Source organism: Natronorubrum daqingense (assembly GCF_001971705.1).
In the GTDB taxonomy this organism is placed as follows: domain Archaea; phylum Halobacteriota; class Halobacteria; order Halobacteriales; family Natrialbaceae; genus Natronorubrum; species Natronorubrum daqingense.
Genome location: NZ_CP019327.1, coordinates 3,301,054 through 3,356,730 on the forward strand (window position 1 = coordinate 3,301,054; position 55,677 = coordinate 3,356,730).

Sequence of the window (55,677 nt, forward strand, 5' to 3'; positions counted from 1 at the left end):
GTACACCCGCGAGCACCTCGAGCGTTGGCTTGAGGTATTTTCGGGTTCGGGGTCGAGCGTACTCGGCGAGATAGAGCGCGGTCGCGGTTCCGATCGGGATCGAGATGAACGCCGCGCCGACGGTAACGAGCAACGTGCCGGCGATCAGCGGCAGGATACCGAAGCGCGGATCGTCTGCGTGCGACGGTCGCCAGGCGGTGTCGGTCAGGAACTCGGTGATAGCGACGCGCTGTTCAGGCACGAGTCGGAACTCGGTGACGAGTCCCACGATCCACTCGTGAAAGCGCACGTCGTAGAAGAAATTGAACGTGTTATCGAACAGAACGGCGAAAATCGCCACCGTTGTCAGTACAGTGATGCTCGTACAGCCGAACAGAAGCCGGCGGATCCGACGGTCACGACGCTGGTCGGCGTCGGCCCCGTCGCCGGAGATTCCCGGACCTGGGTCTGTTTCTGTACTCATTCTGTATCAGCGCTTTACTCGTCTTCGTTGTCTTCGTCCTCGTCAACCTCGAACTCGTCCTCACCGGGTTCGCCGCCGAGGTCCTCGAAGTAGCCGACGCCACCCCACCCCAGGGCGTACTGGTTGTCCGCGACGCCCTCCATGATCGAGTCAGTGTGCGTGTGCGGGCTGTAGTCTGTCCGAATGGAACCGACCTCGCCGTTGATGTGCTCGGTGAAGTAATCGAACGTCCCCGAGTCGTCGTCGCGACCCCACAGTTCGATTTCGTCGTCGGGGTAGTCGTCGTCGATGTCGTTCCAGTGTGTGACATCGGAGTCGTACTCCCAGATCGCCATCAGGTCCTCGAGCGAAATTTCCTCGAGCCAGTCGTTTTCCGCGTGTTTGACGACCGAGAGGCCGTCCCAGCCGATCTCGTAGTGGCTGTACTCGACGCCGTTTTCCTCGGCAATCTCCGCCTCTTCGTCGAAGATTTCGCGGCTCGCGCTTTGGACGTCCGAGTCGCCCTCGGCGAACGCCTCGAAGCCCGCACCGGTCCCCTCAGGATCGACGTAGACGGCCGCGCCGGGGTAGTCGTCCTCGAAGGACTCGCCTGCCGCGTCCGTGACCGGAGCGACGGTGTTCGAGCCCGAACAGTCGATCTCGTCGTCGACCGCGTCCGGGTCGGGATCGATTCCAAGGTCGTCGAGCACGTCGTCGAAGTTCGCCACATTTTCCTCGCGAACCTCGTCCGTCGCCGCGTAGTAGCCGGTCTGGCGAGCGAAGTCGTGTTGTCCGTCGAAGTAGTGTTGGACGTACGACGCGAGCGTATCCGGCTTCTCCTCGAGGCTCGCGTGGTTGACGTAGATGAACAGCGGTCGCGTCAGCGGGGAGTAGACCCCGCTCTCGATGTTCTCCTGGGTTGGATGGTAGTACTCACCGTCTTCGTCGCTCTCGACGGCGACCGTCGAGATCGCCGCGTCGGTTTCGGCTTGCCCCTCGAGGAAATCTGTACACCCGGCGAGCGCTGTGACCCCCACAGCGCCGGTGCCAGTCAGGAACTTCCGCCTCGATGCAACCCCCGTTCGACCGGTTTCGGACGTGTTGTCCGTCATCACCTGATCGGTTGGCGAGAGTGTATAAAGAGGATGCTAATATCTATATATCTTCTCACGTGGATACATATACCGATGTGTATCAGACAATAGGTCTCTGTACCAATTACTTCAATTTGGCACGGACGTTCCAGGCACCATTTATGGCCCACAACGCGTCTTGTGACGGCGTTTTGCTGGTTTCACCACGCCCGGATAAAACGGAATTGTGATTCGAAATTGCGGCGGATGCCGCTGTTTTCGTGGCGACAACCCGTTACTCTGGTTTCGAGGATAGGAATATATAGTTCTCTGTACGACTCCTGTTCGGTATGCATATTGAGTGGTATCTGTGTGTCGTATGTCCTCGTGAATAGGGGAATAAGTCGGTATATTGGTGCAATCCGAGAATCTCTATAGATCGGGAGTAATTTATAGTCCTCCCGTAGAACGAACGTCGTATGGAGACGCGTAAGATCCAGGTGACCGGCGGCTCGACGTACACGGTGTCGCTTCCGAAATCGTGGGCGACCGAACACGGAATCTCCAGCGGATCGACCGTCGAACTCTATCCGGAAGACGAGACGTTGCTTGTCACTCCACAGCGAGATGGCAACCATCAGGAAGGAACGCTCGAGATCGGCGCTCTCGAGGACGAACAGCTCGTCAGAGCCGTTTTTACGATGTACGTCAGCGGCTTCGACAGTATCCGCCTCGAGGCGGGTCGGATCACGACCGATCAGCGACGGGCGATTCGTAACGCCGTGCAGGGATTGATCGGTGTCGAAGTCGTCGAGGAGGACACACACTGCGTCGTCGTCCAGGACTTACTCGACTCGTCGGAGCTCTCGATCGTCAACGCCGTCTCCCGAATGCGCCTGATTGCAACCTCGATGCTCGAGGATGCGATCACCGCACTCGTCGAGAACGACGACGACATCGCTCGCGACGTGATCGACCGTGACGACGATGTCGACCGACTCTTCCTCGTCGTCTCGCGAATTTTCCGGGCCACGCTTCGCTCGCCCCGCGCCGCCGAAGGGCTCGGCGTCTCTCGCGAGGAGTGTTTCGACTTCCACTCGAGCGCCCGCCAACTCGAACGCGTCGCCGATCACGCCGTCAAGATCGCTCAACTTGCCCGCCGACTCGAGGCGATTCCAGCGCGCGTCGCCGACGGGTTGTTAGCGCTTCATACGGACACCGAAACGATTCTCGAGCAGTCGATGGACGCCCTCTTCGCCGAGGATGGTGACAAGGCGACTCGACTCGGCAACCGGGTGCTCGAATCCGTCCTCGAGGTCGACGAACATACGCGGGCGATCGACGATCTGCTTCGTGAACTCGACTCGGTAGAGGCACAGTCACTCGGGTTGATCCTCGATTCGCTCTCTCGGAGCGCCGACTACGGTGGAAATATTGCGGAAACGGCGTTGCAGAAGGCTGCTCCTCGGCCTAACTGATGCACCCCGGTTTTTAATCCACGATCCGACTCGAGGCACGCCTCGTAGCGCGTTCCTTTCGCAGTCGTCCCTCTACACGTTGCTAACAGATGCCGTGATCGAGAAATGGGTCCGTCGATAGAGGTCACTATAGCGTAATTTACGTCGACATACATCTATTATAAACATTCAGTTATCGAACGGTAAACACTCGCTTAATGTCCCAAACACAGGACAGTTCAGCGGAGACGAGTACGACGAAACGACGAACGTTCATGGCCGGACTGGGTGCCCTCGCCGGATCGGGAGCGCTGGGTCAGACGACGAGTGCACGTGAGTCAGGGTCGAACGGAACCACCGGTCGAAGGCGAAACGTTATTCTCACGATCCCGGATGGTGGGAGTCGAACGCACGACACCGCAGCGCGGTACTTGCGGGCATACGAGAACGACGCGAGTGCGTTCCCCGCGAATATCGAGGACGTCGAACTCGGAATCGACCGTGCAGAGTACGTCGGGTCGATGTCGACGTACCCCGACGATCCCGAGCAGTTGATCACCGATTCGGGTGCGGCGGCCACCGCGATGGCGACGGGCCAGAAGAGCTACACCGGCGCGATCAGCGTCGATCACGACGGGCGGCCGATCGAAACGATCCTCGAGCGGGCGAGCGACGCCGGCTACGCGACGGGGCTCGTGACGACGACGCAGATGACCCACGCGACGCCTGCCGCGTTCGCAGCCCACGTCGAGGATCGCGGCCAGCAAGCGGATATCGCGTGTCAGTACGTCCGTCAAAGTGACGTCGACGTGTTTATGGGCGGCGACCGGTCGCACTTTCGCGCCGAGGAACGCGACGACGGCGCGGATCTGATCGGCGAAGCACGAGACCGGGGCTATCAGTATCTCGAAACGGCGTCGGATCTCGAGTCGGTCGACGACGGGAAGGTGCTCGGCTTGTTCAGCGAAACAGGACACTTCGAGTACGCTGTCGACAGACAGGCCGACGACGAAAACACGCAACCGGGCCTCCCGACGATGACCGAAGCGGCGATCGACGTCCTCGAGGCCCGATCGGAGCAGGGATTCTTCCTGCTGGTCGAAGGTGGCCGAATCGACCACGCGGGACACGCAAACGACCCCGCGATGCTCCCCGAGCAACTCGAACACGACGAGGCTGTCGAGGTCGCGATGGACTACGCTGGTGACGGATCCGGACAGGGGAACGGTCGAGGCCCGACGGACACGCTCGTCGTCAACGTCGCAGACCACGAGACCGGCGGGCTCGTACTCGGACGAGACTCCTACGACATGAACTGGGAGTACATCGCCGAGCAATCGCTCACGCAGGAACGGCTCGCATCGGAACTCGAGGACGCGAGTTCGCAGTCGGCGCTCGCGTCGACGCTCGAGGATCACACTGGCATCGACGACCTCTCCGAAGACGATCTGGCTGAACTCGAGGCCGATCCGTCTGCGATCGAGGGTCGTGATAGCGTCGTCAACCGCCGTGCCGGCCTGGCGTGGGGATCCGACGCGCACACCGCGACGGACGTTCCGATCTACGCGAAGGGCGACAACGCGGCGTACTTCGGCGGCCACCACGAGAACGACGACCTCTTCGCAGGGCTCGAGGCGGCCCTCGGGCTTCGGTGAGTGGCGAGCGTCGAAAGCGCCGAGCGTCGAAAGCGCCGAGCGTTGATCTGCCATCATCCCTCATCTTTCGTCACCTCCTCAAACGACGAGTGTCTGCACTTTTCGACGGCCTCGAGTCACGCGTCAGGCGGCAGAATACGTGTCGACGTCAGCCCGGACAGCCGATTATCCGTCCTCGCGCACCGTCCCGTCGTCGCCCTCGTGTGACGACAATCACTCGTTCTCGAGGCGAGACTCGAGGTCCTCGAACAGCGCCGTCACTTGGTCCTCAACCGTCTCGCGAATCTCGCGCACCGTCCCGAACTCCTCGCCGTGGGGGTCGTCTAGCGCCCAATCGCGGACCTCGACTGACCGCTCGGCGTCCAGTTCGAGCGTCGAACAGCCCATCGTCGCGACGACATCGCACGCGGCCAACTCCTCGCTTGAAATCGCTCGAGGCATTCTGCCGGACAGATCGACCCCGATCTCGTTCATCGCCTCGACGACGACCGGGTGGACCTCGTTCGCGGGGTGGGTGCCGCCGGTGACGATTTCGACGCGCTCCGCCCAGTCGCGTCGGTCTCGTTCCCGCTCGGCGAACGCGGCGGCCATCTGGCTTCGACCGGCGTTCTGGACGCAGACGAACCCGAGTCGAACGGGTGCGTCGGTGGTCATCGGCGATCACCTCGAGTCGCGTCGAGCGCTTCGAGTAGCCGTTCGGCTCGATCGGTGGCGCGGTAATAGCGCCAGGTCCCCTCCTTGCGTCGCGAGACGAGTCCCGCGTCGGTGAGATCCGACAGCGCGTGACTGACGGCGCTGTCGCCCACGTCGACCAGCGGTGTAATCTCACAGACGCAGAGATCACTCTCGGCGGCCACGAGCAACCGAACGAGTCGGTGTCTGGTCTCGTCGCCGAGCGTCGAGAGCGCGGCGAGGTCGGACGTCGACGCAGTGGGAACGGCGTCGACGAGGGACTCGAGTTCGGCCAACCGGTCGGTGACGTCCGCGTCACAACAATCGTCGAGTTCGTCCTCGAGGAGCCGGCGGAGACGATCGGTCTGTGACATTTGTCATTCAATGAATGAACAACCATTCATATATGTGCTTCGTTGCTCAGAACACACGATTAGCTGATTTCACGAAATCAGCCGGACGACACTATCCCTACCGCTTCTCGAGGGTGGCCCGATCGGACAGCCCGTGCTCGAGTTCCGCGCGCTTTTTCCCGTTGGCACCCCTCAGAACGGGCGTGAGCGAGTTCGCGTTCGAACTCGAGTTGTGCGCCCACCTCGAGACTCGCCGCGAGGGAGTCCTCGCCCGGCAACTCGGCACGAGCGTCGCGAATCCCGGCGGCCGAATCCTCGACGTCGTCTGCGTCGAGCCGGGTCCCGAATTCGAGGATCGAATTGCCCTCTCGAGTGCGACGATTCCGGATGCAGCGATCGAGGCCGACGTCGGGACGGGCCGCGCTCGGTACTGGAAAGACGCCTTCGACTGCCACCCCGAGCGGGCCGAACGCGCCCTCGAGCGGGCGTGCGACGTCGGTTTCTTCGAACGCGAACGCCGAAACGGCCGCGAGTACGTCAGGCAGGTCGCCCGCTATCCCGACTGGTACAACCGTCTCGTCGGCATCGAGAATAAACCGGATCTTGGGCGACCGGGCGACCTCGAGGCCCAGTTGCGAACCGACGTGAGTCTCGCACTGGTCGACGAGATCATCCTCGCGACGGAGAGTTACGTGACGCGCGCCCACCTGAATCGAATTCCAGAGGAGGTCGGCGTCTGGCGGGTCCACCGCGAGGAGTCGGTGCACGCCGACGAGGTGGCCGCTGATGAGACGACCGTCGACGGGTCGACTCTCGAGGTCGAAGTGCTCCGAGAACCCGACCAGCTTCCCGTCTCAGAGCCTGGGATCGAACCGCTCGAGTTCTTTCCCGGTCGCACCGATATCGCCGTCGTCGATCCAGAAGCGAAGGCTCGCCAGCGCCGTCGCGTCGCCGAACGCGCCTATGGCAAGGGCTGGCGAACCTTCGATATTCCCGAGTGCGGGTCCTGCGAGCTGGATGCTGCGGGCGACCTCACGCTGCCTCGATGTGCGTGGAACGGCCGCCTCGTCGATGCGAACACGGAGTGTGGCCCGTCGTGTCCGGGGTACGATCCGGAAACGGACTCGCTTCCGACAGTCGACCTCGAGGCCGAGCGTGATCGTCGAACGCCGTGGGAGGCGAATCCGGACGGCAAACGCCGCCAGCAGTCGGGATTGGACCAATTCGGCTGAGAATGCAGCGGCTGTGGCTCACTCTCAGGTCGGACGAACGCGTGGGGTGAGTGGACTCGTGTAACAGTAGTTGGTAATGCGGTTTCGTTATTCAGTGTGGAGCGTGAAACTCGCGCTCAGTATAGTTGCTGTACTTACTGTTTGTCAGGTAGTCATAGAGGGCTACGAACCGTTCCATGACGCTCTCTCGTATCCCTCAGTGTTAGCTCTTCAGCCATTTGTAAAGTCGTATAATTCCGAACAGACCGAAGATGACCCACATCACCGAAATAAGCACTGCGATTATAACAGCAAAATAAACCCGCCTTTCTGCACCAGACACAGTATTCCAATCAAAAATGCCAAACATATCCCATAAACCAATCCAATTGCTACCGAGAATGATTGCGGTAAAAACAAATACCAGCAATATCCGGTTTCGGATACGTCGTTTAATGTTCTCCGTAAGTGATTCCTCTTCCATTAGCGATACATGACTCATATATTTTAGTTATCTTTGTAGGTTTCGCTCATAGAATACGCTCAGTTCGCACGTGTAGTTACCGATTCACCTGTTTCAGTTTCAGGTGCGAGACTGAATAACGAAATCGCGCTACTATCTACTGGTAACATTGTCGTTCGCGTCAGCCTCGCGGTGCGTCGATTGCCGGCAGCGTGAACGTAAACGTCGAACCATCGCCGGGTTCGGACTCGACCCAGATCCGGCCGCCGTGGCGTTCGACGATGCGTTTACAGAGTGCCAGTCCGATCCCGGTCCCCTCGTATTCGTCGTGACTGTGGAGGCGCTGGAAGACCTCGAAAATCCGTTCTTGGTCGTCGGGGTCGATGCCGATTCCGTCGTCGATCACCGATATTTGCCACTCGGCCCCCGATCGTTCGGCTTCGACGGCGACCGTCGGTTGATCGTCGCCGCTGTACTCGATCGCATTCGACAGCAGGTTCTGAAACAACTGCCGCAACTGGTCGGGATCTCCCTCGACGCGAGGGAGCGAATCGCTCGTGATCGTCGCCTCGTGTTCGTTGATCTTCATCTGCAAGTCGGCGCGAACGTCCTCGAGTACGTCGTTCAGGTCCGTCTCCGTCAACTGTCCTCCTTCGGTGTCGATCCGTGAGTACTCGAGTAATCCGTCGATCATGCCTCGCATTCGGTCTGCGCCGTCGATAGCGAATTCGATGAACTCGTCGACCTCTTCGTCGAGTTCGTTTCCGTATCGCTGCTCGATAAGCTGGAGGTAACTCGAGATCATCCGAAGCGGCTCTTGGAGGTCGTGTGAGGCCGCGTAGGCGAATTGCTCGAGGGACTTGTTCGACTCTTTGAGTTGGGTGATGTAGTGGCGAAGCTCGAGCGACTGTTGTCGTCGCGTGAGTAGGGTATCCAGTCGCCGAAAGAGGACGGGTGGGTCGATCGGTGCGTCGACGATTTCGTTGACGAGCAGCGGTGGCTCGCGCTCTCCCGGGTTCGCCAATGTGAGCTGACGCGAACTGTCTTCCCGGCGAATCACGACCACGGGACAGAACACGGGGTAGTTCTGTTCGACTCGCTCGAGGAGGTCTGAGTGGTGGTCGGGGAACGTGTGATCGTCGACGAGATAGCAATCGGCGTCCGTGACCGATTGGTCGGTGATGACGTCGTAGTGCCCGGAGAGGAGTTCGCGGACTGCAGCGCGGTTTCCGTCCTCACCGACGAGCAACTGAATCGTTTGTTGGCGGTCACTCGAGTTCATACGTGTTGGGCGGCATACTGGGGGAATGTCGGAGTCGATTCATTCGCGTTGGAACTGATCTGGCGATTCGCTGGCTCGTGGTGACCCTTGGAGGATTCCGTAGAGGCCGGTCAGCGGTTCGCCGACGTGGATTCCGTTGGGGGTGATCGAGAACTCGCGCAGACTCTGTTCGAAGCCGCCGGTTCGCTTTTTCAGTACGCCGACGACTTTCTGGAGGCTCCCGTCCATCTCGACGTAACTGAGGAACACGAGGTTGTCTGCGACGTAGCTGATGTTCCCACTCGTCGCCCGGGAAATACCCGTGATTTCGGAAATTTCGTTCGTAATGACGACGGTTACGCCGCGACTTTTGAGATAACGCGTCAGTGCGAGGAGTTTCCGCAAGAGCTCGTTCTTGTCGCCTTGGAGCGTGATGGTGTAGCCGTCGATCCCGTCGATCAGGACGATGTCCGTCTCCTGCTGGCTGACTTGCTGTTTGACTATGTGTGCGAACTCTTCGGCCGAGATGGCGAGTGGCTCGACTTCGGTGACCTCGACCATCCCATCATCTCGAAGCGACGTGACGGGCATATCGATCGATTCCGAGCGGTATTCGTACGTTTGGTGGTTCTCCTCGAAGAGATACACCGCCGATCGGAGGTCGTTCTCGGCTGCCTGACACAGCAACTGCGTTGCCATCGACGTCTTCCCCGTACCGGAGGGCCCGCTGATGAACGTCACGGTTTGCTCGTCGAATCCGCCGCCGATGAGTTCGTCGAGCTCGTCGATGCCAAACCGAAGTTGGTCCGGATCGAAGGGATGATCGTATTGTTCTGGAACCAGCGTCGGGAAGACTTGGATACCCTCGCCTCGAATTTCCATCCCGTGGTCGCCTTCCATCTGGCCGAGTGCCCGGTGTTTCGCGACCTGAATGCGCCGGCCACCGTCCCCTCGAGTAACCCTGACGATCCCGTCACTCAACGAGCGGACCTCTGTATCGTACTCCTGTTTTTGTGACGACGTCGCGGTGGCGATGACGGTGACCTCCCGTTGTTTGAGAAACCGCATGAATGCGAGGATGCGCTTTCGAAACTGGTGGTCGTTCGCCTCGACGTAGCGCAGTTGCGTAATCGGATCGACGACCACTCGATCGGGATCAATTTCTCGGATCGCCTCGTGAATATCTTGGGTGTACCGGTCGCGTTCGATGTCACTCGGATTGACCAGGTCGTACGAGTAGTCCTCGACGAAGAAGTCCGAGTCCGGGCCTAAATCGAGAAACTCAGCGTCGGTGATATCGATACCGAGCGCTTCGCCGTTCGCCAGGATTTCCTCGTGGGACTCCTCACCGTGGATGAACAACACCGTCTCGTCGTTCTCGAGGCCCTTCTCGAGAAAGTGCATACCGAGGAGCGTCTTTCCGGTCCCCGGTTGTCCCTGAATGAGATACAGTCGACCGGTGACGAGCCCGCCGCGGAGTATCGTGTCTAATCCGTCGACTCCGCTGCTTATCGAGGAAACGCGTGCTCCCATGTCCGTCCACACGTAATTGACGGGTATGAATCAACCTATCGCTAGCGAGACTGATAGCTGTCTCGGCGTTCACTGCGACGAGGTTAGTCCGTGTCTATGGGCCGTCGACGGTATCTCGATTAGCTGTCATATTTTTCCCGGTCGATCTGTCTCCGACTGCGATACTCCCGCTGGCGTGAGTCGATACTGCTCGCCGTCGACTGCGAGTGGCGCTTCGAACGCTTCCGCGGCCGGATAGTAGTGTGCTAGGTGTACGAGTCGCGTTCGATCGGCGTTCAATTCGGCTGCCAACTCGAGGGCCCCTTCGCGCGTCATGTGTTTCGTCCCGAACGTTCGCGGGACGCCGTCTTCGTTCTCGTGACGACCGCCGGCGGGGTGGTGCTCACAGAGTGAGGCGGGAACGATCGCGTCGGCGAGCAACAGGTCGGGGTCGGCGAGCACGTCTCGAGAGTCCTGTGGGACGTTGTAGCTCGTATCCCCGGTGAGCGAGAGCTTCGCGCCGGTTTCGGGGTCTTCGATCGCGACGCCATAGCAGACGAGTGGCGGGTGCTCGACCGGGACGAGCGTCACGTCGAACCCACAGAGCCGGACCGTCTCGAGTGGCGTCGTCGGGTGGACGTCGATTCGGTCGAGATAGTGGTAATCCGTCCGGACAGTTTCGGCGACGCTTTCGCCCGTTCGCGGATCGGGTTGGTCCGCGGCGTAGACGTCCAGCGAGTCGACGACGCGGAAGACGTTCCCCAGCCCGTCGAGGTGGTCGAAGTGAACGTGCGTGATGATCGCCGCGTCGGGGAGAGAGACGCCGTCGCGAAGAAACTGGTAGCGAAAGTCGGGGCTGAAGTCGATCAGCAGCGACTCGTCGGTGCGTTCGTTCTCGACGTGTACCGAAAATCGGGTGCGCTCGAGGCCCTCCTCGCGCGCTCGCTCGCAGGTGTCACAGTCACAGCCGACCGTCGGCGTGCCGGTCGTGTCCCCGGTCCCGAGGAGGCTCACGCGCATCGTCACGCCTTCCCTCCGGGGATTTTGGCGTCGGCAGCCGTTCTCTCCGAGTTCGCAGGTGGTCTCGTCCCAGCAGGTTGTCCCTCCCTACACATACGATCGCCCTTCCTCGAACGCCGTCCGGACGAGCGGGTGATCCTCCTGTTCTGCTAGTCGCTGCGCCGGGAGCACGTAGACGCTCGTGACGACGCCGTGTTCGAGACCGACCGTCTCGGCGAGGGCCTCGAGCGCTCGTTCGGTCGCCTCGTCGTGGTCTTCGAGGACGACCAAGGCCTCGAGTTCGGTGTGCACGCCGTGGGTCTCGGGGCCCACCGCGTCTCCGAAGACGATCAGGTCGCGGATCGCGTCGCCGTGTTCCGCCTGTGCGCCGGTGGCGAACGCGTCCGCGGCGGTTCCCTGTGGCGATCCATCGCTCATAAGAGAGTGCTTCGCACCCGTCGCATAAAGGGTATTCCCCACAGCGAGGAGGAGTGTTCAGCTACGGACGTGTTAGAATCGATACGACTCCGAAAGGCCGCCAGGCGGCCGGTTGATCGGTCGGCGGACACGCGCCGCCGATCGGGCTTCGCTGAACGCCGCCCGCTGCGGAGTGACAGCGTTCGATCGCCACCGAGACGGGTCACTCCCGAAGCCCCGGCGGGGAGACGACCTCGAGGTCGTGACGCTCGAGGAACGCCTCGAGAAAGTCGGCACGGTCGCCGACCTCGTGGGGACGGTGGGAGTCGGAGCCGACGGTGACTGCCACGTCGTACTCCTGAAGGATCTCGAGAAACGCCGCGCCCGGGTGGACGACTTCCATCTCGGCGAGCGCGCGTCCGGCGTTGATCTCGGGCACCGTCCGGGAGTCGGCCAGCGCCCGTGCAACCCGATCGTAGTGATCCGTCGTCGCCCGTCCGCGCAGCGGTGGCGTTCGCTCGAGCAGGTCGACGTGGGCCGCGACGTCGAACAGTTCCGATTCGATCAGCGAGACGAGGGCGTCGAAGTAGCCGTCGACGATCGAATTCAGGTGTGCGTCGGATTCGCCCCGAAAGTGAGACGGAACCTGCACGTTCTTGCCGTCGACGGCGTGGACACTGCCGAGGGCGTACTCGAAGTCCGCCGTCTCGAGAAAGTCTCGAATTGCCGCCTCGTCGCGGGGATCGTAATCCATCTCGACGCCGTCGTAGATATCGATCGACGTCCGCTCTCGCTCGCGAAGCGTTTCGATCGCTCGCCGTCGCCGCTCGTAGGTCAGATCGAGGTTGAAGCCGTAGACGCTGCGCTCGGCCGCCGGTCGCGCCCGCTCCGAGACGGTACAGTGGTCCGTGAACCCGATTCCCTCGAGGCCGGCGGACTCGGCGGCCCGAACCATCCGCTCGAGAAACTCCCCGTCGGAATAGTTCGTGTGGGCGTGAAAATCCCTCATGGGTTGACGTCACCGGGAGACAAGTTGGTCGTTTCGCTCGAGGTAGATTCGTGGGACACAGAAAAATCGTGCCCAGGTGATTTGAACGCCGCCTCGCGCGCGCCGAGATCGTCGACACGATCGTAGAAGGTCATTATCTGGGTAATGATTATCGAGATAATGACTTATCCTTCCGCCGGATTCTCGAGTGCGATCTCGTTCTATCGCGGTGCAGGACGAGAATTCCGGCCCTTGAGGTCGTGGTTGGTGACAGTGACTCTGTTGAAATCCTCGATAGACGACAAGAATTGGCTGCTGAATATAGAGGGTGGATTTGTCACCAAACGAGAGCTCGTCGAGTAGCTGACCGGCCTACTGGGTCAGCGTGGCGATCACGATGACGGGTTTAGTCGCTCCACTCCGGCGTTACCTCCATCTGTGGTCCGGGATCTCCCTTCCGTAACACGAGAATTCGATCGATTAACTCTTGCTCGTTATCTTCTTCCTCCTCATCCCACCGGAGATTGTTCAATTGCGTGTAGTAGCGCTTGTCCACGTTGTAATCGTCCTCAATTACCCGCTCAACCTCGAAACCAAACTCACTCGCCTCCGCAGCAATCATCCGAGCTGGATAGACTACCTTCGCGCCACCCTGCCGATGTTTACGGACGTCACCAATAACGATGATAGCTCGCGAATCGGATTTTAACACACGATCCAGTTCCGCGATTACATCGGTCATGAACGACCGAAACAACTCTACCTTGGATGTCTGATTGAGCGAGTCTTGCTCCGCCGACCGATCCTCGTCAAGCCACCACAGCCGAAGCCAATTATTCCATGAATAGTCTAACATATGCATGTACGGCGGTGAGGTCAATACAAAATCAGCTGTATCATCCTCAAATGGCAGCGACGTCGCATCAGCTTGCTCAACTCGGGTGTTTCCGGAAGGGTATTGCGCACCAACGAGTCGATTAAACTTGTCACTGGCCTTCTCATCAACTGACTTATATATCTCTTCAAGACCGTGTTCTTCCTTGTAATCCTTAACATAACTCGCACTCCCAGAGAACGTATCGCGAGTCTGAATTGAAAGAAATAGCTCCGATGGGCCGTGAAGAATGCCACATATCAGCGCTTTCAGAAACCTGCCATCACGACTGCTGTCCTCTTTGAGAACGGCTCGGTATTGCCGCAGTTCTTGAAGTGTGTCGTCGTGAAAAAAGATTGCTGCATCCTCATCGACGGGTGGTAATGTCTTTGGGTTGATATCATCTGCGTCTCGCTTGACCCGTTTCAGTGCCGCATCGAATTCGTCTTCAGTCAAAGGATGCGTCTTTGCCCCAGTGAGCGTACACGCATAGCTGAACACATCACTGGCCAGAACATCGCGATCAAGAAGCGCAGCCTCAAGAGCAGTCGTGCCGCCGCCTGAAAACGGATCAAGGACCGTCATCTCGGGGTCAGTATATTGTTGAAGCAGATAGTTCGCAAGCGCGGGTGGAAACCCACCAACGTAGGGAGCAAGCTTGTGTAATTCGTTCCCCCACGCACGAGGTGCCTCCCGCCAAGAATGTGGGAGCGTCTCTGTGCCGATGATCTCCGCCGATGATAGCGCGTCTTCATACGCGCTATAATCCTGTGACATAGTAAACCGCAGTCGCGATGGCTTAATAAATCCGTTCCTCTCAGTAATCGACAAAGTATTATATGTCGGTGAATGTGTAAGTCATATTGATGTGCTCGTCACTCGAAGATGATCTTTCTCCACGGACAGATATGCGGATCGGTGATCTTCTCGTGGAATCTCACCATGTTGGTGGTGTGTTCTCGCCCGGTCATGAACACTGTAAGGTTCTCACCAACGACAAGTGGACGCAGGATGCAGGCGGGCTCCCACGCCACTCGCTATTAATCGCGCGCCCGCTTCTGGAAGGGGATGAAATTGTCTCCGAGGAGGATGTCCACACCGGCCACAGGCTTCCCGAGAACGATCCTGGTTACGCACCGCCGGATCCCACCGACACAGACGCGACTCACGCCTTGCTTCTGCGCGTGAGCGACACGACCGATATCCCACAGGAGGGGCGCCTACAAACAAATCGCTATGATGCTATCCAGGAAGCAATCACGGGTGAGGAAGGTGGGACAGCCTCACCCGAGGACTTCGTCGATGTCCTCACACGCCGACAAATTCAATACTCTGGTGTCGAGGCAAAGATTCTGGGCACCTTCTACTACGACACGAACGAAGACGACGAACAGCGGCTAAGCTTCAGTAGTGATGTCCAGACGTTCTTTTCTGCCGGACATTATGTCGTTCACAAGCCTGATCACGCGGCGCTGCAGTGGATCGCGAGCTATCCTACGACGACAGACACAACACCGGTCAAACTCGGCGATGTGCAGTATACGACGACCGATATCTGGGGCGACGGTGCTTCCGCCGGAATGTACTTCGACGTCAAAGAATTCATCGGCGCGAAAACAGCCGTCTTTGGGATGACACGAAAGGGCAAGTCGAACACGATGAAGATCATCGCTGGCGCGATCGAGGCTCACGATGAGTCGATCGGCCAGCTAATCTTTGATCCTAGTGGTGAATACGCATACGTCAATGATCAAGACGAGGAATGTGCGCTCGGCGAACTGCACACGCAAGATGATAACGGTGCTCCCGAGGCGATCTCAACCGTTTACAAGTTTGCTGCTCAAGAGGATGAGACAGATCGGTATAAGCCACTGCGAACGAACCTTCTTGCGCGCTCCAATCTTGACGTAGTGAAAAATTACGTTCACATGGAACTTGGCAGTGACGAGGCCACCTATGCGGAAAACTTCGTGACGGTTTCCAACAATGTCCCATCTGAGGAAGAACTTGAAGATATGGAGTGGGGACAGAAGACCCGTGCTGAGTGGCTTCGAAGTGCATACTATGCTGTTATTTCTCGTTCGATTGGTACAGAAAAGCTGCCTGACGACTTCGATCCCTTCTGGATTGGGGTCAACGATAGCGTACTGAGGGGGGTAAACGAACATTCACATTTGGACTTCAACAAGGCTGAGAGCGGTAAGGTCCGACTTGGGAAAGCCGGCGGGGAAAATACGCTTGTTGAGTTTTGGAGCACAGTTGCGACGAACACGAAGGACATCAACGATGCGCACGAGGAGGATCGTGATTGGGTTAACGACGATTTGGACAGTGTTCTTGAGATGTTCCGAACAGCCGGCTCCCAAAGCGGTTTCGGCAAACTCCGAAACCTACAAGACTACCACAACCCCGCTCGCGATGTGGATGTCGCCAGGGAGATATACAGCCGACTGACAGACGGCGAGCTGGTCATTGTGGACATCTCAAACGGAATGGAGGAGGTAATTACGGCCGAAAAAGAGCGCCTCGTCAGCTACATCCTCAACCAGTCGATGGAGCGTTTTCGCTCGACAGATGAGGACGAACTTCCGAAGATTCAGGTCTACCTCGAGGAAGCACACCAGCATTTCGATGAGTACGGCCGCGGCGACGGTGAGATGAACCCCTTCGTGACGCTTGCGAAGGAGGGCGCGAAATTCCAGATTGGTATGGTCTACGCCACCCAAGAGGTCACGAGCGTAGACCCCCGTGTCCGGGCAAATACAGCTAATTGGATTATCACACACATCAACAGTGAGAAAGAGATCAATGAGCTTGGCAAGTACTATAATTTCGCTGACTTCGCGAATTCGATCCGGAATGTCGAAACTGTGGGGTACTCTCGCGTGAAGACGTACCTAGGCGAATACATTGTTCCGGTACAGATCTCGCTGTTCGATACTGACTGGGTCAAAGACAACACGCCGTTTGGTGTCAAGAAAGATGATGGGTTCATTGTAGAGCCAAGTCCGTCGAGGCAAGCTGACTGATGCCTCTCCCGAGCGAACCTTCCAACAGTATCGGTCATGTGGGACTCAGCCGCGACAGCGAACTCGCCCCCGAGCTGGGAGAGTTCGACTATAATCCGCCGTCGCCAGCAGAAGCCAACGACTTCGACGACATTCCGGCCGAGGAACTGCCGGGTGCCGACGATCTCGGTACACCGATCGAAACGGTCTACAGCGTCGATGGCTCCCGGGTCGAGGTCACGATCGGGGACGAACGGCGCAACAAGCGAGTGGGGTTCATCGACATTGCACTTGTTGAGCTTGATCTCGCGATCCTTGACGCACAGGCCAAGCATGCGTTTGTCTCGCCATCGAAAGTAGCGAACCTCGGCGAGACACATCACGTTCGGATGGTGCTTCCGAGTACGAACACACTCCTCAACAGTGAGTCAACCCACGAGAGCTGGCGGCAGATGACCTACCGGAACTTTCGGTCCAAGGAAGTGTTCGATACAACGCTGTTCACACTGTATCACGATCTCCTGAAGCGGAAGGGGCGACTTGATTCGCATGGGCGGCTCCGGTTGGAGTACTGTCCAGCCCCCGACTGCGAACACCAACAACTGTTCGTGAACTCTTCAACACCCGACAAATGCCCGGAATGTGGGGTTACGACGTATCCGACAGATGCGCTTCGGGTTCACGAGCGCGTGAGCGGGTCACAGTCGAACGAGGCAGCCCTCAACGTGTTGATGGGTATTATTGAGCATGTCGTCTTGCTCGGTGCCGCACACGATATTTGGATGACCGAGCCCGCCAGGCTTGAGCGGACGGCGTTCATCAAAGACGGACCCCTTGCACAGTTTGACACCGGGGCATGGATTCACGAGCCGATTCACAACCGAATCGGCGAGTTCAAACAGTATCTTCGCGCCGACGAACGTAGTCCGCTAGTCTACACCGGTATCCACAAGACCGGTGACTTCGCAGCGTATGCTGAGTCTGTCCGCGACTATCTTGATGGGCCCACAGTATTGCCATTTTCAAACGATGATATCTACGAGTACGTGATTGCCGGTGACCGTAACAAAGACTACGCATACAAGACGTACTACGGTAAGAATTTTCTCTACAAATCCGGCAAAGGAACCGGGACCGGGCACGTGCTTGCATTCTTAACCCCTCGACAGTACGAGGAAGGCGATTTAGCCACTAAAGAGGGAGATATTGTCCAAGATGTAGACGCCTACGATGAACTCGCCCGGACGATTAGCGTGCTTGAACGCATCCTGACGATTCAGTACAGGGATGGGCTGATTCCACTCGTCCTCGCTCACGAAGCGGCCTCTATCCCTGAGGCACTAGGGCGAATCGTCCTCGGGACACTTGCTGAAGCAATGTCCGAAGCTTCAGAGGAGGATACATGAGAAGAAATATGTCCATCGCGACCGAACTGCGTGTAAGAACGGTGACACCGCTGATATCGGTGTCCCACTTCTGTTTCCATGAATAACGATCCAAATGACCCCCAGTCGCAGGGTGGCTCCTTAACAGAGCAGGAAGTCCTTCAACGGATTGACCAGGGGCTTAGGGATGCTGTTGAGGGAAACGGGCTGAATTGGCAGATGGGAACCCGTGTCAAACGGCAAAAGTACACGGAGGTCGCCCTTCGACACTACCTCGGTCCGATTCCGGCTGATGGCAGCCAGACGACGTCGCCGATCACACGCAGCTGGTTCAAGTACGGCCCAACGGCCGTGATGGCGCCGTCAGGATCGTATGCTGGGACCGGCACTCAGTCTCCAGCCGAGCCACAAACTCCGACCAACGATGGGCAACAGTCGACAAGCGATTCACAGACAGATGCCGATGTCGACTCACCGACCGAGGAGCCCCCCAATCAGTGTATAGATAATCATCCTGCTATCGAGGAGACGGTGCTTGGAGAGCTAACGGAAAATGACTATCTACAATTTTTCCTCGATCAAGATTTTACGCCGCCATTGACCGAGCAGTATTGGAACACCGACGACTACGCATTTCTGCTGGAATTCTATGACGAATATGCGCCCCCACCTCTCAAAGACATCTATCTGGCGAACGTGAGGCTACGGATTACGCTTCGGGATGCAGGAGCGACTACGTTCGACATGATCGACAATCGACCGCAGATTCTCACTGGTGAGCCCGAGGTAGCGGAACGATGGAAAAGTACATCATTTGAAGCACAGGCCGGGCGAGCTGCAGTTAGTCTCCGGCTGGCGCTTATGCGCGCTGAGTTCATTCCTTCGGCCGTCACCGGGATCGTTCACGGTTTCACTGATTTGATTGAAGATGTTCTCCTAGCAGTGGAGGCGAATGATGCGGCGGACATCCCTTTGACTGCCCCAGAGGCGCTCAACACACTCGACGAAGTGTACGACGCGGTAATCTGGCAGTACGTTTCTCACTATATCTCGCAGCTGACGGCGATTGGGCCCGACGCCGAGAAGCTGACTCGGATTTCACAAGAACGGCTCACAGCTCTCGAAGAAGAAGCACCTGCCAAGACACGCGAACTTCAGGAACAATTCGCACAAGATGGGCTTTTGCCGGATGTCCCTACATACCAATCGGCCGATCAGGACAAAGAGATTCGACTTTCTAACTCGCTCACTGATGCCGCGCTCCGTCAGCAGCGGATAGAGACGGCTGAGGAGGAATCGGATAATGAGCAGTGAAGCGTACCCTGGGGCAGGAGATGATGTCTTCGTCGATACCTCTGTCCTTATCGATTACACGAAAGAGACCCTCAACCCCAGCGAGAAACTGCGCCGGCGCGAGGCAGCCGCTGAAGTTCTCGTCTCTTGCCTCCCGCAGCTCACACTCTCAGTAAGTCAGAAGGTTGCCGGTGAGTATACCGGCGTCGCCGAACGTCGTCAAAGTGGTATCGACGATGCTACTGCCCATGCTTCTACCGACCCACTCAGTACCTTTGACTTCACAACGTGTAAGGATCTCAATAATAGGGATGCAGACGTGTTGAATTCCTTTCTGGGTGAACTCCTTGACCAGTATAGTGACGAGGAAGCGCTCCGCCGTCTGAACAAGCGCCAGCGTGCGTTTCGTCGAGCTAAACGAAAGCTCTTTGAGGACCCCTCACCGCGTGTGTCTGTCCACATTGACAGCTACACTCTTCGCGTGTTCACAGATCTGGCGGGCTACATGGATAACGATCACGACCGCAAAATACTCGCACACGCTGTCGACTGGTTTGCCGACGAGTTCGGAAATTGCTTCATCACCTCTGATGAGGAAGACTTCAAATTTAATGACTCAGAGGGTCGAATTTTTTCCTTCGAAGAGCGAGTAAACAAGATTGCACAAGCCCACTGTGACTGCAACGGGTCTCTTTATATCAGTAGCACTGAGAACTTCCTCTCGGAGTACATCCAGCAGATGCAACTAGCGGAAACGGAGTCATAGGCTTCCCTGGTCCGTGTTCACTCGCAACAACCGGGTGAATTAAGGGAACCTGCACAGTGACTATTCTCGAATCAGCGATAGGAAGGCTGTATAAACTGGTGGAAATCACGGCGGTAAATCTTGTGAGCAAGCCGCCCTGAAACAGTGGTTTGGAGAGACAATTGTGAAGGATCAACTGGCGTCTGGTCAATCATTCAACATCCACTTTGACCGATTCGCGCCCTGGGCCTTGTTTAGACGCGCGAAATCATCCGAGTTAGGCCGTGAGCGATTGTTCGATGTTTCTGACAGCGGCTTTAAGGACGAGTTCTCGGAACTGTCCAAACCACGTTCTTGCCTTAAGCGTTGAACCGAATCGCTTGCGTAACGCGAAAAATATCGATTCTGCGATAGACCGTCGATGATAGGTTTTATCATCAATCCGAGCATTGTGTGCGGCGTCGAGCGAGTAGAACTCACGATGCTTGATCACCGGTCTAATACCCTCGCTTCGCAGCATCTGCCGGAGTTTATCCCAATCAAACCCTTTGTCAGCGACGATAGTTTCCACGGTTCTGAGGTTTCTTTTCAGGACTTGCCACGCAATCTGCGTGGCATGTGGTAGGTTCATTGAGCAGTGTACATCGAGAATAGCTCGCGTAGAACAGTCTACGAGAATAGTGGTTTTGACCGACTCAAACGTCCCTTTGACGCGCTTTGCGTAGTTATGGCTAGACGAGCGATGAGCGATGCTAGTTGAGTCGATTGCTTGTACCTCTCCGGTATCGAATAGTTCCGCCGACAGCTGCAACAGCATCCGCCAGACGGGCATCTTGAGATCTTGTTTTCGAGCACAAACGGTGGTGAAGTCCGGCAACTCATCCGGTGAAAGGCCGAGTTTGGCGACAATAGCAGGCATTTCTCGAAGAACGTCTAGCAACCGTCGGTAAGAGTGATCGAGGTATTCTCGAAGACCATGGATCGCTACGATCACCCAATCAGCGTAGCCATCTTTTCCTTTACTGAGAGGTTCTTTCGAACCGCTTCCGACAGCTTTTTGAGACAATTCGACGCATCGTTCGGTGAAGCGGGCCAGTTTGGAGTACACATCTAACTGTGCTCGCTTCATTTCCTAGAATTCCCGACATAGAGGCAATATTACTAGCGTCTAAACACAGCCCGCGCCCCGTATTCAGCACACCGGCTGAAACCTATCACCGAGTGAGGGTTTCAACATGGCCTTGACAATGTACCAGCACAATTCAAACGTCTCTGGCTAGGTGAATCATATTGGTGTCCCTCGAATGTGACTCGCGACCCCGTGCGCCGGGTCGTCGGTGACGTTCACGTCGTCGATACGCTCCATTCTCGTTCGAGCAAGAATGATTATCGTCGACTGTAAGTGTCAACGATCGACTCGAGCGAGCGTCACACATCATTGCCGTCTCCGTCTGTGATTATTCCACACCAGTTCCGCTGGACATCTTATCAATGGCTTGCACATGAGCGCGCCGCGTTAAACAAAGGTACGCTGGTACGACAGTCGTGCATGCCGAACGATGACGACGCAGCGTATCCGACCGACCGCCGGGCGTTTCTCGAGTCAGTCGGCCTGTCGGCGGGCGTCGCCGCGCTCGCGAGTACCGCCCTCCCGACGGCCGGAGCCGACGAAACCGACGCGAACGACGATCCACTCCCTATGAGCTACGACCTCCCAGACCTCCCCTACGAGTACGACGCGCTCGAACCGCACATCGACCGAGAGATCATGGAACTCCACCACTCGGGGCACCACCAGGCCTACGTCGACGGCGCGAACGACGCGCTCGAGGAACTCGAGGAGATGCGCGACGCCGACGACTTCGAGGGGATCAAAGCCGTTAAACGCGATCTGGCCTTCAACCTCTCGGGACACGTCAACCACGCGATCTTCTGGGAGAACATGGCACCCGACGGCGGCGGGGAACCGACGGGCACCCTCGCGGAGGCGATCGAGCGATCGTTCGGGTCGTTCGAGGCGTTTCGAGCGGAGTTCACTCAAACCGCGGCGGACGTCGAATCCGTCGGCTGGGCGATGTTGTTCTACGAACCCCTCGCTGACGAGTTGATAATCGGGCAACTCGAGAGCCAACACCTCCTCGCCCATCAGGATTCGACGCCGTTGTTGACCCTCGACGTCTGGGAGCACGCCTACTACCTCCAGTATCAGAACGAACGCGATACGTACATCGACGAGTGGTGGAACGTCGTCGACTGGGACGACGTCGCCGAGCGCTACGAGGCGGCCTGTGCTCAACGCGGCCCATCCGACGAGGACGATCGAGGCCAACAGGCCGAGCAGAGTCCGTACTCGAGTCTGCCCAACTCGGTATAACGTCCCAGATACGTCAGATCGACTGCTTCCTTTCGCCTCCGCTATCAGTTCGCAGCGTGTTTGCGTTTTCTCTCGAGCCAGGATCTGATGAACTCGGTATTACACTGTCCTTCACTCGAGAAGACGCTCGGTAACGGTGAATCCCAACGGTATAAGAAAATCTATTCACTCGGGACCGTCTCTACTACACCATGACGACGCGCGAATCCGCCGGCGTTCTCGATCCGTTTCGACAGTTCTTCTCGATGAAACGGGACGTCCTCGTGCTTTCGCTCGCGATGTTCGCGTTCAGCCTCGGTTTTCAGATGACGAACCGGTTTCTCCCGGATTATCTCGTCTACCTCGGCGCTGGCGGATTCGTCGTCGGTCTGTTCGCGACGCTCGGGAACGTCATCGGCGCGGTCTACCCCTACTACGGCGGCGTCGTCTCCGATCGCGTCGGCTCGAGGTACGCCCTGACCGTCTTCGGCTTTCTCTCGACGTTCGGGTTCGTCATCTGGCTGGCAGCCGATTACATCCCGGCGATCGATCTCGGTGTGATCGTCCTCGAGCCGTGGGCCTGGGTGTTCGTTGGCCTGTTGCTCGCACAGTGTTGGAAGTCCTTCGGGATCGGTGGCCACTACGCGATCGTCAAGCAGGCGACCGAACCCAATCGGTTGGCTCTCGGATTCGCGAGCACGGAGACGTTTCGGCGGACAGCGTTCCTGATCGCCCCGCTGATCGTCGCCGTGCTGGTGGTCGACGAACTCATGCCGGGATTCCTCTGGGTACTCGTCATCGCCATCGTGTTCGCTATCCTCGGAACGATCGCCCAACACTTCCTCTACGAAGCCGAGGCGGACACCGTCGGGTCGGAGTTCGAGGGATTCGGTCAGATCGTCGACGATCTGCGGGCGCTCCCCGACGCCCTCCGTCCGCTGCTGGTCGCTGACGCGCTCGTTCGCTTCGCGAACGGAATGGTGTACGCCTTCTTCATCCTGGTGATCACGCAGGTGATGGAGATCGGATTGACGCTCTCGCTTCCCGTGTTCGGAACCGTCGACCTCTCGCCCGCCGCGTTCTTCGGCATCCTCCTAAGCGTCGAGATGTTCGTCGCACTGCTCACGATGGCTCCGGCCGCCAAAATCGCCGAGTACACCGGTCTCAAGCCCGTCGTCGGCCTCGGCTTCTTCGTCTACGCCGTCTTCCCGATCGTGCTCATCTTCGCGCCGGAGAACGCCTGGGTCCTGATCGCCCTCTTCGCCTTCTCCGGACTCCGATTCGCCGGGCTGCCCGCCCACAAGGCGCTCATCGTCGGGCCGGCCGAACGGGGCGCGGGCGGCCGCGTCACCGGGTCGTACTACTTCGTCCGCGGCGCGATCGTCATCCCGAGTGGCGCACTCGGTGGCTTCCTCTGGGAGTTCGTCACCCCGGAAACGTCGTTCGTGCTCGCGTCGATCATCGGCATGATCGGCGTCGCCTACTTCGTGATCTTCGGTCAGGAGTTCGAAGCTTACCAGTAACCCGTCGCTCTCCGTTTTCGACTCGCTGTTCGCTCCGCAGTCAATGTACCTCGAGCCTCTCCAATCCGCCCACGAATATGCGGTCAGAAACTCCCTCGACAGGTCGGAAAATCTAGTTGCGCTTCGTCGGTTCAGTGGCTGTGGTCGTGATCGTGATCGTGATCATGATCGTGTCCAGAACTACTCGAGCCACTCGGCTCACCGCCGTCACTCGCCTTTCCGAGGTCGCCGCCGGCGACGAGCGCGTCGTGGTCGCCGTCCATCATATCCATGTTCTTCAAGGTGTCTCGCTCTTCGAACTCCTCGACGGCGTCGAGGAGGTCCTCCTGCGTGAGGGTGGTTCGATCCTCGGTCAGGGCCTCGAGGACGGCCTCTCGAAGCACCATTCGGAGGTCGCTGCCGGTGAGGCCTTCGGTGGCTTCAGCGATGAGGTAGGGATCGAACTCGCTGATGTCCATCGTCCGGGTGATGAGCGAGAGGATGTCCGCTCGCATCCCGTGGTCGGGTTTCGGGAAGTTGATGATCTCGTCGAAGCGCCGCCAGGCGGCGTCGTCGAGTTGGTCGGGGTGGTTGGTCGCGCCGATCAAGAGCACGTCGTCTTCGATCAGGGAAATGTTGTCGATGCTCTTGAGCAGTGTGTTGACCGCGCGTTTGAGCGCGGCGTGTTCGTCGCTGCTTCGAGTCTTGGCGACGAAGTCGAACTCGTCGATGAAGAGAATACACGGCGAAAGGCGTTTGGCGACCTCGAAGGTCTTGTCGACGTTCTTGGCCGTCTCACCCAAATACTGGCTCGTGATCATCGAGAGTTTGACCTCGACGAACGGCAAATCCATGTCCTGGGCCAGCGCCTGTGCTGTCGACGTCTTCCCCGTCCCCGGCGGGCCGACGAACAGTAGCTTCCCAATCTCTCGAAGACCGATCCGTGAGAGGTAATCGCGGTGCTCGATGGCCTTCGCGATCTTGTTGAGTTCGTTCTTCTGATCTTCGGTGAGCACGAGGTCGTCGAGGGACATATCGACTTCTTCGGGCGCGCGAACGTCGACGAGGTCGAGCATCTCCTCGTCTTCGTCCTCGTCGAAGTACTCCTCGAGTAGTCCGTCGATCCAGACGCGATCGGCCTGAATCGGTCGGTTTTCCTCACGCGCTTCCTCGTGGGTCACGTCGAATTCGTCGCCGTATTCCTCGTGAGTCGTGAAGTGCTTCGTGAGCGTGGGGTTCTCGCGCAGTCGCTCGTCGTCGACGCGCTCGGCGAACCACTGTTCGGCCATGTCTTCTTGGGCGAGGGTGATCGTCCCCGAGAACTCGTCGCGCTCGGTAAACATCAACTCCGAGACGGCATCCCAGGGCTGGTCGACCCCCGTCGCCTCTCGAGCGGTCGCGTTGGTCGCCGAGAGCGGACGACTGATGCCGGCGTGTTTTCGGCCGGCCTCGCCGTCATCGTCGCTGTCGACGCTCCCCGCCCAGAAGACGCGCCGAACCGACGGCGGGAGATCGTTCTCGTCCAGGGTCCTGTCGTCCGAATACACGCTCGTCGTGAGCAGGAACTCCACGACATCGAGCGCCGCATCACTCATTCCGTCACCGTATTCACCACACGGTCTTAACGTCGTCGTCCTCCGCAACGTGTGCGGACTCGTGACGCGTTCGACCGGGATGTGGGTCTCCCCAGCGCGGTCTGCGGCACAACGGTTTTCGTCCACCGGTGCACAGGCATGCATATGAACGTCTTAGTGGGACTCGTCGGAAGCGACGAATCGATCAAAACGCTCCGGCGGACGATCGACCGAACCAGCGAGGTCGGCGACGATCTCACCGTCGCCATCGCCGAAAAACCCGAGGCGAAACGCTCGCAAGAAGACATGGCCGAACAGGCCGAGAAACTCCTCACGGAGGCGAACGTCGACGCCGATATCGTCCAACTCGAGGGCGATCCCGGCAGTTCGATGGTCGACTACGCCGAGCAAGGCGAGTTCGACCAGCTCGTCATCGGCGGCGGGACCTTGAGCCCGATGGGGAAAATCCAACTCGGTCCGATCACGGAGTTCGTCCTGTTGAACGCCCCGACGACCGTCAAACTGGTGCGATAACGATGGCTGCCCGACAGTATCCCGACGAACCGGCCGGGCCGTTCCCCGCGCCGCCGACAACCAACGAGGACGGGGCAGATCGACAAATCGCGTTTCGCGCCCCCGACGACGTCACCGAGTGGCTCGAGGACGCCGTCGACATGTACGTCCAGTTCGACCCGACCGACCGGGCACAGGGGATCCCCCCGACCGGCGAGGATCGGATTCGAAACTGGCTCGAGACTATCGCCGAGGAGAGCGTCAACGTGATCGCTCGCCACGACGGCGACGTGATCGGCCACGCGACGCTCGTTCCCGACACGAACGATCCGTCCTCCATCGAGGACAACGCCGACATCGAGTGGGAACTCGCGATCTTCGTCCTCCAGGACTACCAGCGAGCCGGAATCGGGACGATGTTGCTCGAGCACCTGCTCGGGCACGCGAGCGAAATCGGCATCGAACGCGTCTGGCTGACCGTCGAGCGCTGGAATAATCCGGCGATCGCCCTCTACGAACGTGTCGGCTTCGAGTCGACCGGCACGGAGAGTTTCGAACAGGAGATGGCGATTCGGCTGTAGGGAGTTCGGCGCACTCAGTTGCCTCGAAGAGGCAGTGAGAACGCGGGGAGACCGAGAGAACGTGCTTTTTTCGTTCAGACCGAGAGCACGGGCTGGCTCGCGTACGCGAGAACGTACTCCGCTACTTTCTCGAGCACTTCCGCCGATTCGGTATTCGAGACCGGCTCTCTGGGAAGCACAATGAAGTCCGCGTCGATCTCGTCGGCGGTGTCGAGGACGACGTTTCCGGGGTGTTTCGTTTTGCGCGTCTGTGAGAAGCCATCGTCGACGGAGGTTACGAGGGGAACGTCCGCCTCGTCGGCGACGGTGGCGACATCGTCGAAAAAGTCCTGCGTGCCCGTTGCAACGGACGATTCGTCGACGCCTCCGCTCGCCATTCCGTGTACCACGCCGCGCCCAAGTACGAACAGCGCGTGAACCGACGCGTCGTACCTGTCGGCGACGGCGACGGCGTACTCGATCGCGGTTTCGGATTCGTCGCTGCCGTCGACCGGTGCGAGGACGGTGTCGACGGTAAACGGCTCGCTGTCGTCCATACGCGTCGATGTGTGGCCCGTCGGCAAAAACCCTCCCCCGAATACTCGAGGGAGACACCCCAAACCACGCCGGTGGTGGCTCTGCTCGAACCACGTCGGTTGTGACCCTGCTCGAACCACACCGATGGTAGCCCCGCTCACCACGCCGGGGTAGTCCCACCCGACGGACCTAGAGGCTGACCTCGCCCGCCGGTATTTATGCCTGCCCGTCTCCAAGTGTCGGCTATGTTCGAGACGGTCGTCATCGCCACTGATGGGTCCGAGAGCGTCAAACGAGCCGTCGACGTGAGTCTCGACCTCGCCGATCGCTTCGACGCCGAGGTCCACGCGCTGTCCGTCGTCGACGCCGACGAAGTCGACGCCTCGCCAGAACAGCTTCGAGACGAACTGCAAAGCGCCCTCGAGACGACGGCTGATTCCGCGCTCGCGACCGTCGAGGACCGAACCGACGGGGAGACGGCGATCACGACGGCCGTCAGAGACGGACGGCCCGCGGCCGAAATCTGCGCGTACGCTCGCGAGATCGACGCCGACCTGATCGCGACCGGAACCCGCGGACGTCACGGCGAGAACCGACTCTTGCTCGGCAGCGTTGCCGAACGCGTCGTCCGAACCGCACCCGTCCCGGTGCTCTCCGTGCGCCAACTCGAGACGATTCAGAACGACGGCGAGTCCACGATCGAGGCCTGAACGCGTCCTAGGGCGGCGACTCCTTTCTGGATCCCTCGAGAGACGGCCCGTTGTTTGCCCTCGCGTGGCGACGACCCGTTGTCTGCTCTCGCGTGGCGACGACCCGTTGTCTGCTCTCGCGTGGCGACGGCCCGGCACCGTTTTACTCTCCCTCGAGTCTCCGGGCCACCACAGAGGGGAAGTCACTTCCCCGGGCGGCGCGCACACGCTGATATGTACGAAGAACTTATCGAGAGCGGTGATCTCTCACTCGCTCGGAAATCGGTTCTCCCGGGCACCGGCTTCTTCCTCCCCGACGAACTCGAGGAGGATCTCGAAGACGAACAGACGGCGGCCGCACTCGAGGGTGCCGACGTAGCCGTCGTCGCCGACCCCGACGCCGACGGCCTGGCCTGCGTCGCACTGATTCGCGAGGCCTACGACGACGTGCAGGTCGTTCCGGAACCGGACGACGATACCGACGATGACGAGGCGGAGGCCGCCGTTTCCACCGAATCCGCAGCGGACGCGGTCGACGACGTCGACGAACCCGCGCTCGCTGCCGGCGGGGACGAGCCCGCACTCGAGGAGCCCGAACCGACGCCCCACAGCGTCGCGTTGATCCCGGCCAGCCCACACAACGTGGAGGACGCCCTCGCTCGCGTCGCCGAGTTCGGCGACGACGGCATCGATCTCTTCGTCTGCGACCTCGCCCCCGACCGCTACGAGTACGTCGAGGACGAACTCGACGCGGCGCTCGAGACTGCATCCAGCGTCCGCTGGTACGACCACCACCAGTGGGGTGACGACGTCGCCGAATCGGTCCGCGAGGCCGGCGTCGAACTCGAGGTCGGCGACTCCGACGAGGAGTGTAGCGCCGACGTCGTCTATCGCTCGCTCGAGTACGAGTTCTCCCCGATGTACGAGGAACTCGCGGCCGTGACGCGAGATCACGACCTCTGGTTGCGCGAGGATCCTCGAAGCGACGATCTCGCGGACTACGCCTACTGGAGCGACCCCGCGGAGTACGTCGAGGTCGTCCGCGAATACGGCGTCGACCTCCCCGAGTGGGCACAAGCGTTCCTCGAGGAGCGTCGCATCGAGAAGAATCAGCTCATCGAGCAGGCGACCGGTCGCGCCGAGTTCCGCGAAATCGGCGGCTACACGGTCGGCATCACCTACGGCCGCTGTTCGCAAAACGAGGTCGCCGAAGCGATGCGCGAGCAGGGCGCCGACGCCTCGGTCATCGTCAAACCCGCCGGATCGGCCTCGATTCGGGGCACCGACGAGTTCCAGTTGTGTCACGAGGTCGCTGGCAAGGTAAACGGCGGCGGCCACCCCAAAGCCGCGGGCTGTAAGCCCGATATCTACGACGACATGCTCGACTACGCGAACCACTGGGTCACCCGCGGGGCCGTGACGAAGCGCGTCATCCTCGAGGCCTTCGAGGCCGTCGTCGACGAGCACGAGGGCGACGACGCGGCAGCCGCTGGCGGTGCAGACGATAACACAGACGCTACCGACGACGACGCCGAAAGCGACGAATAACGCCCGAATCACGACGCCGAAACGCGTTCGACCGCTCTCCTATTCTTCGTCCGCGGCGTCCTCCCGTCGAACGATGTTCACGGACGTGATCGACATGACTTCCGTCTCGTCGACGGTGACGCTTCGGCGGAACTCGACGTAGCCGCGATCCTCGCGGCTCTCGGATGGCGTTTTCTCGAGCACTTCGACGCGGAGGGTGAGCGTGTCGTCCGGACGAACCGGTTCGTGCCACTCGAGGTTGTCCATGCCGAGGCCGCCCATGTTCGCGACGTCCGCTTCACCTTGCACGATTTCCGTGACGAACAGCCGAACCGACAGGCAGAGCGTGTGGAGGCCACTCGCCACCAACTCGCCGAACATCGAATCCTTCGCCGCTTCCTCGTCGACGTGGAACGGTTGTGGATCGAACTGTTCGGCGAAGTCGACGATTTCGTCTTTTTGAATCGTGTAGCCGCTGGTTTCGAAGACGTCCCCGACCGCCAGGTCCTCGTAGTAGTGAGTCACGAGGAACGGGTTTTCGGAAGAACGGATTAAATCGACCGGTTCGAAACCGGTGGCGTCGACGCCGCGCGATTACTCCTGTGAGAGAACGTAGCGCATCACGAGTTGTAGGACGTGGACGAACACACCGGCGACGGCGATGTAGACGCCGATTGTCTGCAACGCAACTGACGCGTTGCGGTGGTCGCGCACCTGCCAGATTTCGTAGCCGAGCCTGAATAGGAAGCCGAGGAAGATCAACACGAAGCCGATTGGCAAGACGGCGGGGACGAACGTTCCGATCAAAATCGCGACCACGCCGCCGATGAATCCGACCATCGAGTACGTCCCCCAGTTTTCGAACGTCTTGGAACGAGCGTAGACGTACCCCGAGATAACGGCCGTCATCAGCGCCGTGACGACCGCCGTGATCCCGAGAATCGTCAAGTGGGTCTCCGGCGGCGCGAACCGAAGCACGCCCGCGCCGAAGATGCCGAAGACGAGTTGCAAGACCACCATGCCGACGAACGCGATTCCCATATCGCCGCCTTTTACCCCGCGCTCGGCGATCAGTTCGCCGCCCATGATCGCCACCCCGTAGACGATCACGCCCAGAATCGGGGCCGCGAACAGGTAGTCGTTGACCTGCGCCAGCGGCGTCTCGGTGATGACGTACATCAATACGATGTTGATCGCCATCAGAATGCTCGCACCACCGATCACCTGCACCTCGCGACTCGAGAGGCCGAATCCTCGCCCGGTATCGTGTGGCGTTTCGAACGAACTCATGACTCGAGGGTACGAGAGACGCTCGCAAAAGGGTGGTCCTTACGGTCGGATCGAAATGTCAGTCGCTGTCACGCTTACGCGGACTGTCCGTCACGCGGACTGGACGGTCCACCGATCGGAGTACGCCGTCCCGCAAGTACACTTCGCGTAGGCGTGGACGACGTCGCCGTCGGCGTAGATCCCGCCCACATCCTCGTTTTGGGCCTCCGCGAAGGCGAAGACGAACTGCACCGCGTGGTCCTCGTCGGCGGGTGCTTCCGGACAGTTCCCGCTGGCGAGGTCGTCGTCGATGATCCCCTCGAGATCCATCGCCGACTGGGCGAACTCCATCGCACCCGTGCCGGTGGCCGCCTGAAACGCGTTCCGTCCGCGTTCGCCGTCGACGATAATCAGGACGCCGTCGTCGACCGATTCGCCGAAGTCCTCGAGTCGCTCGTCAGAGACGTAGGAGTCGGCCAGAAACAGGACGACATCCTCGAGTCGCTCGCCGGCCAGAAACTCCTCGCGTGCGCTGGTCATAGGGCACAATCGTCGCTCGAGGTGGAAAAAGGGCCCGTCATCGTCCGCACCGTGCCCGTCGCTGACGAGCAGGGCTGTCGCTATCGAGTAGAGCCGTGACTCTCCATTCGGGACGCGACGCCACCGCCTCGAGTCAGCATTACTGCTCCTCGAGATTCGACGCGATGTCGCTGAGGCTGTCACTCGGGGGCTCGTAGGCGTCGTAGTAGGTCGTCTCGCCCGGCGAGCGAAGTCCGTAGAGGAACTCGGGTTCGATCACGTCGACGAGGACGGAGCCGCCCATCGAGACGTTCGCGTCCTCAATCCACTCGAGCAACCGATCCGCCTCACCGCTCGGGTCTCGAGCGGCGTCCGGTGTCTCGTAGACGCCCGGAATCGAGAGGTCGTCGCCGGTCAACGCTCGCTCGACCCGTCCGAAGCGCTCGTCGCCGTCGAGGACGATACGGACGACCTCGTCGGTGGGAAACGCGTCGCGTTCGTCGGCCGGTACCTCGAGACGAACTCCGGTAGCCGTCTCCGTACACGTCGACCGGACCGTCTGCACTGACGGATGGTCGCTCGAAATTCGATCAGCCATAGCGAAATAGAATCGGGTTCGGTGGCGTTATTCGTCGCCGTCTTCGCCGCCCTCGCCGAGCAGGTCGTCGATTCCGGAACTGCCGGCCTCGACGACCGAGGCGTTGATCTGTGCGACGGCGTCGGAGACTTCGCTGCCCCGGACGGTGATTCGGCGGCGCTCGCCGTCACGCGACGGTTTGTAGCCCGTCTGGCGCTCTTCCATCAGGACTTCCTGCAGGCTCGAGCCGGAGACGTCCGGGCTGAGCGGGCGACCCGCGTCGTCGGAGCCACCGGTGATCTCGAGCGTGTAGCCCTCGAGTCCGACGGCGTCGCCGTCGACTTCCTCGCCGATCGACTTGCCGATGAACCGGTTTGCGTCCTGTTCTTCCGCCTCGAGCTGGTAGGACGACCCGGACTCTGGGTCGCCAACGACGACAGTGAAACTTGCCATACACGACGGATGACGGCCGTCGCTCAAAAGATCATCGATCGACCTTTTACGCTACGGTCTGCCGCGCTGGCGGCAGCGGGGCTGCCCCACAGCGCGGCGTCCCTCGGTAAAACGTCGATGAAAAGCACTCCTCCCTCCGTTCTCTCACTCCCTCTGGTCGCTCGTTTACATCGGTCGTCGGCCCGCTCGTTCGCCCTGCGGGCTCACTCGCGGCGAGTGTTCGTGTAGCAGCCTGCCCTTCCCCGGGTCAGACGACTCTCGCGTTGCTCGAGCCGTCCTCTCGGCCACTTGAGTGTGAAACACGCTCCGCGTTCCGTTCACCCGTCGCTCGAACAGTCAAGTACGTCGCCCACCTACAGTCGGCCGTGTTCATCGATCCAGCGCGACTCGAGCGTCGCTTGCGAGAGGAGTTCGGCGACGGTGAGGGAGCGTCTCGCGTCGTCGTCCGGCAGGCCGTCGATCTCGCCGATTCCGGTCAGTATCAGGCCGACGCGGGGACGACGCTGACGAACGACGTGGTGCTCGAGGAGCTCGCGGACGCGCCCGACGGCGGCCCGACGGAACGCTGGAACTGGTGGATCGGATCGCTCGAGGCCGCCTACGGCGGCTACGGTCGATTCGGGATTCAGCAGTATCGCTCGACCGAGTGAGGTCGCCCGCGTGCGAGCGCTCGTCAGTGGCCGTCAGAACCGAAACGCCTTTTTCCGACCCTGACTGACTGGTTAGTCAGTGACGGACGCCGATACGCGACACACGATCATGGCCGCGACGTACGAAGCCCTCTGTGAGGTGGGCTACAGTGACCTCACCGCGCAAGCGATCGCCGATCGAACCGATCGCAGTAAGTCGGCGCTGTTCTACCACTACGATTCGCGCGAGGAACTCGTCGCGGCGTTCATCGAGTACCTGATCGACGGCTTCGATGGACGACTCGAGCAGATCGACGATCGACCGCCGCTCGAGCAACTCACGGCGTTCGTCGACTGGTTTCTGTCCGGTCCGGACGACGATCAAGTCGCGTTCCACACGGCGTTTCTCGAACTCAGAGCACAGGCACCGTACAACGAACTCTACCGCGAGAAACTCCGAGAGAGCGACGACCGACTCCGCGAGGCGATCGAAACGATCCTGCGAAATGGTATCGAATCGGGGGACTTCCAGGAACACGATCCCGAAACCGTCGCTGCGCTCTTACTCGCGACGTTCGACGGCGCGCGGATCCGCCAGTTCACCCTCGGTCGCGACGAGTACCTCGAGACGGTTCGCGAGGAGACGGCCGCGCGCATCCTCGCCGACGTCCTCGCACCCGGCGTCGAACTGCCAGCCGAATCGCAAGTCGAATTTCCACGGGACGAACGGTTTCATGATGGTGATGCCGGTGATCGTCCCGAATGAGCACGCCGTCGGACCGATCGGTCAACGTGACCGACGGGGAGCTGTTCAAGCCGCTTATGGTGCTCTCCGCACCGATCGTCGCCTCGCAGGTCCTCAACGTCGGCTACAACCTCGCGGACACGTACTGGGTCGGTCGGTTAGGAAGCGACGCCATCGCGGCGCTCTCGTACTCGTGGGCGGTCGTCTTCTTGATGATCAGCGTCGGCGGCGGACTCACCGTCGCCGGGACGGTCCTCATCGCCCAGAACAAGGGGGCCGGAAATATCGCCACGGCGAGTCACCTCGCCGGCCAGACGCTCTCGTTCGTGACGGTCGTCGCGCTCGCCTTCGCCGCCGTCGGCTACCTCCTCACGCCGTGGCTCATGCGAATGGTCGGCGCCGAACCCGGCGCTGCCGACTACTCCTACGCGGTCAGTTACACCCGGATCATGTTCGTCGGCATCGTGTTCATGTTCTGGTTCTTCATCTTCGACGCCCTCTCTCGAGGCTGGGGCGACACCCGAACGCCGCTGTACCTGATGGCGATCAGCGTCGCGCTCAACGTGATCATCGACCCCTTCCTGATCCTCGGCTTCGACGGGAACCCGCTGTTCGGCTGGGTCGGTGCCGGCGGCCTCGAGTCGACGCTGTACGCCGCGACCGGCTTCGACGGCTGGGGCGTCGACGGCGCTGCCATCGCGACGATCTTCTCTCGAGGAATCGCCGCGGCTATCGGCCTCGCGCTGTTGTTCTCAGGGCGCGTCGGCCTCGAGCCCTCGCTGTCCGATCTGTGGCTCGATCGCGAGACGGTTCGAGAGATCGTCGACATCGGCGCGCCCATCGCGACCGAACAGGGCTTTCGTGCCTTCGGCATCACGGTCCTGACGGCGATCATCGCGCTCGCGGGGACGGAAGCTGTCGCGGCCTACGGGATCGTCACGCGGCTCTCCTCGCTGCTCTACATGCCCGCGCTGGGGCTCGCCCGCGGGACGGAGACGGTCGTCGGCCAGAATCTGGGGGCCAATCAGGTCCAGCGGGCCAAACGGGCCGTCAAGCTCAGCTCCATCGTGGTCGTCTCGGTCTTTACAGTCGTCGTCGCCGTCGCATACACCTTCGCCGAGCCGATCGCCGCGGTCTTCATCGAGGCGGGAACGGCGGACGCCGATCAGGTAATCGAGTACGCCGCGGCGTACATCCTCATCGCCGGGCCGTCGTACCTCTTTCTCGGCGTCTTCCAGATCCTGTTAGGCGGGATTCGCGGCAGCGGTTCCACGCGAGCGGCGATGGTGTTATCGGTCCAGGAGCTGTGGCTCTGGCGCATCCCGATCGCTACCGTCGCCGTCGTCACCCTCGGCATGGGCGTCGTCGGCGTCTGGTACGCCGTCGCCATCTCCTACGTGGTGTCGACGATCACCACCGTCGCGTGGTTCCGCAGAGGCACGTGGACCGACGACGTCGTGACCGACGAGTCGCCCACCCCAACACCAGGTGATTGACGTGAGTGAACATTCAACCGATCAGCACCGACGAATTGCCCACCTGAACACCCACAGCCGCTGGTCCGAACTCGCACCGTCGGTCCAGCCACTCGTCACCGAATCGATTCCTGCGCGTGTGGAATCGTTCCCGGCAGCACTCTGTACGATCGCCGGCGAGATCGGTTCCGACGCCGCCGACGAGTACGTCCGCCCCACCAACGACGACCTCGAGGACGTCCTCGAACCGGTCGTCACCGCTGTCACCTTACTCGAGGGCTACGTAACGCTCCGTCTCGCGGTCCTACACGGCGACGGTAAGACGACCGCCGACACACCGAACGCGAGCGACCGAGACGCGATGCTCCTCGCCAGCGACTATCTGCACGCCGGCTCCTACGCCGCAGTCGCCGAGACGCCGGTCTCCGATCAGCGTCGACTCGAACTCTATCGAGTCTCGATCGGTGGCTCGAGTGAGCTCTCACATCGGTTTTTGGGTGCCAGCGACGCAACGAGCGCCCCGGACGAAGACGGTGACACTGTCGACGCTCTCGAGGCGAGAGCGTCGCTCGCTGAGACCGCGGGGGTCATCGGCGCGACGGCCGTCGGTACGCCGACCGAAACACGGACGGCACTGCGTCGCTATAGTCACGCGATGATGAGCGCACTCGTCCGGCACTCCGAGGCGACGGCGGTCGACGCCGATCCCAAAACTCGCGCCGCTCGTGTCCTCTTTGGAACGACCCAGCGAGGAAACGTCTACGACGGGGCGGAGACGACCGTCTCCCCGGCCGTCGAAGACGCACTCGAGGCTGCGCGTGAGTCCCTCGGATCGCTCGTCGACAGCGGCGGAATCGACGCTACATCTCCGGCGTTCACCCGCCTCGAGCGCGCGACGCACCTTCCGTTTCACCGCGACTGAGCGGAGGCCCCTTCCCATGAGTGAACTCTCGAGACCGTTCTGGCCGGCGTATCCGCTCTCGGCGTTCGTCGCAGGCCTCGGCCACTGGTATCTCGGCCAGTGGAAACGAGGGGTGATCTGGTTCGGTATCTACGTTCTCGCACTCGCGTTTCTCTCCGCGCGAACGCTCTCGGGTGCGTTCGACCTGAGCGAACCGTTCGTCGTCAGTGCCCTTCAGTTCGAAGCCGTCTCCTTCGCTGATGTCGCCGTTCCGCTCGCCGTGTTGGTCTGTTGCCTGCTCGATATCTACCTCATCGGACTCGCGAAACGGACGGCCGTCGAGCCGGATGGATCGGCCTCGAACGGATCCTGAGCGGACGTGTTGGGTCGTGCGAACACCGTGTGACTCCCCTCGACCCGCGTCACTCGCGGTGTACGTTTTTGTAGTTGTACAACGTACGACACGTATGACCCGTCTCGGAGTGCTGGCGCTCAAGGGGGCCGGGGTCCTCTTGCTCGCGTTCATCGTCCTCAGTGTCATCGCGACGGTCGTGGGCCTCGTCCTCTCGCTCGTCGCGACGGTCGTCTCGGTGCTCGTCACGCTCGCAATCCTCGCCGGCCTCGTCGTCGGAGCCGCCGCGCTCTACTCGCACCTCTGGGGTGACGACGAATCGGAGTTCGACTCCTCGCCCGTCTCTCACTCGAGGCCAGCCACCGAAACGACCGATCCCTCGGATCGCGTTCGTTCGCAGTACGTCGACGGCGATCTCGACGAGGCAGAACTCGAGCGAGAGCTCGATCGCTTGCTCGAGGAGGAGACGTAGAGTAACAACTGAAACGGATTACACACTGATCGCCAGACGGTTCGGCGATCAGGTGCACACTGACTTGCAGTGGCTCCGATAATCGACGGTCTCAAACGCCCCGGAGCGCTAGCTGTCGGCGATGGATATCCGGTTTCTGGGCGGCGTCGGAGAGGTCGGGCGCAGCGCGATTCTCGTCAACGATCGACTGTTGCTCGACTACGGGATGAAGACGGAGAACCCGCCGCAGTTTCCACTCGACGTCGATCCCGAGGGCGTCGTCGTGAGCCACGGCCACCTCGACCACGTCGGCGCGATTCCCTCGATTCTCAGCGGCGACGCTCGGCCGCCGATCCACTGGACTCCGCCGACCCGCGAGTTCGCCCTGACGCTCGCTCGAGACACGCTCAAACTCCACGGCGGCACCCTCCAGTGTCCGTTCACCGAGACGGACGTCCAGCGGGTCACGCAGGTATCGCGAACGCACGGCTACCGCGAACCGTTCGCAGTCGCCGGCCACGAGGTCACGTTCTACAACGCGGGGCACATTCCCGGCAGCGCGCACGTGCTCGTCGACGACGGCGACACCCGCCTCCTCTACACGGGCGACTTCCACACCGACGCCCAGCAACTGGTCTCGCCCACGACCGAACGGCCGCCTGCCGACGTCGTCATCTGCGAAAGTACTTATTCAGACGTCGACCACGACCCTCGAGACGCCGTCGAAGACCGGTTCGTCGAGAGCGTCGAGACCACGCTCTGGGAGGGTGGCACGGTCGTCGTCCCCGCCTTCGCGATCGGTCGCACGCAAGAACTGATGCTCGTCTGTGCAGCCCACGACATCCCCTGTTACGTCGACGGCATGGGCACGGACGTAACCGAGATGCTCAGACGCTACCCCGACTACGTCCGGGATTCGGACGATTTCCGACGGGCCGTCTCCCACGCCCGATTCGTGACCGGCCGAGACGGACAGCGAAAACGAATCGTCGACCAGCGGGCCGCAATCATCACCACCAGCGGGATGCTTTCGGGAGGCCCCGCGATGACCTACATCCCCGAAATCCGGGCGAATCCGACGAACAAAATCACCATGACGGGCTACCAGGTCGAAGGGAGCCCCGGTCGCGACCTCCTCGAGACCGGCAGCGCCGAACTCGACGGCCGAATCATGCCCGTCAGCGCGCAGGTCGAACAGTACGACTTCTCGGCCCACGCGGATCGAGCGGGCCTGCTCGAGTTCCTCACGTCCTACCCCGACAGCGAGGTCCTCGTCAACCACGGCGACCGATGCGACGCGTTCGCGGCGGAATTACGCGAGGACGGCTTCGACTCGAGTGCGCCCGAACTGGGCGAAACCGTGACGGTGTGACCTCTCGCCAGCAAACCGAGCATTATTGGATCGGCCAGAGATAGCCGTCGACGTTGCCGAACCGAGCGAGCACGAGCAGCGCTCCAATAGCGAGCAGGATACCGATCGTGAAGCCCGCGATCTTGAGGCCCACGAAGACCAGCGCGTACTTGCGATCCAGCGCGTCGCTCACAGGCCGCTGAACGCCCACGCCGAGTCCGGCGACGATTACACTCACAAATAGACTCCCGAATAGTAGGGGCAGGTGGATGAAGACCGGGTTGCCGCCGAAGCTGTAGCTGAACCGGTACTCATCGCCCTCGTAGGAGACGTACGCACCGAGGGCGTAGTCGTCGAGCCACTGATCGGAAAACGGTAACTCGCTGTCAGCCGACTGGTGGGCGTGCAACGAGTCGTACATCGTAATACCGTCCTGTCGATCGATGGCGGTTTCGACAGCCGTCTGTTCGCGAGGCGTCAGCTCGTCGTATTCGAACACTGTTTCGTCCTCGGGCGGTGAATCGACCGACTGCGCGTCGGCGTAGTACCCCTCTAACGCCCATATCGGAAACGAAAGTGCCGAAATGATCACGACGCCGGCGAGCACGTACAAGACGAGCGCTCGGCGATCCATCCGTATCGAACTCAACTCATAAGACGAGTGATATATGTCTTGGGGCCACTTCGGTGAGCGATCGGTTCCGTTCGGCCACACCTCGAGTCTCGACAGCGAGACCGACATATCGAAATAGCTCGCGTCGACACCTCTCGAGCAGAGACGTTCATGACCGACGGGATGGAGAACCGACGACGCGCCTACGGCCTCGTCGCCTTCGGGGCGGTGAGCTACACCTGCTTGATGTTCATCTGGTTCTCGCTGCCGGCGTACTTGCCCGTCATCATCGACGAGGTCGGGCTCTCGAGCACGCAGGCCGGCGTCCTGACGGGGGCGATCCCGCTCATGTACATCCCGATCGCGCTGTTCTCGGGGATCGCCGTCGACCGAATCGGCCCCGGTCGGAGCCTCGCAGCCGGGATTTTGATCTACGGGATCGGCCAGATCACCCGTAGCGTCGCGCCAGACTTTCCGTCGCTGCTCGCGACGACGCTCCTGATCGGCGTCGGCGCGACCGCGATCACCTTCGGCCTGCCGAAACTGGTGGGCGTCCTGTTCCCGCCCGACGAGACCGGTCGCCCGTCCGCGATCTACCTCGTCGGTGCCTCCGCGGGCTCGGCGCTCGTCTTCGCCGTCGGCCGGCCGATTCTGGGGCCGTGGCTCGGCGGCTGGCGACCACTGTTCTTCTGGAGCGGCGTCGTCGCCGTCGGCTACGGCCTCGCGTGGCTGTTCGTCAGCCACAGGGCTCGAGTCGACGCGCAGATGGAGACCAACGATTCGTTCTCCCTCGAGTCGGTCGTCGCGGACCTGCGGCTGGTGCTCTCCCACCGGGAACTCCAGCTCGTGGTCGTCATCGGCACGATGTACCTCCTGCTCAATCACGGCCTGCAGGGGTGGCTCCCGACGCTGCTCGAGTCCCGCGGGCTCTCGCCGGGACTGGCCGGACAGGCGACGAGTTTGCTGATCGCCGCGTACGTCGTCGGCGTCCTCGCGGTGCCCGAACTCGCCGACCGATTCGAGCTTCGCCGGCCGGCGCTGATGGCCTGTGGTTCCGTCGCGTTCGTCGGCATGCTGGGCGTGATCGCCGGCGACACCGGCGCGCTGGTCGTCCTCGGGATCGTCGTCACCGGCCTCGGCGTCGGCGGCGTCTCCCCGCTCGTCCGGGCGATCCCGCCGGATCTCGAGGGGATCGGCGCGCGACTTACGGGGACCGCGGTGGGATTCATCTTCGCCGTCGGCGAGATCGGCGGCTTCTTCGGCCCGATGCTCATCGGCGTGCTCCACGACGCGACCGGCTCGTTCGTCCCCGGATTGATGCTGCTCGCGGCGGGGACGCTGGTGGTGGTGCTCGCCGGCGCTGGATTGCAGTATCTAGACGACTGATACGTTTATTGTCGTGATTTACCGTACGACGCAGAGCGGTCACGTTGCACGAAAAATGACGTAGCGCAGACCGTCTGTGGAAAACTGCCGAGTACTCACGCTCACTCGAGCGTCGCTATCCACGCTCGCCGAACTGAACTTCACCTCCACCGTCAAAACTGAACGCCACCTAAACGCACCTCTCCGAACTCGTTTATCCCACCCTCGAACCAAGCGATTCCACCGGGCGTCATACTCCCCGATTCGATTCCGACGGTGCTCTCGTCGTAGCCGTCGGGGAGGTCGACCTCGCCCATCGACGGCCCCGCGATGGAGTCGAACGTCTCGGCGTTCTCCGTATCGAGTCGAATCATCGCCCACATCTCTTGGCCGTCTTCTTCGACGGGAAATTCGATTTCGTGACGCTCGCCGGCTTCGACGGTCGCAACCGTTTCGACGAGTCGCTCGTCTTCCGTGTCGTCGTGGACGATGAACGCCACCTCCTCATCGTCGTCCGAATCGTTCCTGACCCGAATCGCGGATTCCCCTCCCTCGTCGTTCCACCGACTCACGTCGTCTATACATCCGCCGAGGCCTACCGCTGTTGGTACTGCTACTGCTGATGCTGCAATACTCGTGAGATACTCCCGTCTCCGTTGCAACAGCGATGTTGGCAAGATGTGTTCTCTCTGTCGAGAGACTCCCTCAAAAAACATCAACGTTCTGATCTGACGATAACTACATGTGAACGTCCGGCCTACTCGAGAATCCCATTCGGTGAGCGGTACTCCGAGTCGTCTCTGTCCCGGCGAGATCGGCGGCTTCTTCGGCCCGATGCGCATCGGCGTGTTGCACGACGCGAGGGGTTCGTTCGTCCCCGGGTTGGCGTTGCTCGCGGCCGGAACGCTGGTGGTCGTGTTCGCCCGTGCTGGATTGCAGTATCTGGACGACTGAAGCGGACTGCCGATATTATTCTAGCTCGAGCGTCGCCGCACACGACGGACACTCGAAGTCGGCGCTATCGTTCCTCGAGATCCGCATGTGGTTCGTCTCGCATTCGGGACACGAAACGTCTCTATCCCCAAACGCGGAAATACGCGAGATTCGGATATCCTCGGTGCCTCGAGGTGCGCCGAGCGCCAACGCGACGACGCGCTCGTCGCCGTCGTTGTGCCCGGACTGAAATTCGCCGGGTGCGAACCTGATCGTCTCGTTTTCGTGGACGGTGACCTCGGTCGGTGAGACGGTCTCGTCCGCGTCGGCTGGCAGCGTTTCGAACGTCGCGACGCCCTCGAGGACGACGAACACTTCCTCCTGATCGAAGTGGGCGTGGATCGAACCGCTGAATCGGTCGCCGGGCTCGAGAACGTAGCGCGTGATCGCGAGGTGGTCGGCTCCCAGCGCCTCGCCGAGAGCCCGCCGGTCGGTGTGAATCTTCTCATCGAGGGGATCAGATTCGACCTCGTCGATAGTGACGTGTTCCATACCTGTCGATTTAGCTGATCGATACAAAACCGTTTACCGACGGAATCGGGCGTCTACCTCGCCGTCGGTAGCGCGCACTTCGCTACCGCACAACCGTTTTACGACTCCTCTGTATCCCGGCGCGCCGGCGGCGTCTTCGACATCACCTTCCCCCACTTGTCGCGGTTGTTCGCCACCTGCCGGTAGCCCCACTCTCGGACGTGCTCGTAGTCCTCGAAATTCCGCAGAAACTCGAGTCCGTTGCCGACGGGTCCGCCCTCGTCGTAGCGCCGGAGGGCTTCCTCGAGCGACTGCCCGCAGGAGTAGACGGTGTCCTCGGTCACGAGGTGGGAACACTCCTCGTAGAACTCGGGCAGTCGCTCCTGCAGGTCGGGGTGGTCGGGCAGGTCGCTGAAGCCGACGAGTCGGATTTCCGTTCGGTCGCCGAAGAACTCAGCCCACCACGTACAGAAGCCGCAGTCGTCGTCGTAGACGAGGGTTGGCTCGGTCATGCTCGGGTGTACGTCCTCGAGACAGTAACATCTATCTGGGAGTTGCGCGACTCGAGAGACCGCCGTCGAGTCCCGATATCACGCCTCGTGGCGCCGAATACACCGCGAAAGCCCCGAGGCCGCTCGAGTCTGCGACTCGAGACTCGCGCTCGCGGTGCTCGCGCGAATCGGCCTCGCCCCTTTCAGTCCCACCCTCGGTGGAGTGGGCCGCAGGCTGGTTTGGCGGTGGAGTGGGTAGCAGGCTGGTTTGGCGGTGGAGTGGGTAGCAGGCTGGTTTGGCGGTGGAGTGGGTAGCAGGCTGATTTGACGGTGGAGTGGACGGACTGTGAGTCCAGTAGTGGAGAGACGGAGGGCTCTCGAGCGACCGGGGTTCGACGATCACTGCCAGAACATTATTGGCGCAGCTGATCAATCACCAGCCATGAGTCACGCGGCGCGTCCGCTGTCAGAACCGCAGGTGCTGGCCCACACCAAGCGGCGGCTCTTTTCGCCCGCCGAGGACGACGGAGACACCTACGTCGTCGCCGACACGCAGTTTTCACGGGAGGAGTGGCTCCCCGGCCAGCCGATCGCGGACGCGATTCGCGAGGAACTCGCGCCGTTCAACCACGTCCAGATCGGTGGGGGCTACCCCGATCTGGTGGGGGTCGGCCCCCTCGAGTCGGATCTGCTCGCCGTCGAACGACTGGGCGAGGAGCCGCCATTGATCGCCATCGAAGCGAAAGGCGAGACGAGCGGCGGCGTGGACACCCACCTCGGAATCGTCCAGGCCTACGACCGACTCCACGAGGCCAACGCGGCGTACTTCGCGGCCCCGAGCGCGGCGATCACGGAAACCGACCGAACGCTCGCGAGCGAGTTGAACGTCGGCGTCCTCGGCGTCGATCCGACGGGCGAGGTGTCCGTCCTCGAGGTGCCGCGGGTGGTCGGCAATCGGTCCTCGAGCGAGGCGACGGCGCTTCGGTTTCAGGCCGGTGCGCAAGGTGTGGCCGACGCTTCCTTCGGGTTGAATCATCCGAAGAACTACCTCGGCTATCCGCTGGCCCACTACGCCGAGGGCGACACCGCGACGTTGCTCTCGGAGCACAAGGTCGTCAGCGCCGTCTCGGACGCCGAACGCGGCGCGGCGTTTCTGGGGTTGATCGAGACCGGCCCCCGAGGCGTCGAACTGACGTCGCTCGGCCACGAAGTCGTCCGCTTCGCCATCGGCCGCTGTGGCTCCGTCGAGGCCGCCCTCGCGGAGTTCGAGGAGTGGTACCGTTCGCGCAAACGCTTCGTCGACCTCGCGCCCGCGTGGGGTCAACTCGCTCGCCGGGTCGTCTTCGAGTACCCCGCGACGGAACTGCTCGTCACGGAACTCCAGACCATGCACGACGACTGGCAGCCCGACCCCTCGCTCGTCGACCTCCTCGAGCACCTGCACGCGGTTCACCCGACGTTCGCGGTCGAACTCTTCGTCCGCGGCGACGACGCGGTTCGACGACGGGTGTTGACCGAAAACGGCGACCTCCGACGCGAGGCGCTCGAGGACGGGGGAGTCTACCACTCGCCGACCGTCTTCCAGCTAAAAGCAATGCTCTATCACGCCGGAATCCTGACCGAACGCGGAGCGGAGCCCCATCGTCTGGAGCCGCTCGAGGACGTGTGGGCGCTTCGGGAACCGGTGTGAGCTACATCGGGTCTCGTGGGGAAACGGCTTTCCACACACAACTATTTTCTTGGGAAACACATATCGTTCTCGATGGCGAACGTTGGGTAGAGGGAAGCTATGCCAGACGAGTCAGAGCTGACAGAGCCGTGGACAGGTGACGTCACTGAGGCAGCCGCCGAGGAGTGGAAAGCAGAGACGACGGCGTTCGACCGGATCACGACCGTTGTCGATACGACGACCGAACCAGCGTTTGCGAAAGTGATCGCTGAGCGAGCAGCCGTTGCCGAACCGACCGCTCGCCGCCATCTGAAGTCGCTGGCTGCGGTTGGCCGTGTCACAGCAGTCTCGGCTGACGGCGGCACGAAGTACAAGCGATCACCGAGCACCCTCGCGATGCGTCGAATTTCGGGGCTACACTCGCACTACTCGAAAGACGGTCTCCAGGAGGCTATTTCGGATATCCGCGAGGAACTCACGACGCTTCGCAGCGAACACGGTGTCAGCGATGCAGACGACCTCGCAACCGAACTGGAACTGGGCGACGATGCGTGGAGCGCCGTTTCCCAAATGCGTGACCTCGAGGAGAATCTCGACATCGCCAAAGCCGCGTTGAATCTCTACGATTTCGACCCCGATAGCAGTGGGCGGGGACAGACAGCTGCACTCGAGGACGGGGACGACACGGACCGTCCACCTGCTGGTGCGCTCGCCGGATTCGACGACCACGGTGTTGCGTGAGTCCGTTCGATGATCGCTGACGACGATATCGACGGCGAACTCGGAACGCTCGATGTAACTGCGATGGACGCGATTCGATCCGCGATGGTGAACCTCGATGGGCTCATCGACGCCGCTGGATTCGAAAACCCAGCTAATCCGAAGGTGGTCCGCGTGTACATTTCAGACGGGATTGGTGATGCAGACTCCTGTCGATTCGACATCCGCTGGTATCGAAAAGGCTACTACAGCTTTCATCACAGTGATTCGGTCGAGCGTCACTTCCGCTGGGATTTTCACCCGAAACTTGGCGCACCAGATGCGCATTTCCATCCACCGCCTGATGCACCATCGCCCAATCCCGAACCGTCGTGTCTCGGTGCTGGGGAACCGCCGGTTATCGCTCGAGCCGTTCACAAACTCTGGCGGCGAGCCTACGATACCGGTGAAACAGCCGTATTGAACACTGCTGAGGGGAAATTGTAGCCTCAGACCGACTCGAAGCCGTGTAATTCTCGGTGTGCAGCGAGAAACGTTGCGTGGGGCTGTTCGTCCTCGGCTGGTGGGACCGTAATCTGCGCTCCCTCGAGTCGCGAAAATTCCTCGTATCCTTCGAGTTCGGGCCGGTCGGCAACCAGAATTCGGTACGCATCGGAGACGGCGAGCCAGCCGGTATCGAACGCCCAGTGGTGCAATCGACAGAGGGCGAGTCCGTTTCGGATGAAATCGCGCCCGTTCTCCTGTTTCGGATAGATGTGTGCGGCTTCGATATCGACCGTGCCTGCCGGCGATTCCCGGCTCCGATCACAGATCGCACAGCGAAAGTCGTAGGCCGATTTCACCCGTTTTGCGAACGCACTCGAGCGAACTCGTCGCTGGACCTCGGTGTACTCGTCCTCTGCAGCGGTCAGTGCCGGTTCCGGCTCGCTGCCAGCGTTTGTCCCATCATTAGCGTCTGAATCGGTCTCCTCGCGCTCACCTGCGGTAACTGACGCCGCGAGCGTTTCGAACTCCGTCGGATGCTCGAGGTCCAGTCGCTCCATCGTGAACTCGTAGACTCTCCGGTCGCGTTCGTCTGCACTGACGTAGCGCACGTCGGCGACCGAAACCAGTCCCTCGTATCGAAGGTCACTGCGATCAGCCGGTTGGTAGAAGAAATAGACGGGAACAGATGCACCCTCGGCTTGCTCGAGGAGTGCCTTGTTTGCACCAGTCAGCGTTTGGTCGCCCTTCGAGGGTACACCCTCGCCGATGTACGTAAACCGCTCTCCGTCGAGTTCGTCGCTGTACGGCCCATCTTCCCGTGCTTTCACGATGATGTACGACAGCTCGCCGTGATCGTCGGTTCGCGGATTGATTCCCTTGATGTAGGACCCAAAGCTGGTGTCGAAGGCTTTCTCGAGGTCAGCCTGCGTATAATACGTTTGGCGCTGGAAATTCGGACTATCGGACGTGCGTCGGCGAGCCAGCGCTCGCCCGCTGTCTGTCAGCGAATTCAGCCCGTCCGATCGTTCCACGTAGCCGAGACTCTGGAGCCACCCACGGTGTTGGGCAGGGCCGGACGGGTCGTTCCAGTTCACTTCCGCGTGCGTGTTTGCGATGCTGTCGCCCAATTCGGCGTCCGTTTTTGGTCCATTCTGCAACGCCTCGAGGGCCGTCTCGAACCCGTAGACCGTTGCATCGAGCTGTTCGAACAACACGTTTGGATCCGTTTGCGAAACCCACGTAATTCCCGTCTCGGTCAGCCGTACGCGTTCCGGTTCGATCTCGAGTAGTTCGAGGGCCTCGAGAAACCGAAGTCGGTCACGGATACCGTCGGTACTCGTCGCTTTCGTGTTCGATTTCACCCACTCGACAAGTGCTGCTTCAGTCGGATCCGACGTCAGAATGTGCGTGCAACACTCCTCGAGGACGGTAGTGTAATTGCCGGCCCCTCCGAAAAACCGCACAGCGATCGATCGTTTTTCCGACGTCATTTCATACGACTGGAAGTTACCCCCACGCTGTATAAATTGACTGGCCTTCACTGGAGACGTGCGCTTCGTCGGCAAACAGTTACAGGTGACGATAACGGAACGAAACCACCGTTTACATGCCTGTAGTAGCACATGGGTGCTCAGTCACAACTCCGTCGACTCCGCGTGAAGAATTACTCCGAAACCGTCGGTTCGCTTTCCGCATCCGCTGACGCTCCTGTCGCGCCGATCGTCACCGTCTCGAGTGAGATTTCGACGCCGTCGGCCGTCTGCTCGACGGCGACTGTTCGGCCGGCGTACTCGAACTCGAGCGTCGAGAAACCGCTACTTGACGTACAGAGCGAGTCGAGGACGTCGGGATCGATGACGTTGTAGAGTGGCTCGAGTTCGATCGGGTTCGTGCCCGTTGCCTGGCTAATGAGGTCGACGACGGCCATGCTCGGTCGTTGGTCGTCGCTCGCCGCTACCGTCGTCGACTGGTGTGCGTTCATAACTGATGCTGTAGAGACCGGGCGTAAAGAAAATGACCCAATTTTTCGCCATCGGTCGGACACGCAAAATCACAGGTTAGTTTCGTGGAATATTCTCCGATGGATGACGCGGGCGTTTGAGGGTGTAAGCCCCGTCAATTCATTCTATCGTGTCAGGCCTCACTCACGACGCGGCACGTCGTGGCGACCGAAGCCGTAGCGAAGGCGACTCGCCAACCGGCGGGAGAACCGCCCGTCGTCGGCTCTCGAGCCGAATCGCTCTGAGAGCGCGGTGTAGATGAGCGGCAGCGGGACCTCCTGTTCGAGGGCCTCCTGGACGGTCCACGTGCCGGTCGATCCCCCTTCGATACGGTCGGCGACGTCGCCCAGATCGGATCCTTCCTCGCGGAAGGCTTCCTCGCAGAGTTCGAGCAGCCACGAGCGGATCACCGCGCCGTTGTTCCAGACCGACGCGACGGACTCGAGGTCGAGGTCGTATCGACCCTCGTGGAGGAGTTCGAACCCTTCGCCGTAGGTTTGCATGAGGGCGTACTCGACGCCGTTGTGGATCATCTTCACGTAGTGGCCCGAGCCAGCGGGACCCATACGCTCGTGACCGTCGGGACCGGTCGCGACGGCGTCGAAGACGGGGACGAGTTCGTCGTACGCCCACTCGGGCCCGCCGACCATCAGTGAAAAACCGAGTTCCGCGCCTGCGGGGCCGCCGGAGGTGCCACAGTCGAGATACGCTGCGGAACAGGCCTCCGCGCGACGCACGGAGTCTTCGAAGTAGGAGTTGCCGCCGTCGACCACGACATCGTCCGCCTCGAGGTGCCCGTCGAGTTCCTCGAGCGTGGCGTCGACGGCGTCGCCCGCGGGGACCATGAGCCAGATGCGTTTCTCCGCGCCGAGTCGGTCGACGAGATCCGAGATCGACTCTGCCGGTTCGGCACCGGCGTCCGCCGCCGTCGCGACGGCGTCCGGTTCGAGGTCGAAGGCGACGACGTCGTGGCCCGCCTCGAGCGTTCGGTCGACGACGATCTGGCCCATCCGTCCGAGTCCGATTACGCCCAGTTGCATGCCCGTCACTCGACGTGGCCAGATGGTAGTGGTTGTGGTTTCGCTCGTCGGGGTGAATCAACGGCGCCCAGACGGAGAACAGCGCGTCGCTCGAGCGAAAATGAATATAAGAGACAGACCGCTCACACGGCTCGAGTACACGCCAGCGTTCCTTACTGCAGCGGTTCCTCGAGACGGGCCCAACCGAAGGCATCGAGGACGACGAATCGCCCGTCGTACTGGATGTAGACGCCGTTGTACTCCCCGTGTTTCCCGTCGTAGTACGGCAGCGATCCCCGAACCGCGTCGACGACCGACCACGCACCCTCGTGTTCGATCGTCACGTGTGCCCACTCTTCGTCTGCGTCGGCTCGAATCGCCCGTTCGACCACCCGTCGCGCACCGGGAATCTCCTCGAGTCGCTGTGAGGTACTCTCGACGACGGTGGCGCCACGGGGCACGTCCTCGCGGGCGACGATGCGCGCCCCGAGGTTGGCTTTCGACCGGGACGGGCAATCGGTCTGTTGGCCCGAATGCAACACGTAGCCGGCGACTGCAGCGGTTCCAACCGCGAGCACCGACAGCGCCAGTTCTTTGCCCCTAATCATCATGGACATACGTTACAGCAATCCACCAAGTATCTTTCGCACGGACACGTTCGCTTAAAACCCGGCCGGCGACGGGGTGCGTGCGTCACCACGCCGTCGAATTCACCGACCCGAACTCCCCTTCGAAGCAGTCAGTTCGGTTAGAAGTATCGCGTCACGCCCGTCGTGATCATGCCGCCGATAACGAGCAGTGCGATGGCGACGACCGCGGCCGCGCGATAGATCGAGAGCGCGTCGCCCGCAGGCTCTCGGAGTTTCTTGCCGTTGAGCCCGGATTCGAGTCGCTTCGCGCCGATTTCGACGAGCGCGGCCAACACGGCCCAGAGCGCGACCATCGCGAGTACGAGTTGCCCGTTCGTCGTGTTGAAGAGGCTCTCCGAAGTGTATCCCGTTCCGGCGAGGTGGCCCCCCGAGAGCAACAAGAGAAGCGCGCTGATCCGAGAGATGGTCGTGAGTTTGCTCGAAATGACTTCGAGGGGTTTCGTCGAGTTGAACGCGCCGTCTCGAGCCAGGGGCAAAATGACGAACGCGACGTAGAAGACGCTGCCGGCCCAGATCGCGGCGAAGACGAGATGTGTCGTCTGGGCGAGGAACGTATCAACCATACGGATGTGCTTGGTGAGCGGGAGTATCAGCGTTCCGACTCGCCGCCGTGTCTGTCAGACCGATGGAAGGCGCGGTGACTACACGAGTCTGGGCGTCTCTCACTCGAGCCAGTCCGGAACCCACGCGACGAGTCGCCGACGCAGGGCCGCGTAGCCCAGTGAGAGTCCGATTCCGCCGAGAACGAGCGACGCGACCGGGCCGTCGTAGACGATCAGCGCCGGAATCGCGAGCGCGACGCCGAGTGCGGCGTCTTCGGGGGCTCCGTCGTAGCGAATCCAGCGACGGGGGCGGACCCACCGCCCGCGCACGTGGTCGTAGACGGCGCGCTCGCTCCGGTCGTTCCAGGGGTCCATCTCGGGGCCGCCGCCGAGCGCGTCGCTCGCCGCGTGGAGCCACGCGCTCACCGCGAACGCCGCCAGCGCTGCCGTGGCGCTCGAGGGGGCGACGAGAGCGACGACGGCCACCGGGACGGCGAGTGCGATCCCAGCGACGGGGAAGTGAAACGTTCGTCGGTGGGTGAAGACGAGGTCGACATCCGGCGCGAGACCGCCGACGATCGCGCCGAGCGCGAGCGGAAGTGCGAATTCGGGGACCACCATCGCGACGGGGGCGACGAGTGCGAGGCCGGCGAACACGTGGGTCGTCGCCATCATCGATACCGAACCTTCCGCTGGCAGTGACTAAAAGGGTACGCGCACTCGCCTCGAGGGAGGATTGGCGTCGCCTGCGAGAATCCGCCGCTACTCGAGGTTTTCGCGCTGATAGCTGCCGTCGTAGACGTCCTCGTGGTTCGCTTCGGCGAAGACGAGCTGGGCGATTCGCGCGCCGCGTGCGATTTCGATATCGTGGTGGACCTGCAACAGGCCTTCCCCGCGGCCTTCGTAGCCGGCGTCCCAGACGGCCGTGTTGAGCATACACGAGTTTCGCATCAGTGACGAACGCGGGTAGACGAACCCGATGTGGCCGTCGGGAATGTGAATTCGTTCGCCGTAGCGCGCGACGTACGCGCCCTTTGGCAGATAGTACGTGTCGGGGTCGGCCTCCTCGAGTTCCTCGAGCGGGCGGGCGATTCGGTCGCCGACTTGTTTCCCGTCTCGGCCGATACGCCCCGGCTCGAGTTGTTCGAAGACGACGTCTAAGGTGAGGTCGACGCCGTTTGGCTGAATCTGATCGTCGGTCGTCGGCGAGATGTGCTCGGCGACGAACGCACCGGAACGGAACATGTGGGGACAACGCGAGGGAATCGAGAAAAGCGTATCCGTTCGTCACGGCCCGTACGCTAGGTTTCCGAGTACCAACGTACACACCACCACACGACACGGCGCGTCGAATACGCGCCACCTCTCGAGACGACACGCCACACTCGCCGGTGACCGGTGGCTACACTCGCTGGTGACTGGTGGTCACCGTACGTGCGTACACCCACATTATTTACACTGCTTACAGACGGTCCTTACACTGCTCTTACACTGCTGACAGACGGTCTGCGTACGCTCGCTTCACAGCCGTTTTTGTGCCACTCTGCGTTCGAACCTCGAGGTGAAAGAGTACGGTGGCTAGCGATTGCCGGACCGTTACGACGAGAGTCGCTCTCCGCGCTCACACCATCGTCGACGACACCGCTCACGAGGACGCGTGTAGTCCCACAAATCGCGCTCTCCTCGTAGAAACACGCTGGATTTATCAGGCCGGGCAGCCGAGTTTTGTATGCTATGGGACAGACTCTCACCGAGAAGATTCTCGACGATCACCTCGTCGAGGGCGAACTCGAGACCGGCGAGGAGATCGGGATCGAGATCGACCAGGTACTTACCCAAGACACGACCGGAACGATGGTCTGGCTCCAGTTCGAAGCGATGGGACTGGACGAAGTCCAGACCGAGATTGCCGCACAATACTGCGACCACCAGACCTACCAGTTCGACTTTAAGAATACGGACGATCACCGTTTCCTGCGATCTGCAGCCGGCACGTTCGGCGCTCATTTCTCCCGACCCGGTAACGGTATCTGTCACAACGTTCACCGCGAGAACTTCGCCGCACCCGGCAAGACACTGCTGGGATCGGACAGTCACACCCCGACGCCTGGCGGGCTCGGCGAACTCGCCATCGGCGCGGGTGGCATCGACATCACCGTCGCGATGGGCGGTGCACCCTACTACGTGGAAATGCCCGAAATCGTCAGCGTTCGCCTCGAGGGCGAACTCCCCGACTGGGCGACCGCGAAGGACGTTATCCTCGAGATGCTCCGTCGTCTCTCCGTCAAGGGCGGCGTCGGCAAGATTCTCGAGTACACCGGTCCCGGCGTCGAATCGCTCACCGCACCCGAGCGGATGACGATCACCAACATGGGAACCGAACTCGGCGCGACGACGTCGATCTTCCCAACCGACGAGCAGACCGAGGATTACTTAGAGCGCGTCGGCCGCGGCGACGAGTACGTTGAGCTTCAGCCCGACGACGACGCCGAGTACGACGACGAAATCGTCGTCGACCTCTCCGACCTCGAACCGCTGATCGCGACGCCATCGATGCCCGACAACGTCGTGCCCGTCAGCGAGGTCGAGGGCGAGTCCGTCGAGCAGGTCATCGTCGGCTCCTGTACGAACGGTGGCTACGAGGACATCCTCCCCGTCGCCAAGATGCTCGAGGGCCGCGAGGTCTCGATGGAAACCGAGACGATCGTCGCCCCCGGCTCCAAGCAGGCCTCCGAGATGCTCGCCCGCGAGGGCTGGGTCGCGGAGATGATGGCCGCTGGCGTCAACTTCTCCGAGGCGACGTGTGGTGCCTGTATCGGCATCGGTCACGTTCCCGCCTCCGATTCGGTCTCCCTGCGAACCTTCAACCGCAACTTCGAGGGTCGCTCGGGAATCGAAGACGACAACGTCTACCTCTGTTCGCCGGAGGTCGCCGCCGCCGCGGCGATCAAAGGCGAGATCATCGACCCACGGAACCTCGAGGAGGAAGTCGACGATCTCGAGGCTCCCGGCGTCGAACTCCCCGACGAGTACGACGGCTCCAAGACGGACCTCATCGCACCCGAGGAAGCCGTCGACGACGAACTCATCAAGGGTCCGAACATCGGCGACGTGCCCCTGCGTGACGAACTCGGCTCCGACATCTCGGGAGACGCACTCCTGAAGATGGAGGACAACATCACGACCGACCACATCATTCCTGCGACCCAGGACATCCTGATGTACCGCTCGAACGTCCCCAAACTGAGCGAGTTCACTCTCAGCCGCGTCGACGACACCTTCGCCGAGCGCGCGCTCGAGGCCGACGGCGGGTTCCTCGTCGCCGGCGAGAACTACGGTCAGGGTTCCTCGCGTGAGCACGCCGCCCTCTGTCCGATGTACCTCGGCATCGAGGGCGTCCTCGCACAGAGCTTCGCACGCATCCACCGCGCGAATCTCTTCAACTTCGGTATCGTCCCGCTGACGATCGACGAGGAGACCTACGAGAACATCGATCAGGGCGACGAGATCGAGATCGTCGACGACGTCTACGAGGCCGTCACGAGCGGACAGGAGGAGTTCACCGTCCGCATCAACGACGACTACGAAGTCACGACGACCCTCGACGCCTCCGAACGCGAGCGCGCAATCCTCGCCGCCGGTGGCAAACTCTCCTGGACGCGCGACCAGGCCGAAGGCGCCAGCGGTGCGACGCCCGCCGACGACTGATCAGGCGACGCAACACACCGAACAGTTCCGTCCTTTTTTGGGCCGACGAAGCCACCGAGAGTCCTCCGTCCCGATTCGATCGCCTTCGACAGCGGAACACGGTTCCGTCTCCGGGTTACGGACGACTTAACTACACGCCGTGGATAGGTACGCCCGACCATGTGGCCCTGGGGACACTTCGGCGTCGCCTACATCGTGTACTCGCTGTACGCCCGCGGCCGATTCGGCCGGCCACCGCGACCGGAGCCGGCGCTGGCGGTCTTGGCTGGCTCGCAACTCGCCGATCTGATCGACAAGCCACTCGCGTGGTGGTTCGGGATTCTGCCCAGCGGCCGCTCGCTCGCCCACTCGCTGTTGTTCGCCGCGGGGCTGCTCGCCCTCGTGTACGCCGCTGGATTCGCGCTCGGACGCCTCGAGACCGCGACGGCGTTCGCCATCGCACACCTCGCACACGTCCTCACTGACGTCCCGCCGCGGGCGTTCCTCGGGTATCCCCACGGGACCGAGTTCCTCGTCTGGCCGCTGCTCGAGCAGCCGACGTTTCGGTTTCACGACCGACTGTTCGAACCGCCCGCGGTCGTCGAAGTGCTCGTGGGGCCGTTCACGAACCCCGCGATTTTCTTCTTCTCCGAGTGGCTGCTGTTCGGGATGGCGATCGCGCTCTGGTACGTCGACGGTTGCCCGGGACTCGAGTACGTTCGCGATCGGATCCCGGCGTGAGGGCGTTTTGTCCCTCTCCGGCGTGAGGGTGCCTCGCTCCTCCCGTCCACGCCGACGAAAACGAACAGCGTCTTGTGAGCGCACCCGATAGCTCGAGTGAATGCCCGCAGACCACGCGAACGCTGGCTATCGACGGTTGTTCGACCGCGAGGGACTGACCTTCGGCGCGGGCTTTCCCTTGACCGGAGCGAACCGTTCGACGCCCGATCCCGAACGCGAGATCGAACTCGCGACGCACGCCGAGGAGGTCGGTTTCGACGGCCTCTGGACGCGAGACGTGCCGACCTTCTGGCCCAAATTCGGCGACGCGGGCCAGACGTTCGACACCTGGCCGTGGCTCTCACACGTTGCCGCGCAGACGGACGACATCGCGCTCGGGACCTCGAGTGTCGTCCTCACGCTGCGACACCCGATTCACGTCGCGAAGTCCGCGGCGACGATCGACCAGCTTTCCGATGGGCGACTCGTTCTCGGCGTCGCCTCCGGCGACCGCGACCCCGAGTACCCCGCCTTCGACGTCGGCCGCGAGGATCGCGGCCGTGCCTTTCGCGAGCGATACGAGGCGATCCGGACCCTCTGGCGTGAGGAGTACCCCGAACTCGAGGGCGAGTGGGGCTCGCTCGAGGGCGACCTCGACGTCGTTCCGAAGCCGACGGCGGAGACGATTCCGCTCTTGCCGACGGGCAACTCCCGGCAGTCCGACGAGTGGATCGCCGAGCACGGCGACGGCTGGCTCTTCTATCACCTCCCGGAGTCGACGCTCGAGTCATACCTCGCCGGCTGGCGCGAGCGAGCGGACGAGAAACCGTTCGCCATCGCGGTTCGCGTCGAGTTGGCGGACGATCCGACGGCCGACCCGGAGCCGCTCCACCTCGGATTCCACGCCGGGATCGAGTGGTTTCGGGACTACTTCCGCAGACTCGAGTCGTACGGACTCGACCACGCGATCATCGGGATCCAAAACGACGACACGGAGGCGGCGCTGTCGACGTTCGCCGACGAGATCATAGACGGGCTGTAGGTCGAGCGCGTGGAACCGTCCTCATGCGGGGTAGCGACCGATTTGTGGCCGCCGTCCCGAGCAGGCCGGACTCCTCGAAGCAGTCCTCGAGGCCATCGTGGACGGTCATTCTGACCACGTTAGCCTGCGCGGACTCCCTCGCGGTCGGCGTCTCGGCGTCTACCACGAGGTCGTCTCGAGCGGCCTCGAGGCTGTCATCCGGTTCGTAGAAGGTCGTCCCGACGCGCTCGAGTTCGGTGATGGCTTCCTCGTTTCGTTCGGCAGTCGTTTCGTTCCGTTTCGCAGTCCTCTTGTTTCCACCGTCAGTCCTCTCGTTCGGCTCGGTCGCGAAGCCGTCGCTTCTGGCGTCGTTCGGTCACGTGGTCGATGCCGTCGGCGAGTTCGTCTCTGACGTTCGATTCGAAGGCGTCGACCTCCTCGAGGAACTCCGTGGAGAACTCTTCGACGAGTTCGAACGTCCACTGGTCGCTGATCGCTCCTGCGGGGAGGTGTTCGTCTCGGAGCTCGTTCGCCCACTCCTCGTGGCCGGCGTCTCTGAGGTCGTCCTCGGCGTCGCTCATCCGATCCATCGCGTGGCCCAGTTGGTGGTGGAACTCGAGTAAGGAGCCGTAGGCCCGGTACACGTACTCGATACTGAGTTGAAGGTCGTGGAGAGTGGCTGCTTCACTGTCGCTGAGCTCGAGGTCGTCGGGATCGGTTGCCATGGGTAGTCCCACGTGAGAGACAACAAAAGACGTTTCACGGCTCACTCGACGAGCGAAGCGACCCGACACATTGGCATTTGGCACCATCACACGATCCGAAACGCTATCGGTGCTGGAGTCTTTAGTATCGGTGAACGCGATGGCGATCCTGGACGACCTCTCGGACTACGAGTTCGAGGACCTCATGGAGGACGTGTTCCGGAACCTCGGGTACGAGAACGTCCGCCAAACTCGCCAGACGGCCGAAACGGGTCGGGATATTCTGATGGAGGAGATCGTCGACGGTCACCACCGAGCAGTCGTCGTCGCCTGTGAACACGCGAAGGCGGTCGGCCAGGGGCCGGTCGAGACCCTCCACTCGGTCGTCGAAGCGCACGACTCCGAGGGCCCCGTTCGCGGAATGGTGGTTACGACCGGCCGATTCACCGACGCTGCGCGCGAGTACGTCGACGATCTCGGATCCAGACGAGACGGGGGCATCGAACTCCTCGATGGCACTGCCATCAGCGAGCTGAGTGATGGCATCGGGATGGACCTCTACAACGGCCGGATCGAGATCAACTGTGAAGAGGCGCTTCGACCGATGCACCCGACCGCCGGCCGCGACGCACCGGTCTTCGACGCCCTGCAGAACGTCGAGAACCTCGAGTCGGTGACCGTTCCGACCCCCGAAACGACCGTCTCGCTGGAACCGATGGTGGCCGTTCACGCGAAGACGAG

Annotated in this window: 58 protein-coding genes and 1 pseudogene (2 of these 59 cut by a window edge); 29 read left to right on the forward strand and 30 right to left on the reverse strand. The window is 61.2% G+C overall.

The window, feature by feature from the left end:
• Nucleotides 1–463, reverse strand: the 5' end (the start) of a protein-coding gene (gene pstC / locus BB347_RS15980; protein ID WP_076579920.1) for a phosphate ABC transporter permease subunit PstC. Its footprint begins 548 nt before the window's first position; only the first 463 of its 1,011 coding nucleotides appear in the window; the start codon lies at nt 461–463; its stop codon lies off the left edge, out of view.
• 14 nt (nt 464–477) lie between these two features.
• Nucleotides 478–1,554 carry a substrate-binding domain-containing protein gene (locus BB347_RS15985; RefSeq protein ID WP_076579918.1) on the reverse strand — a complete coding sequence of 359 codons (1,077 nt, stop codon included), beginning with the start codon at nt 1,552–1,554 and terminating at the stop codon, nt 478–480.
• 440 nt (nt 1,555–1,994) lie between these two features.
• Here BB347_RS15985 and BB347_RS15990 point away from each other — a divergent pair, with 440 nt between their 5' ends.
• Complete coding sequence (locus BB347_RS15990) at nt 1,995–2,993, forward strand: phosphate uptake regulator PhoU (RefSeq protein WP_076579916.1); 999 nt, start codon at nt 1,995–1,997, stop codon at nt 2,991–2,993.
• 197 nt (nt 2,994–3,190) lie between these two features.
• Nucleotides 3,191–4,627 carry an alkaline phosphatase gene (locus BB347_RS15995; protein ID WP_076579914.1) on the forward strand — a complete coding sequence of 479 codons (1,437 nt, stop codon included), beginning with the start codon at nt 3,191–3,193 and terminating at the stop codon, nt 4,625–4,627.
• A 213-nt stretch (nt 4,628–4,840) separates the two neighbouring features.
• On the opposite strand, the gene BB347_RS16000 is transcribed toward BB347_RS15995, so the two are convergent.
• Both BB347_RS16000 and BB347_RS16005 read right to left on the reverse strand, forming a co-directional pair.
• Nucleotides 4,841–5,281 carry an arsenate-mycothiol transferase ArsC gene (locus BB347_RS16000; RefSeq protein ID WP_076579912.1) on the reverse strand — a complete coding sequence of 147 codons (441 nt, stop codon included), beginning with the start codon at nt 5,279–5,281 and terminating at the stop codon, nt 4,841–4,843.
• Entirely contained in the window at nt 5,278–5,673 is a 396-nt protein-coding gene (locus BB347_RS16005) for an ArsR/SmtB family transcription factor (protein ID WP_076579910.1), read from the reverse strand. The genes BB347_RS16000 and BB347_RS16005 overlap by 4 nt, the downstream gene beginning before the upstream one ends.
• A gap of 182 nt (nt 5,674–5,855) precedes the next feature.
• On the opposite strand from BB347_RS16005, the gene BB347_RS16010 reads away from it, so the two are divergent.
• Nucleotides 5,856–6,884 (forward strand): DUF5787 family protein, encoded by a 1,029-nt coding sequence (locus tag BB347_RS16010; RefSeq protein ID WP_076579908.1) that lies wholly within the window; start codon nt 5,856–5,858, stop codon nt 6,882–6,884.
• A gap of 623 nt (nt 6,885–7,507) precedes the next feature.
• On the opposite strand, the gene BB347_RS16020 is transcribed toward BB347_RS16010, so the two are convergent.
• The 6 genes from BB347_RS16020 to BB347_RS16050 all read right to left on the reverse strand — a co-directional run bounded on the left by BB347_RS16020 (nt 7,508) and on the right by BB347_RS16050 (nt 14,154).
• The gene (locus BB347_RS16020) at nt 7,508–8,608 is read right to left on the reverse strand and encodes a sensor histidine kinase (RefSeq protein ID WP_076579904.1); all 1,101 of its coding nucleotides are present in this window, start codon (nt 8,606–8,608) and stop codon (nt 7,508–7,510) included.
• Nucleotides 8,609–8,647: 39 nt separating this feature from the next.
• Nucleotides 8,648–10,120, reverse strand: coding sequence for an ATPase domain-containing protein (locus tag BB347_RS16025; RefSeq protein ID WP_076579902.1), 1,473 nt, complete (start codon nt 10,118–10,120; stop codon nt 8,648–8,650).
• 126 nt (nt 10,121–10,246) lie between these two features.
• On the reverse strand, nt 10,247–11,119 hold the full coding sequence (locus BB347_RS16030) for an MBL fold metallo-hydrolase (protein ID WP_076579900.1): 873 nt from the start codon (nt 11,117–11,119) through the stop codon (nt 10,247–10,249).
• An 87-nt stretch (nt 11,120–11,206) separates the two neighbouring features.
• Nucleotides 11,207–11,536 (reverse strand): hypothetical protein, encoded by a 330-nt coding sequence (locus BB347_RS16035; RefSeq protein WP_076579898.1) that lies wholly within the window; start codon nt 11,534–11,536, stop codon nt 11,207–11,209.
• Nucleotides 11,537–11,738: 202 nt separating this feature from the next.
• Nucleotides 11,739–12,524 carry a PHP domain-containing protein gene (locus BB347_RS16040; protein WP_076579896.1) on the reverse strand — a complete coding sequence of 262 codons (786 nt, stop codon included), beginning with the start codon at nt 12,522–12,524 and terminating at the stop codon, nt 11,739–11,741.
• A 385-nt stretch (nt 12,525–12,909) separates the two neighbouring features.
• Entirely contained in the window at nt 12,910–14,154 is a 1,245-nt protein-coding gene (locus tag BB347_RS16050) for a class I SAM-dependent methyltransferase (RefSeq protein ID WP_076579890.1), read from the reverse strand.
• Nucleotides 14,155–14,243: 89 nt separating this feature from the next.
• Between BB347_RS16050 and BB347_RS16055 the strand changes: the two genes are divergently transcribed.
• The 4 genes from BB347_RS16055 to BB347_RS16070 all read left to right on the forward strand — a co-directional run bounded on the left by BB347_RS16055 (nt 14,244) and on the right by BB347_RS16070 (nt 19,829).
• Nucleotides 14,244–16,406, forward strand: a complete 2,163-nt coding sequence (locus BB347_RS16055; protein WP_076579888.1) for a helicase HerA domain-containing protein — start codon at nt 14,244–14,246, stop codon at nt 16,404–16,406.
• A 38-nt stretch (nt 16,407–16,444) separates the two neighbouring features.
• Complete coding sequence (locus tag BB347_RS16060) at nt 16,445–17,791, forward strand: BRcat domain-containing protein (protein ID WP_236995964.1); 1,347 nt, start codon at nt 16,445–16,447, stop codon at nt 17,789–17,791.
• A 78-nt stretch (nt 17,792–17,869) separates the two neighbouring features.
• Complete coding sequence (locus tag BB347_RS16065) at nt 17,870–19,084, forward strand: hypothetical protein (RefSeq protein WP_076579884.1); 1,215 nt, start codon at nt 17,870–17,872, stop codon at nt 19,082–19,084.
• Complete coding sequence (locus BB347_RS16070; protein ID WP_076579882.1) at nt 19,074–19,829, forward strand: hypothetical protein; 756 nt, start codon at nt 19,074–19,076, stop codon at nt 19,827–19,829. Before BB347_RS16065 ends, BB347_RS16070 begins: the two co-directional genes overlap by 11 nt.
• A 256-nt stretch (nt 19,830–20,085) precedes the next feature.
• Here the strand turns inward: BB347_RS16070 and BB347_RS16075 are convergent, their stop codons facing one another.
• Entirely contained in the window at nt 20,086–20,937 is an 852-nt protein-coding gene (locus BB347_RS16075; RefSeq protein WP_076579880.1) for an IS5 family transposase, read from the reverse strand.
• A gap of 420 nt (nt 20,938–21,357) precedes the next feature.
• On the opposite strand from BB347_RS16075, the gene BB347_RS16080 reads away from it, so the two are divergent.
• Together BB347_RS16080 and BB347_RS16085 are read left to right on the forward strand one after the other, a co-directional pair.
• Entirely contained in the window at nt 21,358–22,182 is an 825-nt protein-coding gene (locus BB347_RS16080; protein WP_076579878.1) for a superoxide dismutase, read from the forward strand.
• A 191-nt stretch (nt 22,183–22,373) separates the two neighbouring features.
• Complete coding sequence (locus tag BB347_RS16085; RefSeq protein ID WP_076579876.1) at nt 22,374–23,684, forward strand: MFS transporter; 1,311 nt, start codon at nt 22,374–22,376, stop codon at nt 23,682–23,684.
• A 131-nt stretch (nt 23,685–23,815) separates the two neighbouring features.
• Here the strand turns inward: BB347_RS16085 and BB347_RS16090 are convergent, their stop codons facing one another.
• A complete protein-coding gene (locus tag BB347_RS16090) occupies nt 23,816–25,258 on the reverse strand; it encodes an ATP-binding protein (RefSeq protein ID WP_139326971.1) in 1,443 nt (480 codons plus the stop codon).
• Between the two features lie 144 nt (nt 25,259–25,402).
• Here BB347_RS16090 and BB347_RS16095 point away from each other — a divergent pair, with 144 nt between their 5' ends.
• Complete coding sequence (locus BB347_RS16095) at nt 25,403–25,771, forward strand: universal stress protein (protein ID WP_076579874.1); 369 nt, start codon at nt 25,403–25,405, stop codon at nt 25,769–25,771.
• A gap of 2 nt (nt 25,772–25,773) precedes the next feature.
• Nucleotides 25,774–26,331: a GNAT family N-acetyltransferase gene (locus BB347_RS16100; RefSeq protein WP_076579872.1), complete on the forward strand. Its 558-nt coding sequence runs from the start codon at nt 25,774–25,776 to the stop codon at nt 26,329–26,331.
• A 74-nt stretch (nt 26,332–26,405) separates the two neighbouring features.
• Here the strand turns inward: BB347_RS16100 and BB347_RS16105 are convergent, their stop codons facing one another.
• Nucleotides 26,406–26,867, reverse strand: coding sequence for a universal stress protein (locus BB347_RS16105; protein ID WP_076579870.1), 462 nt, complete (start codon nt 26,865–26,867; stop codon nt 26,406–26,408).
• 225 nt (nt 26,868–27,092) lie between these two features.
• Between BB347_RS16105 and BB347_RS16110 the strand changes: the two genes are divergently transcribed.
• A complete protein-coding gene (locus tag BB347_RS16110) occupies nt 27,093–27,557 on the forward strand; it encodes a universal stress protein (protein WP_076579868.1) in 465 nt (154 codons plus the stop codon).
• A gap of 213 nt (nt 27,558–27,770) precedes the next feature.
• The gene (locus BB347_RS16115; RefSeq protein ID WP_076579866.1) at nt 27,771–29,084 is read left to right on the forward strand and encodes a DHH family phosphoesterase; all 1,314 of its coding nucleotides are present in this window, start codon (nt 27,771–27,773) and stop codon (nt 29,082–29,084) included.
• Between the two features lie 39 nt (nt 29,085–29,123).
• On the opposite strand, the gene BB347_RS16120 is transcribed toward BB347_RS16115, so the two are convergent.
• The 5 genes from BB347_RS16120 to BB347_RS16140 form a co-directional block, all read right to left on the reverse strand.
• Complete coding sequence (locus BB347_RS16120; RefSeq protein WP_076579864.1) at nt 29,124–29,588, reverse strand: MaoC family dehydratase; 465 nt, start codon at nt 29,586–29,588, stop codon at nt 29,124–29,126.
• A 69-nt stretch (nt 29,589–29,657) separates the two neighbouring features.
• Nucleotides 29,658–30,353, reverse strand: coding sequence for a hypothetical protein (locus BB347_RS16125; protein ID WP_076579862.1), 696 nt, complete (start codon nt 30,351–30,353; stop codon nt 29,658–29,660).
• Nucleotides 30,354–30,443: 90 nt separating this feature from the next.
• Nucleotides 30,444–30,872: a DUF5807 family protein gene (locus tag BB347_RS16130; RefSeq protein ID WP_076579860.1), complete on the reverse strand. Its 429-nt coding sequence runs from the start codon at nt 30,870–30,872 to the stop codon at nt 30,444–30,446.
• Between the two features lie 139 nt (nt 30,873–31,011).
• A complete protein-coding gene (locus tag BB347_RS16135; protein WP_076579858.1) occupies nt 31,012–31,449 on the reverse strand; it encodes a DUF7112 family protein in 438 nt (145 codons plus the stop codon).
• 27 nt (nt 31,450–31,476) lie between these two features.
• Nucleotides 31,477–31,881 (reverse strand): 30S ribosomal protein S6e, encoded by a 405-nt coding sequence (locus tag BB347_RS16140; RefSeq protein ID WP_076579856.1) that lies wholly within the window; start codon nt 31,879–31,881, stop codon nt 31,477–31,479.
• 365 nt (nt 31,882–32,246) lie between these two features.
• On the opposite strand from BB347_RS16140, the gene BB347_RS16145 reads away from it, so the two are divergent.
• From BB347_RS16145 to BB347_RS16175, 7 genes are all read left to right on the forward strand, one after another.
• Nucleotides 32,247–32,531: a hypothetical protein gene (locus BB347_RS16145; RefSeq protein WP_076579854.1), complete on the forward strand. Its 285-nt coding sequence runs from the start codon at nt 32,247–32,249 to the stop codon at nt 32,529–32,531.
• Nucleotides 32,532–32,610: 79 nt separating this feature from the next.
• Nucleotides 32,611–33,276 carry a TetR/AcrR family transcriptional regulator gene (locus BB347_RS16150; protein WP_076579852.1) on the forward strand — a complete coding sequence of 222 codons (666 nt, stop codon included), beginning with the start codon at nt 32,611–32,613 and terminating at the stop codon, nt 33,274–33,276.
• Complete coding sequence (locus BB347_RS16155) at nt 33,273–34,751, forward strand: MATE family efflux transporter (RefSeq protein ID WP_076579850.1); 1,479 nt, start codon at nt 33,273–33,275, stop codon at nt 34,749–34,751. The genes BB347_RS16150 and BB347_RS16155 overlap by 4 nt, the downstream gene beginning before the upstream one ends.
• Before the next feature lies 1 nt (nt 34,752).
• Complete coding sequence (locus BB347_RS16160) at nt 34,753–35,652, forward strand: hypothetical protein (RefSeq protein WP_139326970.1); 900 nt, start codon at nt 34,753–34,755, stop codon at nt 35,650–35,652.
• A 16-nt stretch (nt 35,653–35,668) separates the two neighbouring features.
• Entirely contained in the window at nt 35,669–36,004 is a 336-nt protein-coding gene (locus tag BB347_RS16165) for a hypothetical protein (RefSeq protein ID WP_076579846.1), read from the forward strand.
• 94 nt (nt 36,005–36,098) lie between these two features.
• Complete coding sequence (locus tag BB347_RS16170; RefSeq protein WP_076579844.1) at nt 36,099–36,455, forward strand: hypothetical protein; 357 nt, start codon at nt 36,099–36,101, stop codon at nt 36,453–36,455.
• A 121-nt stretch (nt 36,456–36,576) separates the two neighbouring features.
• Complete coding sequence (locus tag BB347_RS16175; protein ID WP_076579842.1) at nt 36,577–37,806, forward strand: MBL fold metallo-hydrolase; 1,230 nt, start codon at nt 36,577–36,579, stop codon at nt 37,804–37,806.
• 22 nt (nt 37,807–37,828) lie between these two features.
• Here BB347_RS16175 and BB347_RS16180 read toward each other — a convergent pair whose 3' ends face one another.
• The gene (locus tag BB347_RS16180) at nt 37,829–38,419 is read right to left on the reverse strand and encodes a hypothetical protein (RefSeq protein WP_076579840.1); all 591 of its coding nucleotides are present in this window, start codon (nt 38,417–38,419) and stop codon (nt 37,829–37,831) included.
• A gap of 150 nt (nt 38,420–38,569) precedes the next feature.
• Between BB347_RS16180 and BB347_RS16185 the strand changes: the two genes are divergently transcribed.
• Nucleotides 38,570–39,784 carry an MFS transporter gene (locus BB347_RS16185; RefSeq protein WP_076579838.1) on the forward strand — a complete coding sequence of 405 codons (1,215 nt, stop codon included), beginning with the start codon at nt 38,570–38,572 and terminating at the stop codon, nt 39,782–39,784.
• 152 nt (nt 39,785–39,936) lie between these two features.
• Here the strand turns inward: BB347_RS16185 and BB347_RS16190 are convergent, their stop codons facing one another.
• A complete protein-coding gene (locus BB347_RS16190; protein ID WP_076579835.1) occupies nt 39,937–40,335 on the reverse strand; it encodes a hypothetical protein in 399 nt (132 codons plus the stop codon).
• 235 nt (nt 40,336–40,570) lie between these two features.
• Here BB347_RS16190 and BB347_RS19050 point away from each other — a divergent pair.
• Nucleotides 40,571–40,717 (forward strand): annotated as a pseudogene (locus tag BB347_RS19050) (CynX/NimT family MFS transporter); the annotation flags it as partial.
• 15 nt (nt 40,718–40,732) lie between these two features.
• Here BB347_RS19050 and BB347_RS16195 read toward each other — a convergent pair.
• The gene (locus tag BB347_RS16195; protein WP_076579833.1) at nt 40,733–41,248 is read right to left on the reverse strand and encodes a cupin domain-containing protein; all 516 of its coding nucleotides are present in this window, start codon (nt 41,246–41,248) and stop codon (nt 40,733–40,735) included.
• A gap of 98 nt (nt 41,249–41,346) precedes the next feature.
• On the reverse strand, nt 41,347–41,739 hold the full coding sequence (locus BB347_RS16200) for a thiol-disulfide oxidoreductase DCC family protein (protein ID WP_076579831.1): 393 nt from the start codon (nt 41,737–41,739) through the stop codon (nt 41,347–41,349).
• Between the two features lie 421 nt (nt 41,740–42,160).
• Here BB347_RS16200 and BB347_RS16205 point away from each other — a divergent pair, with 421 nt between their 5' ends.
• The 3 genes from BB347_RS16205 to BB347_RS16215 all read left to right on the forward strand — a co-directional run bounded on the left by BB347_RS16205 (nt 42,161) and on the right by BB347_RS16215 (nt 44,593).
• Nucleotides 42,161–43,408, forward strand: coding sequence for a hypothetical protein (locus tag BB347_RS16205; RefSeq protein ID WP_076579829.1), 1,248 nt, complete (start codon nt 42,161–42,163; stop codon nt 43,406–43,408).
• A gap of 99 nt (nt 43,409–43,507) precedes the next feature.
• Nucleotides 43,508–44,128, forward strand: a complete 621-nt coding sequence (locus BB347_RS16210; protein ID WP_076579827.1) for a DUF7342 family protein — start codon at nt 43,508–43,510, stop codon at nt 44,126–44,128.
• Nucleotides 44,129–44,137: 9 nt separating this feature from the next.
• Complete coding sequence (locus BB347_RS16215) at nt 44,138–44,593, forward strand: hypothetical protein (protein ID WP_083687701.1); 456 nt, start codon at nt 44,138–44,140, stop codon at nt 44,591–44,593.
• Nucleotides 44,594–44,595: 2 nt separating this feature from the next.
• On the opposite strand, the gene BB347_RS16220 is transcribed toward BB347_RS16215, so the two are convergent.
• The 7 genes from BB347_RS16220 to BB347_RS16250 form a co-directional block, all read right to left on the reverse strand.
• Nucleotides 44,596–46,083 carry an HNH endonuclease gene (locus tag BB347_RS16220; RefSeq protein WP_076579825.1) on the reverse strand — a complete coding sequence of 496 codons (1,488 nt, stop codon included), beginning with the start codon at nt 46,081–46,083 and terminating at the stop codon, nt 44,596–44,598.
• Nucleotides 46,084–46,256: 173 nt separating this feature from the next.
• On the reverse strand, nt 46,257–46,574 hold the full coding sequence (locus BB347_RS16225; RefSeq protein WP_076579823.1) for a HalOD1 output domain-containing protein: 318 nt from the start codon (nt 46,572–46,574) through the stop codon (nt 46,257–46,259).
• 159 nt (nt 46,575–46,733) lie between these two features.
• Nucleotides 46,734–47,633 (reverse strand): phosphogluconate dehydrogenase (NAD(+)-dependent, decarboxylating), encoded by a 900-nt coding sequence (gene gnd, locus BB347_RS16230; protein WP_076579821.1) that lies wholly within the window; start codon nt 47,631–47,633, stop codon nt 46,734–46,736.
• 152 nt (nt 47,634–47,785) lie between these two features.
• Nucleotides 47,786–48,223, reverse strand: coding sequence for a hypothetical protein (locus BB347_RS16235; RefSeq protein ID WP_076579819.1), 438 nt, complete (start codon nt 48,221–48,223; stop codon nt 47,786–47,788).
• A 137-nt stretch (nt 48,224–48,360) separates the two neighbouring features.
• A complete protein-coding gene (locus BB347_RS16240; RefSeq protein WP_076579817.1) occupies nt 48,361–48,825 on the reverse strand; it encodes a CopD family protein in 465 nt (154 codons plus the stop codon).
• Nucleotides 48,826–48,924: 99 nt separating this feature from the next.
• A complete protein-coding gene (locus tag BB347_RS16245; protein ID WP_076579815.1) occupies nt 48,925–49,479 on the reverse strand; it encodes a hypothetical protein in 555 nt (184 codons plus the stop codon).
• A gap of 87 nt (nt 49,480–49,566) precedes the next feature.
• Entirely contained in the window at nt 49,567–50,049 is a 483-nt protein-coding gene (locus BB347_RS16250; RefSeq protein WP_076579813.1) for a deoxyuridine 5'-triphosphate nucleotidohydrolase, read from the reverse strand.
• Nucleotides 50,050–50,538: 489 nt separating this feature from the next.
• On the opposite strand from BB347_RS16250, the gene BB347_RS16255 reads away from it, so the two are divergent.
• The 3 genes from BB347_RS16255 (at nt 50,539) to BB347_RS16265 (ending at nt 54,253) form a co-directional block, all read left to right on the forward strand.
• A complete protein-coding gene (locus BB347_RS16255; protein WP_076579811.1) occupies nt 50,539–52,512 on the forward strand; it encodes an aconitate hydratase in 1,974 nt (657 codons plus the stop codon).
• A 159-nt stretch (nt 52,513–52,671) separates the two neighbouring features.
• Nucleotides 52,672–53,232: a metal-dependent hydrolase gene (locus BB347_RS16260; RefSeq protein WP_076579809.1), complete on the forward strand. Its 561-nt coding sequence runs from the start codon at nt 52,672–52,674 to the stop codon at nt 53,230–53,232.
• A gap of 100 nt (nt 53,233–53,332) precedes the next feature.
• Entirely contained in the window at nt 53,333–54,253 is a 921-nt protein-coding gene (locus BB347_RS16265) for a TIGR03571 family LLM class oxidoreductase (RefSeq protein WP_076579807.1), read from the forward strand.
• Between the two features lie 302 nt (nt 54,254–54,555).
• On the opposite strand, the gene BB347_RS16270 is transcribed toward BB347_RS16265, so the two are convergent.
• Nucleotides 54,556–54,957 carry a hypothetical protein gene (locus tag BB347_RS16270; protein WP_076579805.1) on the reverse strand — a complete coding sequence of 134 codons (402 nt, stop codon included), beginning with the start codon at nt 54,955–54,957 and terminating at the stop codon, nt 54,556–54,558.
• Between the two features lie 139 nt (nt 54,958–55,096).
• On the opposite strand from BB347_RS16270, the gene BB347_RS16275 reads away from it, so the two are divergent.
• Nucleotides 55,097–55,677 carry the 5' end (the start) of a restriction endonuclease gene (locus BB347_RS16275; protein WP_076579803.1) on the forward strand. The gene runs 787 nt beyond the window's last position, so only the first 581 of its 1,368 coding nucleotides appear in the window; the start codon lies at nt 55,097–55,099; its stop codon lies beyond the right edge, outside the window.

Excerpts from the sequence above, each read along its gene's own strand:
- BB347_RS15985 (WP_076579918.1), bottom strand. The coding sequence starts at position 1,554 with ATGACGGACAACACGTCCGAAACCGGTCGAACGGGGGTTGCATCGAGG.
- BB347_RS16265 (WP_076579807.1), top strand. The coding sequence starts at position 53,333 with ATGCCCGCAGACCACGCGAACGCTGGCTATCGACGGTTGTTCGACCGC.
- BB347_RS16075 (WP_076579880.1), bottom strand. The coding sequence starts at position 20,937 with ATGAAGCGAGCACAGTTAGATGTGTACTCCAAACTGGCCCGCTTCACC.
- BB347_RS16110 (WP_076579868.1), top strand. The coding sequence starts at position 27,093 with ATGTTCGAGACGGTCGTCATCGCCACTGATGGGTCCGAGAGCGTCAAA.
- BB347_RS16115 (WP_076579866.1), top strand. The coding sequence starts at position 27,771 with ATGTACGAAGAACTTATCGAGAGCGGTGATCTCTCACTCGCTCGGAAA.
- BB347_RS16005 (WP_076579910.1), bottom strand. The coding sequence starts at position 5,673 with ATGTCACAGACCGATCGTCTCCGCCGGCTCCTCGAGGACGAACTCGAC.
- BB347_RS16030 (WP_076579900.1), bottom strand. The coding sequence starts at position 11,119 with ATGCGCGTGAGCCTCCTCGGGACCGGGGACACGACCGGCACGCCGACG.
- BB347_RS16000 (WP_076579912.1), bottom strand. The coding sequence starts at position 5,281 with ATGACCACCGACGCACCCGTTCGACTCGGGTTCGTCTGCGTCCAGAAC.
- BB347_RS16100 (WP_076579872.1), top strand. The coding sequence starts at position 25,774 with ATGGCTGCCCGACAGTATCCCGACGAACCGGCCGGGCCGTTCCCCGCG.
- BB347_RS16215 (WP_083687701.1), top strand. The coding sequence starts at position 44,138 with ATGATCGCTGACGACGATATCGACGGCGAACTCGGAACGCTCGATGTA.
- BB347_RS16085 (WP_076579876.1), top strand. The coding sequence starts at position 22,374 with ATGACGACGCGCGAATCCGCCGGCGTTCTCGATCCGTTTCGACAGTTC.
- BB347_RS16130 (WP_076579860.1), bottom strand. The coding sequence starts at position 30,872 with ATGACCAGCGCACGCGAGGAGTTTCTGGCCGGCGAGCGACTCGAGGAT.
- BB347_RS16140 (WP_076579856.1), bottom strand. The coding sequence starts at position 31,881 with ATGGCAAGTTTCACTGTCGTCGTTGGCGACCCAGAGTCCGGGTCGTCC.
- BB347_RS16105 (WP_076579870.1), bottom strand. The coding sequence starts at position 26,867 with ATGGACGACAGCGAGCCGTTTACCGTCGACACCGTCCTCGCACCGGTC.
- BB347_RS16040 (WP_076579896.1), bottom strand. The coding sequence starts at position 12,524 with ATGAGGGATTTTCACGCCCACACGAACTATTCCGACGGGGAGTTTCTC.
- BB347_RS16260 (WP_076579809.1), top strand. The coding sequence starts at position 52,672 with ATGTGGCCCTGGGGACACTTCGGCGTCGCCTACATCGTGTACTCGCTG.
- gnd (WP_076579821.1), bottom strand. The coding sequence starts at position 47,633 with ATGCAACTGGGCGTAATCGGACTCGGACGGATGGGCCAGATCGTCGTC.
- BB347_RS16090 (WP_139326971.1), bottom strand. The coding sequence starts at position 25,258 with ATGAGTGATGCGGCGCTCGATGTCGTGGAGTTCCTGCTCACGACGAGC.
- BB347_RS15990 (WP_076579916.1), top strand. The coding sequence starts at position 1,995 with ATGGAGACGCGTAAGATCCAGGTGACCGGCGGCTCGACGTACACGGTG.
- BB347_RS16070 (WP_076579882.1), top strand. The coding sequence starts at position 19,074 with ATGAGCAGTGAAGCGTACCCTGGGGCAGGAGATGATGTCTTCGTCGAT.
- BB347_RS16250 (WP_076579813.1), bottom strand. The coding sequence starts at position 50,049 with ATGTTCCGTTCCGGTGCGTTCGTCGCCGAGCACATCTCGCCGACGACC.
- BB347_RS16270 (WP_076579805.1), bottom strand. The coding sequence starts at position 54,957 with ATGGCAACCGATCCCGACGACCTCGAGCTCAGCGACAGTGAAGCAGCC.
- BB347_RS16025 (WP_076579902.1), bottom strand. The coding sequence starts at position 10,120 with ATGGGAGCACGCGTTTCCTCGATAAGCAGCGGAGTCGACGGATTAGAC.
- BB347_RS16125 (WP_076579862.1), bottom strand. The coding sequence starts at position 30,353 with ATGAGTTCGTTCGAAACGCCACACGATACCGGGCGAGGATTCGGCCTC.
- BB347_RS16135 (WP_076579858.1), bottom strand. The coding sequence starts at position 31,449 with ATGGCTGATCGAATTTCGAGCGACCATCCGTCAGTGCAGACGGTCCGG.
- BB347_RS16155 (WP_076579850.1), top strand. The coding sequence starts at position 33,273 with ATGAGCACGCCGTCGGACCGATCGGTCAACGTGACCGACGGGGAGCTG.
- BB347_RS16020 (WP_076579904.1), bottom strand. The coding sequence starts at position 8,608 with ATGAACTCGAGTGACCGCCAACAAACGATTCAGTTGCTCGTCGGTGAG.
- BB347_RS16165 (WP_076579846.1), top strand. The coding sequence starts at position 35,669 with ATGAGTGAACTCTCGAGACCGTTCTGGCCGGCGTATCCGCTCTCGGCG.
- BB347_RS16055 (WP_076579888.1), top strand. The coding sequence starts at position 14,244 with ATGTGCTCGTCACTCGAAGATGATCTTTCTCCACGGACAGATATGCGG.
- BB347_RS16170 (WP_076579844.1), top strand. The coding sequence starts at position 36,099 with ATGACCCGTCTCGGAGTGCTGGCGCTCAAGGGGGCCGGGGTCCTCTTG.
- BB347_RS16220 (WP_076579825.1), bottom strand. The coding sequence starts at position 46,083 with ATGACGTCGGAAAAACGATCGATCGCTGTGCGGTTTTTCGGAGGGGCC.
- BB347_RS16095 (WP_076579874.1), top strand. The coding sequence starts at position 25,403 with ATGAACGTCTTAGTGGGACTCGTCGGAAGCGACGAATCGATCAAAACG.
- BB347_RS16240 (WP_076579817.1), bottom strand. The coding sequence starts at position 48,825 with ATGGTTGATACGTTCCTCGCCCAGACGACACATCTCGTCTTCGCCGCG.
- BB347_RS16035 (WP_076579898.1), bottom strand. The coding sequence starts at position 11,536 with ATGAGCGATGGATCGCCACAGGGAACCGCCGCGGACGCGTTCGCCACC.
- BB347_RS16080 (WP_076579878.1), top strand. The coding sequence starts at position 21,358 with ATGCCGAACGATGACGACGCAGCGTATCCGACCGACCGCCGGGCGTTT.
- BB347_RS16180 (WP_076579840.1), bottom strand. The coding sequence starts at position 38,419 with ATGGATCGCCGAGCGCTCGTCTTGTACGTGCTCGCCGGCGTCGTGATC.
- BB347_RS16195 (WP_076579833.1), bottom strand. The coding sequence starts at position 41,248 with ATGGAACACGTCACTATCGACGAGGTCGAATCTGATCCCCTCGATGAG.
- BB347_RS16225 (WP_076579823.1), bottom strand. The coding sequence starts at position 46,574 with ATGAACGCACACCAGTCGACGACGGTAGCGGCGAGCGACGACCAACGA.
- BB347_RS16210 (WP_076579827.1), top strand. The coding sequence starts at position 43,508 with ATGCCAGACGAGTCAGAGCTGACAGAGCCGTGGACAGGTGACGTCACT.
- BB347_RS16235 (WP_076579819.1), bottom strand. The coding sequence starts at position 48,223 with ATGATGATTAGGGGCAAAGAACTGGCGCTGTCGGTGCTCGCGGTTGGA.
- BB347_RS15995 (WP_076579914.1), top strand. The coding sequence starts at position 3,191 with ATGTCCCAAACACAGGACAGTTCAGCGGAGACGAGTACGACGAAACGA.
- BB347_RS16255 (WP_076579811.1), top strand. The coding sequence starts at position 50,539 with ATGGGACAGACTCTCACCGAGAAGATTCTCGACGATCACCTCGTCGAG.
- BB347_RS16175 (WP_076579842.1), top strand. The coding sequence starts at position 36,577 with ATGGATATCCGGTTTCTGGGCGGCGTCGGAGAGGTCGGGCGCAGCGCG.
- BB347_RS16185 (WP_076579838.1), top strand. The coding sequence starts at position 38,570 with ATGACCGACGGGATGGAGAACCGACGACGCGCCTACGGCCTCGTCGCC.
- BB347_RS16050 (WP_076579890.1), bottom strand. The coding sequence starts at position 14,154 with ATGTCACAGGATTATAGCGCGTATGAAGACGCGCTATCATCGGCGGAG.
- BB347_RS16245 (WP_076579815.1), bottom strand. The coding sequence starts at position 49,479 with ATGATGGCGACGACCCACGTGTTCGCCGGCCTCGCACTCGTCGCCCCC.
- BB347_RS16200 (WP_076579831.1), bottom strand. The coding sequence starts at position 41,739 with ATGACCGAGCCAACCCTCGTCTACGACGACGACTGCGGCTTCTGTACG.
- BB347_RS16205 (WP_076579829.1), top strand. The coding sequence starts at position 42,161 with ATGAGTCACGCGGCGCGTCCGCTGTCAGAACCGCAGGTGCTGGCCCAC.
- BB347_RS16065 (WP_076579884.1), top strand. The coding sequence starts at position 17,870 with ATGAATAACGATCCAAATGACCCCCAGTCGCAGGGTGGCTCCTTAACA.